Source organism: Steroidobacter agaridevorans (assembly GCF_009932555.1).
Taxonomy (GTDB): domain Bacteria; phylum Pseudomonadota; class Gammaproteobacteria; order Steroidobacterales; family Steroidobacteraceae; genus Steroidobacter; species Steroidobacter agaridevorans.
In genome coordinates this window covers 1,221,897-1,279,567 of record NZ_BLJO01000001.1, presented here as the reverse complement: position 1 = coordinate 1,279,567, position 57,671 = coordinate 1,221,897, and the positions used below count along the sequence as shown (strand labels likewise).

42 protein-coding genes and 1 pseudogene (1 of these 43 only partly in view) are annotated in these 57,671 nt (G+C 62.8%); 17 read left to right on the top strand and 26 right to left on the bottom strand.

What is annotated here, in order from left to right:
• Positions 1-2,680, bottom strand: the 5' portion of a protein-coding gene (locus tag GYH35_RS05315) for a BTAD domain-containing putative transcriptional regulator (protein ID WP_235936728.1). The gene continues 1,247 nt to the left of window position 1, outside the view; only the first 2,680 of its 3,927 coding nucleotides appear in the window; the start codon lies at positions 2,678-2,680; its stop codon lies beyond the left edge, outside the window.
• An 83-nt stretch (positions 2,681-2,763) separates the two neighbouring features.
• Between GYH35_RS05315 and GYH35_RS05310 the strand changes: the two genes are divergently transcribed.
• Positions 2,764-4,182: a tetratricopeptide repeat protein gene (locus GYH35_RS05310; RefSeq protein ID WP_161827836.1), complete on the top strand. Its 1,419-nt coding sequence runs from the start codon at positions 2,764-2,766 to the stop codon at positions 4,180-4,182.
• A gap of 47 nt (positions 4,183-4,229) precedes the next feature.
• On the opposite strand, the gene zapE is transcribed toward GYH35_RS05310, so the two are convergent.
• The 7 genes from zapE to GYH35_RS05275 form a co-directional block, all read right to left on the bottom strand.
• Positions 4,230-5,342, bottom strand: coding sequence for a cell division protein ZapE (gene zapE / locus GYH35_RS05305; protein WP_161827835.1), 1,113 nt, complete (start codon positions 5,340-5,342; stop codon positions 4,230-4,232).
• A gap of 58 nt (positions 5,343-5,400) precedes the next feature.
• The gene (locus tag GYH35_RS05300) at positions 5,401-7,353 is read right to left on the bottom strand and encodes an acetoacetate--CoA ligase (protein WP_161827834.1); all 1,953 of its coding nucleotides are present in this window, start codon (positions 7,351-7,353) and stop codon (positions 5,401-5,403) included.
• 27 nt (positions 7,354-7,380) lie between these two features.
• Positions 7,381-8,994: an electron transfer flavoprotein-ubiquinone oxidoreductase gene (locus GYH35_RS05295; RefSeq protein ID WP_161814646.1), complete on the bottom strand. Its 1,614-nt coding sequence runs from the start codon at positions 8,992-8,994 to the stop codon at positions 7,381-7,383.
• A gap of 55 nt (positions 8,995-9,049) precedes the next feature.
• A complete protein-coding gene (locus GYH35_RS05290; protein ID WP_161814645.1) occupies positions 9,050-9,817 on the bottom strand; it encodes an SDR family NAD(P)-dependent oxidoreductase in 768 nt (255 codons plus the stop codon).
• A 20-nt stretch (positions 9,818-9,837) separates the two neighbouring features.
• Positions 9,838-10,599, bottom strand: coding sequence for an SDR family oxidoreductase (locus GYH35_RS05285; protein WP_161814644.1), 762 nt, complete (start codon positions 10,597-10,599; stop codon positions 9,838-9,840).
• 132 nt (positions 10,600-10,731) lie between these two features.
• Entirely contained in the window at positions 10,732-11,520 is a 789-nt protein-coding gene (locus tag GYH35_RS05280) for an enoyl-CoA hydratase-related protein (protein ID WP_161827833.1), read from the bottom strand.
• A gap of 93 nt (positions 11,521-11,613) precedes the next feature.
• A complete protein-coding gene (locus GYH35_RS05275; RefSeq protein ID WP_161814642.1) occupies positions 11,614-12,771 on the bottom strand; it encodes an isovaleryl-CoA dehydrogenase in 1,158 nt (385 codons plus the stop codon).
• A gap of 114 nt (positions 12,772-12,885) precedes the next feature.
• On the opposite strand from GYH35_RS05275, the gene GYH35_RS05270 reads away from it, so the two are divergent.
• Together GYH35_RS05270 and GYH35_RS05265 are read left to right on the top strand one after the other, a co-directional pair.
• Positions 12,886-13,695 (top strand): FadR/GntR family transcriptional regulator, encoded by an 810-nt coding sequence (locus tag GYH35_RS05270; RefSeq protein ID WP_161814641.1) that lies wholly within the window; start codon positions 12,886-12,888, stop codon positions 13,693-13,695.
• Positions 13,696-13,826: 131 nt separating this feature from the next.
• Positions 13,827-14,330 (top strand): hypothetical protein, encoded by a 504-nt coding sequence (locus tag GYH35_RS05265; RefSeq protein WP_202624089.1) that lies wholly within the window; start codon positions 13,827-13,829, stop codon positions 14,328-14,330.
• Between the two features lie 243 nt (positions 14,331-14,573).
• Here GYH35_RS05265 and GYH35_RS05260 read toward each other — a convergent pair whose 3' ends face one another.
• The 4 genes from GYH35_RS05260 to GYH35_RS05245 form a co-directional block, all read right to left on the bottom strand.
• Positions 14,574-15,464, bottom strand: a complete 891-nt coding sequence (locus GYH35_RS05260; RefSeq protein WP_161827832.1) for a PAS domain-containing protein — start codon at positions 15,462-15,464, stop codon at positions 14,574-14,576.
• Between the two features lie 122 nt (positions 15,465-15,586).
• On the bottom strand, positions 15,587-16,765 hold the full coding sequence (locus GYH35_RS05255; RefSeq protein ID WP_161827831.1) for an acetyl-CoA C-acyltransferase: 1,179 nt from the start codon (positions 16,763-16,765) through the stop codon (positions 15,587-15,589).
• A 170-nt stretch (positions 16,766-16,935) separates the two neighbouring features.
• Complete coding sequence (locus GYH35_RS05250) at positions 16,936-18,006, bottom strand: Glu/Leu/Phe/Val dehydrogenase (protein WP_161827830.1); 1,071 nt, start codon at positions 18,004-18,006, stop codon at positions 16,936-16,938.
• Positions 18,007-18,248: 242 nt separating this feature from the next.
• Entirely contained in the window at positions 18,249-19,046 is a 798-nt protein-coding gene (locus tag GYH35_RS05245; protein ID WP_161827829.1) for a lysophospholipid acyltransferase family protein, read from the bottom strand.
• A gap of 255 nt (positions 19,047-19,301) precedes the next feature.
• Between GYH35_RS05245 and xerD the strand changes: the two genes are divergently transcribed.
• Positions 19,302-20,204, top strand: a complete 903-nt coding sequence (gene xerD, locus GYH35_RS05240; protein WP_161814634.1) for a site-specific tyrosine recombinase XerD — start codon at positions 19,302-19,304, stop codon at positions 20,202-20,204.
• 278 nt (positions 20,205-20,482) lie between these two features.
• Positions 20,483-21,229 (top strand): DsbC family protein, encoded by a 747-nt coding sequence (locus GYH35_RS05235; protein WP_161814633.1) that lies wholly within the window; start codon positions 20,483-20,485, stop codon positions 21,227-21,229.
• 57 nt (positions 21,230-21,286) lie between these two features.
• Here GYH35_RS05235 and fdxA read toward each other — a convergent pair whose 3' ends face one another.
• Together fdxA and GYH35_RS05225 are read right to left on the bottom strand one after the other, a co-directional pair.
• The gene (gene fdxA / locus GYH35_RS05230) at positions 21,287-21,610 is read right to left on the bottom strand and encodes a ferredoxin FdxA (RefSeq protein ID WP_129645011.1); all 324 of its coding nucleotides are present in this window, start codon (positions 21,608-21,610) and stop codon (positions 21,287-21,289) included.
• A 104-nt stretch (positions 21,611-21,714) separates the two neighbouring features.
• Complete coding sequence (locus GYH35_RS05225; RefSeq protein ID WP_161827828.1) at positions 21,715-22,284, bottom strand: NUDIX hydrolase; 570 nt, start codon at positions 22,282-22,284, stop codon at positions 21,715-21,717.
• 108 nt (positions 22,285-22,392) lie between these two features.
• On the opposite strand from GYH35_RS05225, the gene GYH35_RS05220 reads away from it, so the two are divergent.
• Genes GYH35_RS05220 through GYH35_RS05210 form a run of 3 tightly spaced genes read left to right on the top strand, consistent with a single transcriptional unit; the run spans position 22,393 to position 28,255 of the window.
• Positions 22,393-24,546 (top strand): indolepyruvate ferredoxin oxidoreductase subunit alpha, encoded by a 2,154-nt coding sequence (locus tag GYH35_RS05220; protein WP_161827827.1) that lies wholly within the window; start codon positions 22,393-22,395, stop codon positions 24,544-24,546.
• Positions 24,536-26,047: an indolepyruvate oxidoreductase subunit beta family protein gene (locus tag GYH35_RS05215; RefSeq protein WP_161827826.1), complete on the top strand. Its 1,512-nt coding sequence runs from the start codon at positions 24,536-24,538 to the stop codon at positions 26,045-26,047. Before GYH35_RS05220 ends, GYH35_RS05215 begins: the two co-directional genes overlap by 11 nt.
• Positions 26,048-26,092: 45 nt before the next feature.
• On the top strand, positions 26,093-28,255 hold the full coding sequence (locus GYH35_RS05210; RefSeq protein WP_161827825.1) for a malate synthase G: 2,163 nt from the start codon (positions 26,093-26,095) through the stop codon (positions 28,253-28,255).
• Between the two features lie 4 nt (positions 28,256-28,259).
• Here the strand turns inward: GYH35_RS05210 and glcF are convergent, their stop codons facing one another.
• From glcF to GYH35_RS05195, 3 genes are read right to left on the bottom strand one after another with little or no spacing between them, the layout of a single operon-like run.
• On the bottom strand, positions 28,260-29,477 hold the full coding sequence (glcF, locus tag GYH35_RS05205; RefSeq protein WP_161827824.1) for a glycolate oxidase subunit GlcF: 1,218 nt from the start codon (positions 29,475-29,477) through the stop codon (positions 28,260-28,262).
• Positions 29,478-29,487: 10 nt separating this feature from the next.
• On the bottom strand, positions 29,488-30,564 hold the full coding sequence (glcE, locus tag GYH35_RS05200; RefSeq protein WP_161827823.1) for a glycolate oxidase subunit GlcE: 1,077 nt from the start codon (positions 30,562-30,564) through the stop codon (positions 29,488-29,490).
• Complete coding sequence (locus GYH35_RS05195) at positions 30,564-32,048, bottom strand: FAD-linked oxidase C-terminal domain-containing protein (protein WP_161827988.1); 1,485 nt, start codon at positions 32,046-32,048, stop codon at positions 30,564-30,566. Before GYH35_RS05195 ends, glcE begins: the two co-directional genes overlap by 1 nt.
• 88 nt (positions 32,049-32,136) lie before the next feature.
• On the opposite strand from GYH35_RS05195, the gene GYH35_RS05190 reads away from it, so the two are divergent.
• The 3 genes from GYH35_RS05190 (at position 32,137) to GYH35_RS05180 (ending at position 39,241) form a co-directional block, all read left to right on the top strand.
• Complete coding sequence (locus GYH35_RS05190) at positions 32,137-32,574, top strand: Dabb family protein (RefSeq protein WP_161827822.1); 438 nt, start codon at positions 32,137-32,139, stop codon at positions 32,572-32,574.
• A 113-nt stretch (positions 32,575-32,687) separates the two neighbouring features.
• Positions 32,688-35,969, top strand: a complete 3,282-nt coding sequence (locus GYH35_RS05185) for an amidohydrolase family protein (protein WP_161827821.1) — start codon at positions 32,688-32,690, stop codon at positions 35,967-35,969.
• 8 nt (positions 35,970-35,977) lie between these two features.
• Positions 35,978-39,241 carry an amidohydrolase family protein gene (locus GYH35_RS05180; RefSeq protein ID WP_161827820.1) on the top strand — a complete coding sequence of 1,088 codons (3,264 nt, stop codon included), beginning with the start codon at positions 35,978-35,980 and terminating at the stop codon, positions 39,239-39,241.
• 9 nt (positions 39,242-39,250) lie between these two features.
• On the opposite strand, the gene GYH35_RS05175 is transcribed toward GYH35_RS05180, so the two are convergent.
• Positions 39,251-39,589, bottom strand: coding sequence for a LysR family transcriptional regulator (locus GYH35_RS05175; protein WP_161827819.1), 339 nt, complete (start codon positions 39,587-39,589; stop codon positions 39,251-39,253).
• Between the two features lie 184 nt (positions 39,590-39,773).
• Between GYH35_RS05175 and GYH35_RS05170 the strand changes: the two genes are divergently transcribed.
• The 3 genes from GYH35_RS05170 to GYH35_RS05160 all read left to right on the top strand — a co-directional run bounded on the left by GYH35_RS05170 (position 39,774) and on the right by GYH35_RS05160 (position 43,826).
• Positions 39,774-40,433, top strand: a complete 660-nt coding sequence (locus GYH35_RS05170) for a methylamine utilization protein (RefSeq protein ID WP_161814622.1) — start codon at positions 39,774-39,776, stop codon at positions 40,431-40,433.
• Complete coding sequence (locus GYH35_RS05165) at positions 40,433-41,650, top strand: hypothetical protein (protein ID WP_161827818.1); 1,218 nt, start codon at positions 40,433-40,435, stop codon at positions 41,648-41,650. Before GYH35_RS05170 ends, GYH35_RS05165 begins: the two co-directional genes overlap by 1 nt.
• Before the next feature lie 91 nt (positions 41,651-41,741).
• Positions 41,742-43,826 (top strand): ATP-binding protein, encoded by a 2,085-nt coding sequence (locus GYH35_RS05160; RefSeq protein ID WP_161827817.1) that lies wholly within the window; start codon positions 41,742-41,744, stop codon positions 43,824-43,826.
• Between the two features lie 6 nt (positions 43,827-43,832).
• On the opposite strand, the gene GYH35_RS05155 is transcribed toward GYH35_RS05160, so the two are convergent.
• Positions 43,833-45,299 carry an FAD-dependent monooxygenase gene (locus GYH35_RS05155; protein WP_161827816.1) on the bottom strand — a complete coding sequence of 489 codons (1,467 nt, stop codon included), beginning with the start codon at positions 45,297-45,299 and terminating at the stop codon, positions 43,833-43,835.
• Positions 45,300-45,468: 169 nt separating this feature from the next.
• Here GYH35_RS05155 and GYH35_RS05150 point away from each other — a divergent pair, with 169 nt between their 5' ends.
• On the top strand, positions 45,469-46,806 hold the full coding sequence (locus GYH35_RS05150) for an MFS transporter (protein ID WP_161827815.1): 1,338 nt from the start codon (positions 45,469-45,471) through the stop codon (positions 46,804-46,806).
• Here GYH35_RS05150 and GYH35_RS05145 read toward each other — a convergent pair.
• The 7 genes and pseudogenes from GYH35_RS05145 to GYH35_RS35360 form a co-directional block, all read right to left on the bottom strand.
• Positions 46,726-47,367: an exopolysaccharide biosynthesis protein gene (locus GYH35_RS05145; protein WP_161814617.1), complete on the bottom strand. Its 642-nt coding sequence runs from the start codon at positions 47,365-47,367 to the stop codon at positions 46,726-46,728. The two genes, GYH35_RS05150 and GYH35_RS05145, sit on opposite strands and share 81 nt — an antisense overlap.
• Positions 47,368-47,424: 57 nt before the next feature.
• A complete protein-coding gene (locus GYH35_RS05140) occupies positions 47,425-50,574 on the bottom strand; it encodes an efflux RND transporter permease subunit (RefSeq protein WP_161827814.1) in 3,150 nt (1,049 codons plus the stop codon).
• 10 nt (positions 50,575-50,584) lie between these two features.
• Positions 50,585-51,517, bottom strand: coding sequence for an efflux RND transporter periplasmic adaptor subunit (locus GYH35_RS05135; protein WP_161827813.1), 933 nt, complete (start codon positions 51,515-51,517; stop codon positions 50,585-50,587).
• 9 nt (positions 51,518-51,526) lie between these two features.
• Positions 51,527-52,810 carry a TolC family protein gene (locus tag GYH35_RS05130; protein ID WP_161827812.1) on the bottom strand — a complete coding sequence of 428 codons (1,284 nt, stop codon included), beginning with the start codon at positions 52,808-52,810 and terminating at the stop codon, positions 51,527-51,529.
• A 70-nt stretch (positions 52,811-52,880) separates the two neighbouring features.
• Positions 52,881-53,252, bottom strand: coding sequence for a hypothetical protein (locus GYH35_RS05125; protein ID WP_161814613.1), 372 nt, complete (start codon positions 53,250-53,252; stop codon positions 52,881-52,883).
• 104 nt (positions 53,253-53,356) lie between these two features.
• Positions 53,357-53,632, bottom strand: a complete 276-nt coding sequence (locus GYH35_RS34790) for an energy transducer TonB (protein WP_235936697.1) — start codon at positions 53,630-53,632, stop codon at positions 53,357-53,359.
• 1,599 nt (positions 53,633-55,231) lie between these two features.
• Positions 55,232-55,660 (bottom strand): annotated as a pseudogene (locus GYH35_RS35360) (protein kinase domain-containing protein); the annotation flags it as partial.
• A 74-nt stretch (positions 55,661-55,734) separates the two neighbouring features.
• Between GYH35_RS35360 and GYH35_RS05115 the strand changes: the two are divergent.
• Both GYH35_RS05115 and GYH35_RS05110 read left to right on the top strand, forming a co-directional pair.
• Positions 55,735-56,826, top strand: coding sequence for an ABC transporter ATP-binding protein (locus tag GYH35_RS05115; RefSeq protein WP_161814611.1), 1,092 nt, complete (start codon positions 55,735-55,737; stop codon positions 56,824-56,826).
• Positions 56,827-56,829: 3 nt separating this feature from the next.
• The coding region (locus tag GYH35_RS05110; RefSeq protein WP_161827810.1) for an ABC transporter ATP-binding protein at positions 56,830-57,671 on the top strand (842 nt) is incomplete at its 3' end.

Genomic DNA, 57,671 nt, shown 5'->3' with positions numbered 1-57,671 from the left:
GCTCACGCGCGACGGCGCTCGCCTTGTTCGCCAGGTTGAGCGCGCTTTCGTAACGAAGCGCCGTGCGTTCGGATTCGGCAGCTTTGATGTAAGCCTCGGCGGCGCCATCGTCGTCGGCAGCAGCAAGATGTTCGGCGTGCAACGACAGATCGCGCGTCGCATACCAATCCGCCGCAACACGATGCAATGCGCGTCGATGCGACTTCAACGTCGACTCATAGATTGCGTCACGAAACAGTGCGTGCGCGAACTCCAGCTCGACGCCGTCGCTGCGAACCAGTGTGGTGGCGACGAGCTTTTCCGGCTCGTAGCTGTCGTCTTCGAGCATGCGACGGACGGTCGCCAGTTCGGTGCGCTGACCCAGCACCGCCGCGGCTTCCAGGGCCCGATGGTCTTGCGCCGACAAACTGTCGGCACGCGAGAGCACCAACGAGCGCACCGATCCGGGCAATGTATGTTGCCCGGCGCTCGCCGCCCGCAGCAGCTGATCCAGAAACAATGGATAACCTTCCGCGCGCACGATGCATTCCTGAATCGTTTCGCTCGACAGCTCGGGGTAGTGCGCCGCCAGTTCCTGCGCTTCGTCTTCGGCGAGCGGTGCGAGATCCACGGTCGTCACCGGGCAGCCGCGTGCTCGAGCGCGCCAGCTTGCGCTGATCGGATCGCCTTCGGGACGCGTCGTCATGATGAACAGGATCTGACAATTCGCGACCACGGCCGCAATCTCGCCGAGCCGCGCCAGCTCGTCGGTGTCCGCCCAATGCACGTCTTCAACGATCAGCAGTTGCGGCGAGCGCTGCGCGGCCGCTTCGATGATTTGCGCGAGCGCAAGCGTCCGGCCGCGCTGACGAGTGGCAATTTCCATCGCCTTTTCCAGCGCCGCCAGTTCCGGCTCCAGTGGCGCATCGATCAGGTCGCTGAGAAAAATGATCTGATCGATGCCGCCGCCCCTCAGCGCCGCCATTCGTTGCACGGCGGATTTGCGTTCGGCTGCGGGCGCGTCCGGACGGATGCCGAGCAGACTCAGCGCAAGTGTCGTGATCGGACGCCGACCGGGAGACTGACCGAAGTCGAATATCTGTGCCGAGTGAACGCCGACGCCGCGCTCGATGGCAGCATCGTGTACTGCATCGACCAGTCGCGTCTTGCCAATACCCGCTTCACCCCGCACCACGATGGCGCGGCCGTGTCGACTCGACATGCAACGATCCAGCGACGCGAGAATCATTGCCAGTTCAGGACGGCGCCCGACGAACGGCTGAGCCGTTGTGCCGACATCGACGCCGATGGCATTCAGCGACCAGGCACTGACAGGTTCGGAATGCGCCTGTAACGCCGCGCCGACGCGCTGAGTGCTGACGCGCTCACCCAGCGATTGGCGGATATCTTCCGAAATCAATACTTCGCCGTCCTGCGCCTGGGCTGCAAGCGTGTGCGCTTCGTGGGTCGGTCGTCCGCTCAAGGGAAACACTTCACCGCCGCAGAGGATCTGCCCCTGAGCGATGCCGATGCGTAGCGCCAGTGTACTGGCGACGGGCCACGGTTTCGCATTCACCATGTCTCGTAACATCAGTGCGGCGCGGGCGGCGCGTTCGGCTTCGTTGCCATAGGAATGGGGAATGCCGAAGACGGCCATGACATTCGAGCCGACGCGACGGTCCGTGAGTCCGCCGAATTCCTGAGCCGCGCTCTGTACGCGACGTTGAAACTCGTTCGAGAGCAAGTGCGCCTCTTCGGGATCGAGTCGCGCCTCGGTTTCCAACAAGCCTTCGAGGCGTGCAACAAAGATCGTCGCGTCGCGCAGGCTCGCTCGCAACTCCTGGCGTGCAGCGGGCGCCGGTGTCGCATCGATTGGATCGTGGCTGAAAGATTCACCCTCGACCGGCTCGGCGACGGCCGCACGACGTTTGCGCATCAACTCCCGATACAAATGCTCGGTGGCCGCTTCGGGTGACACATCCAGTTCACGTCGCAAGACATCGCGGCACACGCGGTACTGTCGAAGCGCCTCGGCGTAGGAGTTGCGCTTCGCCTGCAGCTCCATGATCCGACGGTGTGCTGCTTCGTTGAGCGGCTCCAAAGACACGAGCTTGACGCATGCAGTCAACGCTCCGTCGTTATCTTCTGCAGCCATGCACAGATCGGTGAGGCGCTGCAGGGCTTCGCTCATTTGTTTGCGTAAGGCGCCGCGCTCGGTGCTCAGCCATTCATCGAAGGCGGTCGAGCGCGCGTCGAAGCCATCTAACAAATCGCCGCGGTACTGACTGATCGCGTCCTGCAACGAAGTGCGCGTGCCGGCGAGGAGGGAGGTGCGAAAGGCGCCGATGTCACTTTGTAACAACCCGGCATCGACGCCCACCGATTCGGTGTCGGCGAGCAATGCCGCCTGCGCGCCGGTCGGCAAAGCTTTTCTTAGCGCGGCAAGGGCCTGGCGCAGGCTGGTGCGGGCCAGTTCCTCGTCGGCATCTTCCCAAAGCAGATTGGCGAGCCGGTCGCGGCTGTGAGATTCGCCCGGCCGCAAGGCCAGGTAGGCAAGCAGGGCGCGGCCTTTGCGGGAGGCAATGCGGACCTCGCCGCCGCTCGCGTCGCGGACATGAAACGAGCCCAAGACTTGTAACGTCAGTTCACTCACGGGCAGACCCGGTCCGATGTTGTTGTTATCCAGCGCCAGGGTCGCCATTTTCACGCATTTTTCACGGCTGTCGAGACTTTCAGCTCACGCAGAGGGCCTACAAATATGTTCCACAACCCAGGAGGAACGACATGTCGCTTCGAGATTCGCGCGGTTGCCCGGTTTCCACCCGCAGCACCGCACAGCTGGCGCAGTTCGAGCAGGCGCTGGAACTGTCGGTGAGCTACCGGCTCGACCCGTTGGCCACGATTCAGGCCGCGCTGGACAGCGATCCGGGCTTCGCCATGGGGCATTGTCTGCGCGCCGGGCTGATGATCATGGCAACCGACCGCATGGTGGCGCCACTGCTGACAGAGAGCATCGAAGCCATCGAATCGTTGGGTCGGCGGGCTAACGAACGTGAGCGGGCGCATGCTGCCGCGGCGCGTGCCTGGTTGCATGGCGATTTCGCCGGCTCGGTGCGTCGTTACGGCGAGATCCTGTTGGAATATCCACGGGATCTGCTGGCGCTGCAGGTGGCGCACGTCGGCGATTTCTTCAACGGTGCCAGCACCATGCTGCGCGATCGCGTGGCCCAGGTGTTGCCCGAATGGGACACCAGCGCGCCCGGCTACAACTATGTCCTCGGAATGTATGCGTTCGGCTTGGAGGAGACAGGGTTGTATTCGCGCGCCGAAGACATCGGCCGTCGCGCCCTTGAAATCAATCCGATCGACGCTTGGGGTGTGCATGCCGTGACGCATGTGATGGAGATGCAGGGGCGCATCCGCGAGGGCATCGATTTCCTCACATCGCGTGAGCGGGATTGGGCGGACAACAACGGGCTGGCGTTTCACAACTGGTGGCACCTTGGGTTATTTCATCTCGACGCGGGCAATGTCGCTCAGGTGCTCGATCTGTACGACCGCCGTATCCGGCCGGCGCCTTCACAGGTGCCGCTGGAAATGCTCGACGCGTCGGCGATGCTGTGGCGTTTGCAGTTGCGCGGCGTCGATGTAGGCGATCGCTGGCGCACGCTGGCCAGTTGCTGGGAGCCGTTCGTCGATCACGCTTATTACGCCTTCAACGATGCGCATGCGGTCATGGCGTTCGTCGGCGCGCAGCGAATGGACCTGGCGCAGCGGACGATTGCGGCGATGGAGCAGAAGTGCGCGGGTTCGGATACCAACGCCATGATGACGCGCGATGTGGGTCTGCCGTTGGCTAAGGCGCTCGTTGCATTCGCCGAGGGCAACTATTCCGAAGTGGTGCGTCAGTTGCAGCCGATTCGAACCATTGCGAACCGCTTCGGTGGCAGCAATGCGCAGCGCGATTTGATTCATCTCACGTTGGTGGAATCGGCGCTGCGTTCGGATCAGGTCCGCCTCGCCCGAGCGCTGATTGCCGAGCGGACTCAATTGAAGCCGTCGAGCCCGTCCAACTGGCAGCTCACTGCGCGTGTCATGGAGATGGGCGGTGACATGGGCGCCGCTGCCCGCGCGATGGAAAGTGCCGAGACGCGCCGCAAGGCGCAGTTCATGCCGCAGCGGACGATGGCTCTGTCGGGCTGATTTTTTGGTCCGCGACGCCACCTGCAAGTTGCCGGTGGCGTTTGCGCTCACGCCTGATGCGGCCGCGCCAGATATTCCTGCGACTGCATCTCGATCAGCCGGCTCTGCGTACGCTCGAACTCAAATTTGAGCTTGGCGCCGTGATAGAGGTCGGTCACGGGCTTCTCGGCCGAAACGATCATCTTGACGGCGCGGTCGTAGAACTCGTCGACCATCGTGATGAAACGGCGCGTCTGATTCTCGGATTCGACGCCGAGCGAGGGAATGTCGCTGACGAACACCGTGTGATAGCAGCGGGCAATCTCGATGTAGTCCGCCTGGCCGCGAGGACCGTCGCACAGCTCCTTAAACGTGAACCAGATGACATCGCCGGCGTGGCGCTTCGCGTGCAAGCGGCGATGATTCAACGTGAGCGTCGCATCGACGGCGCCAGGCTCGCCGGCCATCGCTTCGAACAGAGTGACGAGCGCGGGGGTAGTCTTCGCGTCGTGCGAATCGAACCAGGTCGTCGCCTTTTCCAGCAGGCGCAGGCGATAGTCCGTTTTGCTGTCGACGTGAATGACTTGCGTGTTCTCTTTCAATAGTTTGATCGCCGGGAGAAAGCGCGCGCGCTGCAGACCTTCTTTGTAAAGATCGTCGGGCGGCACGTTCGACGTGGCCACCAGCGTCACGCCGCGATCGAACAAGCCGCGGAAGAGGGTGCCCAGCAGCATCGCGTCCGCGATATCGGACACGAAGAACTCGTCGAAGCAGATGATGCGCGTCTTCCTGGCGATCTTTTCGGCGATCAGCTCCAGCGGGTCGGCGCGCTCCTGATGTTTCTTCAGCTCGTCGTGCACCGATTGCATGAAGCGATGGAAATGGCTGCGCTGGCGGTCCTTGAACGGCAGGGATTGATAGAACAGATCCATCAGCCAGGTCTTGCCCCGGCCCACGCCGCCCCAGATGTACAGGCCTTTCTGCAGCTGGTGTTCCTTGCGCGACGACAGCAAGCCCTTGAGCAGGCCCCCTTTGGGCTGCGGCGCCAGCAATCGCTGCCGCAAATCGTCCAGGTGCGCGACGACGCGCTCCTGCACGGGATCGCGTCGATACCCGAGGCGGGCGCATTCGATTTCGTAGAGGGCGGCGACGGTGGTCGCGGGCGTAGGGTGGTCGGGCACTGCTCGAGCTTTTTGGATCGTCCTGTCGCGCCAATAGTACCGGAGCGGCGCTTTCGGTTCAGTCCTTCAGTTCCGGCCGGTGCTTGAAGAAGTCCAGCGCTTCAGGATTGGCCAGGGCAGCGAGGTTTTTGGGCGTGCGGCCGTGGACTACGTCGCGGATCGCCAGCTCCACCAGCTTGCCGTTGAGCGTTCTGGGCAGGTCCGGCGCCTGGATGATCTTGGACGGCACGTGGCGCGGCGAGGTGTTGTCGCGAATGGTCCGGCAGATCTTGTCGCGCAGCGGCTCGTCGAGGGTCAGGCCGTCGCGGAGGCGGACGAACAGCAGGATGCGCACATCGCCCCGATATTCCTGAGCGATGGCGACCGACTCGACCACCTCCTCGATCTTCTCCAGCTGACGATACAGCTCGGCCGTGCCGATGCGCACGCCGCTGGGGTTCAGCACGGCATCGGAGCGGCCGTGCACGATCAGGCTGCCTCGGGAGGTGACGGTGGCAAGGTCGCCATGCCACCAGACATTCGGATAGCGCGAAAAGTAAGTGGCCACGAAACGGTCGGTCTGCGTGTCGCCCCAGAAACCGACGGGCACGGACGGGAAGGGCCGGGTGCACACCAATTCGCCTTGCTGACCGACGAGCGGCTTGCCAGCCTCGTCGAAGATTTCGACTTTCATGCCCAAGCCGAGCGCCTGAATCTCGCCTTCATAGACGGGCAGCACCGGGCAGGCAGCGCCGAAGCACGCCATGAGGTCGGTGCCGCCGGAAATGGAGGAGAGCTGCACGTCGGGATGCACGTCCCGGTAAACGTATCGATAACTGGTCGGGCTCAGCGGCGCGCCGGTCGATATCACCGTCCGCAGCGCGCTCAGATCGAACTCCTCGCGCGGTCGCAGGCCCTGCTGCTCGCAGGTCGTCAGAAATCTCGGGCCGGTGCCGAAGATAGTGACGCGTTCTTCGGAGGCCACGCGCCACAGGATTTTCGGATCCGGCTGCAACGGCGCGCCGTCGAACAGCACGATCGTGGCGCCGGTGGCCAGGCCGCTGGCCAGCGCATTCCACATCACCCAGCCGCAGGTCGTGAAATAGAAATATCGATCCTCGGGGCCCATGTCCGAATGCAGAATGTTTTCTTTCATCTGCTGGAGCAGGGCGCCGCCGGCGCTGTGCACGATGCACTTCGGCGCGCCGGTCGTGCCGGAGGAATACAGAATGAATGCCGGCTGCTCGAACGGCAGCTGCGTGAATGTCAGCGGAGCGCCAGCCTTGCCGAACAGCTTGAACAGCGCGCCATGCGGCACTTGTTCGGCCTTCGCATCGGCATTCAGGTAAGGCACGAGCACGACCCGCTCGATGCTGGAGATCTGTTTGCATACGGCGGCGACGGTCGGCAGGCAGTCAATGCGTTTGCCGGCGTATTGATACCCGTCGGTGGCAAACAGAACGCGTGGTTTGATCTGCCCGAAGCGATCGACGACCGCGCTCGCGCCGAAGTCCGGCGAGCATGACGACCAGATCGCGCCCAGGCTGGTGGCGGCCAGCATGGCGATGACGGTTTCGGGAATGTTGGGTAAGTAGCCGGCGACGCGGTCGCCGATCTTCACGCCGGCCGCTTTCAAACCGGCCGCGACGCGGGCGACCTCGTTGCGTAACTCACGTCGCGTCAGCTCGCGACGCTCGCCGCTTTCGTTGCGGAAGATGATGGCAATCGAATCGTCGCCGACGGGGATCAGATTCTCGGCGTAGTTCAGCAGCGCGCCGACGAACCATTGAGTGCCCGGCATGCGGGTGCCGTCGACGATCTGGTGCGCGTTCTGCGAGCAGCGGATCTCGCAAAAATCCCATACCGCGTTCCAGAAGTGCTCGGGAAACTCCACCGACCAATGGTGCAGCGATGCGTAGTCGTGCACGGGCGCTTTGTAACGCTCCTGCACGTAATGGGAGAAGCGGGTGAGCGCGGCTTTGCGAACGCGCTCGGGGGAGGGAGTCCAGATCGGCTTCGCGGCGGGTTCCATATTCAGGCACCCGCCGCGAAGCTCGAGCTACATATTTTGGTAGTTCGGACCGGAGCCGCCTTCCGGCGTGGTCCAGTTGATGATCTCGTACGGGTCCTTGATGTCGCACGCCTTGCAATGCACGCAGTTCGCCGCGTTGATCTGCAGACGGCGGCCGCCCTGGCCGTCATCGACCATTTCATACACGCCGGCCGGGCAGAAGTTCTGGCAAGGGTTTCCATATTCCTTGGTACAGCGAGTGACGCAGATCGACGTGTCCAGCACCTTCAGGTGCGCCGGTTGCGCTTCGTCGTGGACGTTGCCGGCGAAGAACACCGACGCCAGACGGTCGCGCGGCGGCAGTGTGCGATCGCCCCAACCGCGATCCGGCGAAGCATAGTCGCTCAGCTTCTCCAGTGACGACCAGTCCGCGGTATTGCGCAGCGTCCAGGGCACCTTGCCCTTTAGCAGCGATTCGATACCGGCATTGACCATCGCAAAGTACAGCCCGCGCTTGAACGCCGGCTTGAAGTTGCGCACCGAGTGCAATTCACGGTGCCCAGCGGAGTTCCGCCAGCGGGCATCGAAACCGGCGGCCTTGCCTTGCTCGGCCAGGTGTTCCGCGGCCAGCGTGCCTGAACGGATCGCCTGGTGAATGCCCTTGATCTTGAAGACATTGAGCGTGCCGCCCGCATCGCCGATCAGCATGGCGCCCGGCATGTCGAGGCGCGGCAGCGATTGATAGCCGCCCGCCGCAATCGTGCGGGCGCCGGCAGCCAGGATTTCGCCGCCTTCGAGCAGCGGCTTGATGCGCGGATGATTCTTGAACTGCTGGAACGCCTCGAACGGCTTCAGGCGCGGATCCTTGTAGTTCAGGCCCACGACGTAGCCGACGTACACGCGATCGTTGTCGAGGTGATACAGGAAGCTGCCGCCATACGTTGCCGTGTCGAGCGGCCAGCCGAACGCATGCTCGATGCGGCCCGGCTTCACGCGGCCCGGCGGCAATTGCCACAGTTCCTTGAAGCCCAGGCCGAACGTCGGCGGATCGATGCCATCGCGCAAGTTGTATTTGGCGATCAGCTGCTTGGACATCGAGCCACGCGAGCCCTCGGCGAGCACGGTCGTGCCGGCGTGAATTTCCACACCGGGTGTGTAGTTCGGGCCAGGCTCGCCGTTCTTCTCGATGCCCATGTCGCCGATGCGCACGCCCTTGACGGCGCTGTTCTCGTCGAACACCGCTTCGGCGGCCGCGAAGCCCGGGAAGATATCGACGCCGAGCGCCTCGGCCTGCGCCGCCATCCAGGGCGTCAGCTGGCCGAGCGAGACGATGAAATTGCCATGATTGTTCATGGGCGAGAGGTTCACCGCCCAGTTCGGCAGCTTGAACGAGCCGGTGCGCGTCATCAGCCGCACATCGTCTTCGGCCGCGGGCACTTTCATGCCGGTGTACTCAGTGCGCCAGTTCGGCAGCAGCGCTTCGAGCGGGCCGGATTCCAGCACCGCGCCCGATAACGAATGCGCGCCCACGGCCGAGGCCTTTTCCAGCACGCAGATGTTCAGATCGGGCTTGAGTTGTTTGAGCCGGATCGCGCACGCCAACCCCGCAGGGCCGGCGCCGACGATCACGACGTCATATTCCATTACTTCACGTTCGGTCATGGCTGAGTCTCGTGGGCTGTGTCCGCTCGCGTCTTGTCGTTCTGATGCGCGAGTCTTATTTCGGCGCCATGCGGATCGCACCGTCCAAACGGATGACTTCGCCGTTCAGCATCGAGTTCTCGCAGATGTGCGCGACCAGCGCTGCGTACTCTTCAGGGCGGCCCAGGCGCGGCGGGAACGGCACTTGCTTGCCGAGCGAGTCCTGCGCTTCCTGCGGCAGCGACGCCATCATCGGCGTCTTGAAGATGCCCGGAGCGATGGTCATGACGCGAATGCCGGCGGTGGAAAGATCGCGCGCCATCGGCAGCGTCATGCCGGCGACGGCGGCCTTGGACGCGGAGTAGGCGACCTGGCCGATCTGGCCGTCGAACGCGGCCACCGACGCGGTCATCACGATCACGCCGCGCTCACCTTCTTCGTTCTGCGCGTTGGTGCCCATCTGCGCGGCGGCGGCTTTCGCGACCAGCAGCGTGCCGACCAGATTGATCTCGACCACCTTGCGGAAGAAGTCGCCGGGCATGGCGCCTTCCTTGTTGACGATACGACGGGGCCAGGCGACGCCGGCGCAGTTCACCGCCAGATTCAAGCCTCCCATGTCGCTCTTGGCCTTGGCGACCGCGGCGTCGACGGCCGCCTCATTGGTGACATCCACTGTTGAAAAGAACGCGCTGCTGCCGAGCGCTTGCGCCGCAGCCTGGCCCGCTGCTTCGTTCACATCGAGCAATGTGACTTTGCCGCCGGCGCCGATCAGCCGCTGCGCGACTGCGTGACCCAGGCCCGAGGCGCCGCCCGTGATGACGGCTCGCACTTCATTCAACTTCATGGTTGCCCCTTCTCAGCTCTTCAGATTCGCTGGCCGCCATCGACTTCGATGACGCGGCCGGAAAAATAATCGTTCTCCGCGATGAAGATCGCGGCGTGGGCCATTTCGGCCGGTTCCGCCATGCGCCGCAGCGGCACTGCATTGACGGCGCGCTCGATCATCTCGGGTTTCATCGTGTCGAGAATTTCGGTGCGCGTAAAGCCCGGAGCGATCGCGCCGGTGCGGATGCCGTAGCGCGCGAGCTCCTTTGCCCACACTACGGTCATGGAAACTACGCCGGCCTTGGTGGCGGAGTAGTTCGACTGGCCCATGTTGCCGGCGCGGGAAATGCTCGAGGTGCTGATGATGACGCCGCCATTGCCCAGCGTGGCCATGCGCGCAGCGGCTTCGCGCGCGCCTAGAAATACGCCTGTTAGATTTACATCGACGACGGCGCGCCATTGATCCATGGACATCTTGCCGACCACCTTGCCGTCCTGCACTTTGACCAGCAGCGCATCCTTGGTGATGCCGGCATTGTTGATCATCACTTCGAGGCGGCCGAAGTCGCTGACGATCCGATCGAGCGTGCTTTCGACTTCCTGCTCGCGCGTGACGTTACAAACATAGGTTTCGGCGCGGACGCCTGCGGATTCGCACAGCGCTTTGGTCTGGGCGAGGTCCTCGGCATTGAGGTCGATCAACGCGAGGTTCGCGCGCTTCTGAGCGAACGCCAACGCCATTGCGCGGCCGATGCCGCGACCGCTGCCGGTGATGGCGACTAGCTTTCCGTCCAGCTGCATGGCTTCCCCAGACCTGTTCAAAGGGCTCGGATGTTACCCCGAATTTTGCGTTGCACAAAGAGGTAAACACCGATAAATCTACGGCCGGCGCGTTGTTCCGCCAGCCAGTTTCACTAAGACAACGGTGGCCAATTACTCCTGTGGCACCCAGCCCGCCTTGCGGCGCTCCAGAAACGCCGACAGGCCTTCCTTGCCCTCGGGACTGACGCGCAAACGCGCCAGCAGGCGCGCCGTTTCATCGCCAAGCACGTCGCGATCGTGGAAGTGCGCGACACGCTTCACCAGCTGTTTTGCCGCACGCACGGCCTGCGGCCCCCCACGCAGCAAATGATCGATCTGTTCGTTGACGAGTTGATCGAGCTGTTCGGGCGCCGCTGTGAGATGCAGCAATCCCAGCTCTTTGGCTTCGTCGGCCGTGAAGGGTGCTGCAGTGAGAAACAAACGTCGCGCCTGACGGCTGCCGATCGCCTCGACGACGTAAGGAGAGATCGCCGCGGGCACGATGCCGAGTCGCACTTCAGTCAATGCGAATTTCGCGGTGGCGGCGCCGATTGCGATGTCTGCGCAGGCCACCAGGCCGACGCCGCCACCGAACGTATTGCCATTGACGCGCGCGATGATGGGCAGCTCGAATTCATCGAGCTTGCGCAGCAGCTTCGCCAGCACCTGCGCGTCGGCGACGTTCTGCTCTTCGGAAAAATTCAACATCGAGCGCATGTGACCGATGTCGGCGCCGGCACAGAAACTCGCACCCGCGCCGGTGAGCACGACGACGCGCGTTTTCGGCTCGCCGCCGAGCCGGGTCAACGCCTCAACCATTTCGCCCATGGTCGCGCCGTCGAGCGCGTTGTGCTTTTCCGGGCGGTTGAGAGTCAGCGTCGCAACGCCTCGGGAATCGATGTTGGTGGTGACGGTTGACATTGCATGAGCTCTCGCGCGGAAAATGGCGCGGAATAAATACGTTAGGGCAGAGGTCGCATGCAATGCATGACTACATGCGACAGTTGCCTGGTCTCAAGCGGTCGCTTCGAAAATCTCGCGGCCGATCAGCATGCGGCGGATTTCGCTGGTGCCCGCGCCGATTTCATACAGCTTCGCGTCGCGCAGCAGGCGGCCGGTGGGGTAATCGTTGATATAGCCGTTGCCGCCGAGCGTCTGAATCGCTTCCAGCGCCATCCACGTCGCTTTCTCGGAGGCCTGCAGGATGCAGCCGGCCGCGTCGAAGCGCGTGACTTTGCCGCGATCGCAGGCGGCGGCGACGGAATAAACGTAAGCGCGACAGGCGTTCATGGTCGTGTACATGTCGGCGATCTTTCCTTGCATGAGCTGGAACGTGCCGATGGCTCGTCCGAACTGACGACGCTCGTGCGTGTAGGGGATGACAACATCCATGCAAGCCCGCATGATGCCGAGCGCTCCGCCCGCCAGCACCACACGCTCATAGTCCAGACCGCTCATCAACACCTGCACGCCTTTACCTTCCTGATGCAGCACGTTTTCGGCGGGCACTTCGCAATCCTGGAACACCAGCTCGCAGGTGTCGGAGCCGCGCATGCCGAGCTTGTCGAGCTTCTGTGCGGTCGAGAAACCTTTCATGCCGCGTTCGATGATGAACGCCGTGATGCCGCGCGCGCCGAGCTCGGGATCGAGCGTCGCGTAGACGACGAGCGTCTCGGCGGTCGGGCCGTTGGTGATCCACATCTTGTTGCCGTTCAGGACGTACTTGTCGCCTTTCTTCACGGCGCGCGTGCCCATGCCGACCACGTCGGAGCCGGCGCCGGGCTCGCTCATCGCCAACGCGCCGAGATGCTCGCCGGTGATGAGGCGGGGCAGGTAGCGTTCCTTCTGTGCGGGCGTGCCCCAACGGCGCAGCTGGTTGACGCACAGATTCGAGTGCGCGCCGTACGACAGGCCCACCGACGCCGAAGCGCGGCTGATCTCTTCCATTGCGAGGACGTGGGCCAGGTAGCCCAGGCCGCTGCCGCCGTACTCGTCCTCGACGGTGATGCCGAGCAGGCCGAGCTCGCCCAGCTCCGGCCACAGCTCGCGCGGGAATTTGTTGGTGCGGTCGATATCGGCGGCGAGCGGAGCGATGCGTTCGCTCGCAAACTTCGCTACCGTGGCGCGCAATGCGTCCAGATCTTCACCCAAACCGAAATCGAAATCTTCCACGGCGGCCCCCGGTCATGTGCTGGTCCGGCGGATGGCGCCGGCTTACGATTTGCCCTATTGTCCGACAGTCCGTCTTTTAGTCAATAACCGCGTTCGCGTCTTCCCACTATGGTCATGAAAAAAAAGACGATATCCGCAGCCCGCCCACGCCGCGCAGGAGCCGCCGCACTGGTCGCGTCTGAAACCGCCGACAACGCGTCCATGTTCGATCCGGTCGAGCGCGCGCCTGCATACATCAAGGTTTCCTCGGCTATCGAACATAAAATTTTGTCGCGCGCGCTGCGAGAGGGCGATGTCCTGCCGGCCGAGCTGGAACTCGCGCAACAGTTTCGCGTGCACCGGTCGACGGTGCGCGAAGCGCTACGTCAATTGGAAAACGCCGGCCTGGTGGCGCGCCCGCCCGGGGCGAAGCGCATGATCGTCAGCCGGCCCGAAGCGGCGAAGGTGGCTTCGGGCATGCGCCACGCGCTGGTGTTGCACGAGGTGTCGTTCGTCGACGTTTGGGAAGCGATGATGGTGATCGAGCCGGAAGTCGCGGCGCTGGCCGCGATGCGCCGGAACCAGGCGGACCTGGTCGCACTCACACAGACCAGCGAGGCGTTCCGCGATTCTCCGGAAGGCGATCCAACTTCGGTGAATATCGTCGCGCTGTTTTTCGAGCAGCTCGGCGCAGCGTCGCGCAATCAGGTGCTCGTGCTGGCGAAACAGTCCTTGGCTCAGTGTCTGGCGCCGTCGCTGGCCCGAATGATCGACACCGTCCCCCAAGCTCGCGCCCGTATCACAGATGCGCAGAGGCGCATCATCAACGCGGTGAGAGATAAGAATGCGGACGAGGCGAGGAAGTGGATGTCGAAACATGTGCGCGACTTCAAGCGCGGTTATGAAGTCGCGGGGATCTCGCCGGATACGCCGATTTCCGTATAAGGGATAGCGCGTAAATCGAACGTTCTAGCACCACCACGCTAGAACGCTGGATGCATGGGGATTCCAATCCGGAGTCCTTACAGTCGCCCTTGCTTGAGTCGAAGCAATCAGCTCATCAGGAGGGACTGAACATGAAAGCTATGAAGCGTTGCTTGATGCTTGCGGGTGTCATCGCGATCGGCACGGGAGTCGCGCTGGCGGCGAGCCCTCATTTCCTGCGCGCCTCGGACGCCATCAACTTCGACAACGGGGATCTGACGTGCAGCTGGAAGGAGGCCGGGCTGGGCAACAATCAGAATATCACTTACGTGTGCAGCGCCAGTGCCACGGCCACGTATGTTTGCATCAACGGCGGCAGCGCGAATCCGTCGGCTGCCAACAAGACGACCGTCGCGGCAGATGTCAGCGCCGAGGGTACATTCAACTCCGGCAAAAATGGCTCGATCACCGCGAGCTTGATCGTGCATCCGCCGGGTTCTGGTTCCTTCTCGTGCCCGCCGGGGCAAACCATGGGGCTGGCGCAGGTCAGCTACACCAATGTGCTGCTCACGGACACCACCAACGGAATCGCCTCCCCGCCGCTTGCGGATCAGACGACTGGGTGTCTGCTGCCTGATGTGCGTGGCGCGTGCTGATGCGAATACAAGAAAAAACGCCGGGCCCGATGGACCGGGGCCCGGCGGCAATGCGCACGTTGTCGGGTCAACCCGGTCAGTGCTGGAGGCAGGGGGCGTGCATTCCGTCGTTTAGTCAAACTTTCCCGATTGTCTGGCCCAAGCGGCTGCGTAGACTTTGCTCAACTTTCGATAAGCAGCACGCCGCGGATCAGGCGGGCAAAGAACAATGCCCAGGCGCATCGAAGGTCGCTTTTGGATGCGCTACTCGGATCCGCACACATGCAAGCATCGGCTTCTCTCGTTGGCAGCAATCAATGGCAAGTCGCCTGTCCGGGTGCCCCCGCCGATGTCTGCGCCTCGACCTGCGCTTTTTGCAGCGGGGATTCGGCCTTCCATTTTTGCGGACAGACGGCTTCCGCCACCCAGCTCATTCGCGAAGTCACGCCGGCGCCGGATATCGTTCTGATGGATGACGGACTGGTCTGGCGGCGCGGTCTGGCCCGTGGCCTGAGGATCGTCGGGGTTATCTGGAAAGGCGTCGAACATGTGTTTGCCGACCAGATCCGTCTCGCGAGTCAGCGTGGCCTGCGCATACGGTTCGGAGACCGCCTCGATGATGAGATCGGGAGAGAGCACCAGATGCGCGGTGTGCTGCGCCTCATATAACAAACGGAACCGCTCTTCGCCGGCGCGCAACGCGTCTTCCATGCGTTTGCGTTCGGTGATATCCGTCGCCGCGCCGAACCACTCGACGATTTCGCCACGCTCATCGAGCATGGGTACGGCTCGCGAGTGTGTCCAGCCGAGGCTGCCGTCCGCCAGCTGCACGCGATGTTCCAAATCGAACATGCTCTTGGTGCGTATGGCTTCGGCGATCGCCGCCAGCACGCGCCGCTGCTCATCGACGGGAATATACGATTGCAGCCAGTTGGTTCTTGGCGACGCCGTATCGGACAGGAAGCCCTGGCCGTCGAGCTCGCGCATCTCGCTCCAGTCGGCGCTCATTCGATACATCGACGTAGTGCTCGCCAGCAGGAATGCGTGGAGCCGCTCCTGGCTCTCGCGCAGCTTGCGCTCGACTAGTCTCGTCGCATCGAGGCTGTGGTAGCGATGACCACCTGCAAGCCCTACACGACCGGGCTTTGCGTGCATAGTTGCCTCCACTTATCAACGTGGAAGGCGCGCGCCGCCGCCTTGGTTCCTTGCGGATGGCGCTTAAAAAAAATCGGGGCAACGAACCCGTCAGGATTCGTTGCCCCGAACACACACTCGACTTAGATGATTTCGACTGCGAGCGCCGTCGCTTCGCCGCCGCCGATGCACAGCGACGCGACACCGCGCTTCAGATTGCGATTACGCAGCGCGTGGACCAGCGTCGTGAGGATGCGAGCGCCGGTGGCGCCGATCGGATGGCCGAGCGCGCAAGCGCCGCCGTTGACGTTGACCTTGGCGTGATCCAGGCCGACATCTTTGATCGCTGCCATGGTCACGACGGCGAACGCTTCGTTGATTTCATACAAATCGACGTCGCCGGCGGACCAGCCGGTCTTCGCGAGCACGGACTGAATCGCACCGACCGGCGCGGTCGTGAACCATTCCGGAGCCTGCGCGTGGCTGGTGTAACCGACGATGCGCGCCAGCGGCTTGAGATTGTGCTGGCGTACCGCGCTGGCGCTCGCGATGAGCAGGGCAGCGGCGCCGTCGGAGATCGAAGAAGAGCTCGCGGCCGTGACGGTGCCGTCCTTCGCGAACGCCGGCTTCAAACTCGGGATCTTGCTGATGTCACAAGTGAACGGCGTTTCGTCCTTCGCGACCACGCGCTCGCCTTTGCGATCTTTCACGGTGACCGGAGCAACTTCGTTGCTGAACGCCGCGCCTTCCACAGCGGCCAGCGCGCGACGCACCGACTCGGCGGCGAACTCATCCTGCTGCTGACGAGTGAAGCCGTACTTGGCGGCCGTCGCCTCGGCGAACGAGCCCATCATCTTGCCGTCGAACGGGCTCTGCAGACCGTCGAAGAACATGTGATCGAGAATTTCCGAATGACCCATGCGCAGACCGCCGCGGGCCTTCGGAATCAGATAAGGCGCATTGGTCATCGACTCGATACCGCCAGCGAGCACGACGTTGGCCGAGCCCGCGCGAATCTGATCGGCGGCCATCATCACGGCCTTCAAGCCGGAGCCGCACATCTTGTTGATCGTCGTTGCCGGCACTTTCTGCGGCACGCCGCCGGCGAGCGCGGCCTGACGGCCGGGCGCCTGGCCGATGCCGGCCATGAGCACGCAACCGAGAATGGTCTCGTCGATCTGCTCGGCCGACAAACCGGAGTCCTTGATCGCGGCCTGCACGGCTGCCGCGCCGAGCTGCGGGGACGTCAACGGACTGAGGGCACCCTGGAAAGCGCCGATCGGGGTGCGACGGGCGGCAACGATGTAAACCTGTTCGCTCATGGGAATGCTCGACTGCTGTCAGTAAAGGGCGGCGATTCGGTACGAAAAAGATCCGCTCAGGAGCGCATCGCCAGTTATGGCGGCTCCTAAACTTACTTGCAAGTACCCAGCGTACGCCGAGTTTGTATGCAGTGCAATAAGGCGCGCGCAGGCTGCAAAAATGTCGAACGTTATCGGCCGCCGTAAGGCAATTTTATGCGACTGAGGGCGGTAATCCGCTCTTCGGCGAGCCGCCGCGCCGCTTGCCAGGTGGGGATGTTGTTACGGGCGGCGAGGGTGAGTATTCGACTGATGATATCGTGGATGCGCGCGACGCTTCGCAGGGCGCGGTCCTCGTTATATCCCTCCAGCTCGATCGCGCTGTTCATCAGCCCGCCAGCGTTGATGGCGTAGTCGGGCGCGTAAAGAATGCCGCGACGATCCAGCTCGGTGCCCAGCTCTTCGGATTCGAGCTGATTGTTGGCGCCGCCCGCGACGATGCGACAACGCAGTCGAGGCACGGTGTCCTCATTGATCACGGCACTCAGCGCGCACGGCGAGAAAACATCCGCCTCGACATCGTAGATATGTGACATCGGCACCGCCTCGGCGCCGAACTCGGCAACGGCGTGCTCGATGCGTTCTTCATTGATATCGGTGATGAACACCTTCGCGCCGGCGGCGCGCAGCGATTTCGCCAGGTGATAGCCGACTTGCCCTGCACCTTGCACCGCGAAGCTCGTGCGTCGCAGGTCCGCATGCCCGAGCTTGAATTCCATGCAGGCGCGAATGCCATGCAAGGTGCCCAACGCGGTGAAGCGCGACGGGTCGCCGCTGCCACCGACCAACTGCGGCACACCGACGACATGGCGCGTTTCCTGTCGGATCAGCTCCATGTCCTCGGCGTTGGTGCCGACATCTTCGGTCGTGATGTAGCGGCCGCCGAGCGATTGAATGAAACGGCCGAGCGCGCGAAACAGCGCTTCGCTCTTGTCGGTTTCGGGATTGCCGATGAGCACGCCTTTGGCGCCGCCGAGATTGAGGCCGGCGAGCGCGGCTTTGTGAGTCATGTCGGCGGAGTGCTTGAGCACATCGCGCACCGCGTCCGCTTCGTTTGCGTACGGCCACATGCGCAGGCCGCCGAGCGCCGGGCCCAGCGCAGTGTTGTGTACCGCGATCACGCAGCGCAGGCCGCTCTCACGATGATGAAAGAACACCACTTGCTCGTGACCGAGCCGGCCGACCGCTTCGAACAGGTTCATCGCCGTCCCTCGAAAAACCGCAGGCGATGATTATATAGACACATTGGGTACAGGGACGTACCCCGCCGCCATCGGCGGCGGGCGGGCGGCAAAAGTCACGCCTTTTGCCGACTCGCACGAGGGTCGTGGCAGGGCTCGGCGGTGCCTTTCGGCGAAGCATGCTTCGCTCCGCCGAGCGGGTGTACACCCAGGGCTTACGCGGAGCAGGACTGCGCAGCGTAATGCCCGATCCCTCGTTTTAATCAGCTGCGTTTGGAGTGAAGCGCGGCAATGCCGTCGTTCGACGACAGGTCCGGTTCGCCCAATTCTGCAAGGATGCGTGCGTGCGCCAGATCGCGGGTGTGGACGACGGCGTCCGAATGCTTCATCTCCCGCATCGGGCCGATCGAGGGCAGGACGTGAATGTCGATGCGCCCGGGACGCGGCAGGAACCGGCCGGAGGGCAGGACGTAACGCGTGCCCTTCAGCACGAGCGGCACGACGGGCAGATCGACACGCGCCGCGATGGTGAATGCGCCGCTGTGAAATTTACCGAGCCCCGGCTCCGCCAGGAACGTGCCTTCGGGGAAGAACGCGAGCGCCTGGCCGGCGTCGGCGGCTTTCAACAGGCGTCTCGCATCCATGCCGCCGGCGTGGCGGTTGAAGCGGTCCACGAATTCCGAGCCGATGCGCCTCAACAGCAGACCGGCGAGCGGCACGCGGCTGAACTCTTTCTTGATGACGAACGAGAAGCGTGCGGGCAGGGCGGCTTTGAGCACGATGCCATCGAGGTAACTGGCGTGATTGGCGACCACCACGCACGGCCCGCTCGGCAACAGATGCTCGTCGAGCACGCGCAGTCGCAAACCGGCGACCGCAAAAAATGCGCGGCCGGCGAAGTGAGCAATATGCCGACGTGTCTTGATCCCGAAAGGCAGTAAAACTGCGACGAAGGCGCTCAAGCCAAACAGCAGGAACACCGTCAGCACATACAATCCGTAAATGATTTCGAACACCGTCCGGACGATCGTCCAGGGCGCGCGCAGCCAGCCGTCAGTCATAACTCGACACAGAAGTCACGGGGAATTTTATGTTGTGCTGGCATGAGTTTCGTTTAGCGGTCGTTTTCTGTGAACTAAGTCTCTTTTATGTAAACCCCGCCGGGGTTCTGTGATTGTAATCACGCCCAGCGCCAGACCCGGTCTCCATACTGGCCGCCATCGATTTACCGGTCTGTCGTGAGCGATCACGGCGTATACCTAAAGGCGATGAGCAGCGTAACCAAAGCATCAGTTTACTCGAGGTCAGGCGACGATATGCCGGAGACGACGCCGTCGTTGGCGGCCATCGACCGCTTTCTCGACGCAGTGTGGATGGAGCGCGGTCTGTCGCCCAACACGCTGTCCGCTTACCGCGCCGACCTGACCGCACTCGACCGTTGGCTGCAGACGCGAGGCACCTCCAGTGTCGACGCCAAGCGAGCCGACCTGTTGGCGTTCATCGCCTATCGAGTCGAAGCCGGTGCGCGTCCGCGCTCCACGGCCCGCCAGCTTTCCAGCTTTCGTCGATTCTACCGTTACCTGATTCGCGACGGCGCCATCAAGGAAGATCCGACCGCGCAGATTGCGATGCCGAAGATCGGCCGCTCGCTGCCGAAGTCGCTGACCGAGGAAGAGGTCGAAGCGCTGCTGAAGGCGCCGGTGATCGAGGATCCGCTGGGCCATCGCGACCGCTGCATGCTCGAGGTGCTGTACGCCACGGGCCTGCGCGTATCGGAGCTCGTGAACCTGAAATCCAGTCAGGTGAACATGAACCAGGGCGTGCTGCGCATCGTCGGCAAGGGCGATCGCGAACGGCTGATTCCGCTGGGCGAAGAAGCCGTGTCCTGGCTGCAGAAGTTCATGAACGGCCCGCGTCTGGAAATCCTGTTGGAGCGCCAGACGGACTACCTGTTCCCCACGCGCCGTGGCGATCGCATGACGCGCCAGGCGTTCTGGCACATCATCAAGCGCTATGCGCAGAAGGCCGGTGTGCAGAAGGCGTTGTCGCCTCATACACTGCGTCATGCATTTGCCACACACCTGCTGAACCATGGCGCCGACCTGCGCGTCGTGCAGATGCTGTTGGGGCATAGCGACCTGTCGACCACACAGATCTATACCCACGTGGCCCGGGAACGCATGAAGGAGCTGCATGCCCTTCATCACCCGCGCGGCTGAAGACGAAGAAGCCCTCAATCGCCGTACGGCTCGGAACACGTCGGCGGTGATTGCAGGCATATCCTGTTTGAGCCGTGCGGCTCGAACCGAGCCGGCGTCTGATTGCAGGGATGTCCTGTTTGAGCCGTACGGCGATTGAGGGCCTCCGGTCTTTGCCCCAACGTACTCTCGCCCGCAACGGGGCTCCTGGTAGACTCCGTTCGCCTCCTCAAGCCGAAGTGCCATTGAACTTGCGCCGCCGCGCAGGCTCGAATCGGGCGAGGGTCACGAGAGTTCTCATGAAAAAACTGTTGTTGTGTCTGTTCGCCAACTTGTCTTTGGCGACCCTGGCGGCTACTTCCGCGTCGGCGGCCGAGCCGGCGGCGCCCGCCAAGGCGGCCGATGCTGCGATTCGCGCGGCGATCGCCAAGAAGTTCCCCGAGATGAAGATCGACGAGGTGCGCGCCTCGCCCATGAAGGACATCTACGAGGTCCAGATGGGGGGCGAGATCGCCTACATCAGCGGCGACGGCAAATTCCTCATCGCCGGCGATATGTACGAGATCGATTCCCGCACCAATCTCACCGAGAACGGCCGGCAGAAGGGCCGCATGCAGGCGCTCGCCAAGCTCGATGAGAAGGACATGATCGTGTTCAAGCCGGCCAAGGTGAGGCACACCATTACGGTGTTCACCGACGTCGAGTGCGGTTACTGCCGCAAGCTCCACAGCGAAATCGCCCAGCTGAACGATCGCGGCGTGCAGGTGCGCTATCTGGCGTATCCGCGTGCCGGTCCGGGCACCGAAGACTGGGCCAAGATGGAAGCGGTGTGGTGCTCGATCGACCGCAAGAAAGCCATCACCGACGCCAAGGCGGGCAAAGCCGTCAAGGCTCCGCAGTGCTCTGCGCCGGTCGCCAAGCAGTTCCAGCTGGGTGAGAAGCTCGGGGTGCGCGGCACGCCGGCCATCTTCACCGACACCGGCGAGTACATCGGCGGCTATCTGGCGCCCGACCAGATGATCGGTCGGCTGGAAGGCGTGGAATAAGACGGGATTCAAGCTCACCCGCCGGGCGGCGGGTGAGCGATCGATTCGGCGCTGCTCTCAGCGCTCCAGCAACTTCAACTTGTCCGGCTTGCCGTCCCATTCCTTGGCGTCGGCGGGCATGGCCTTTTTCTCGGTGATCACCGGCCACGACTTGGTCAGCTCGGCATTGAGCTGCTTGAAGTGCTGCTGCCCCTCCGGCAGTTCCTCTTCCGAGAAAATCGCTTCGGCCGGGCACTCCGGCTCGCACAGCGTGCAGTCGATGCATTCGTCCGGATCGATGACCAGGAAGTTCGGACCTTCGTGGAAACAGTCGACCGGGCACACCTCCACGCAGTCGGTGTACTTGCACTTGATGCAGTTTTCAGTGACGACGAAAGTCATCGGCTACAACTCCGCAAATCGCTTCGGGCGGCACCCGCTTTGAGGCTGCGCATTGTGCCAAAGGGGGCGCGGGGATGCGAGGCGGGTTGGCTATCGCGCCAGTGCTATTGGGAATCACCGTCGGTCATGACCGGTTTGCCGTCCCGCCAGTCGATATCGCGGAAATGCAGCTGTTCCCGGCCTTTGGCCCGGTCGTCCAGGTAGCGCCGCAGGGCGAATTCCACGCTTAGAAAGGCCAGCTCGGGCCACGGAATCTCCGCTTCGGCGTACAGCTGCGATTCCAGGCTCTCGGGCCCAATCCCAAACGAAGGCTGCGTTAGCGTGGCGCGAAACATGATGTGCACCTGGTGGGCGCGCAGCACGTTGACGACGGCCAGCAACGAGCCAATCCGCACGTGCGCCAGCGCTTCCTCCATCGCCTCGCGGGCCGCCGCCTGCTGCACCGATTCGCCGTTTTCCATGAAGCCAGCCGGTATGGTCCAGAAACCGTGGCGCGGCTCGATGGCCCGTTTGCACAACAGGATCTTGCCTTCGTGCTCGATCACGCAGCCCGCGATGATGCGCGGGTTTTCGTAGTGGATGGTGCCGCAATTGGCGCACAAGAAGCGGGGCAGATGGTCGCCCGGAGGGACGCTGAGGCTGACCGGGCTGGCACAGTTGGAGCAGAACTTCATGAGGCGGGCATCGTCGCCTTTCGTTGCGCCGGGTGCAACAGCGCGCGTTGTCCGTAGCTAACGCTTCGGGGCTACACTGAATCCTCATCCTGCGGCTCGAGAGGCGCAATGGCTGAGCGATCGTTCGCGCACGAGGTCGGCAAGCTCCGCATGGGGCTGGGCCAGGAGTTTCGCGGCGAAGGCATTCTCGCGGTCACCAAGGCGCTGCTCCAGTCCGGCGTCGGGTATGTCGGCGGCTACCAGGGCGCGCCGATCTCACATTTGATGGACGTGCTGTCCGATGCCCAGGGCCTGTTGCAAGAGCTGGGCGTGCATTTCGAAGCCAGCGCGTCCGAAGCGGCCGCCGCCGCGATGCTTGCCGCTTCCGTGAACTATCCGATCCGCGGCGCCGTTACCTGGAAATCCACCGTCGGCACCAATGTCGCTTCGGACGCCTTGGCAAACGTCGCATCCGGCGGCGTCACGGGCGGCGCGCTCGTCATCGTCGGCGAGGATTACGGCGAAGGCTCCTCGATCATGCAGGAGCGCTCGCACGCATTCGCGATGAAGTCGCAGATGTGGCTGCTCGACCCACGGCCGAATCTCGAAAGCATCGTGGCGATGGTCGAGCACGGCTTCGCGCTGTCGGAGGCGTCGAACACGCCGGTCATGCTCGAGCTGCGCGTTCGCGCATGTCACGTCTACGGCTCGTTCGTCGCCAAGGACAATCGTCCGCCGAAATTTACATTGCAGGATGCGCTCGACTCGCCGACCCGGGATGTCAATCGGATCGTGCTGCCGCCGGCCAACTTTCTGCACGAGCAGGAAAAGATTCAGAAGCGCTGGCCGGCGGCGATCGAGTACGTCCGTCGCAACAAGCTCAATGAGTTCCTCGGCGGCAGCGCGGGCGAGGTCGGCATCATCGTGCAAGGCGGCCTGTACAACACGCTGATCCGCGCACTCGAGCTGTTGGGCCTGGCGGATTCGACAGGGGCGACCGATCTGCCTCTGTATGTCTTGAACGTCACGTATCCGTTGATCGATGAGGAGATCATCGAGTTCTGTCTCGGCAAGCGCGCGGTGTTGATGGTGGAGGAGGGGCAGCCCGAATATATCGAGCAAGCGCTCAACACGATTCTGCGCAACGCCGATGTGCCGACTCGCGTCATCGGCAAAGAGGTGCTGCCTCGGGCTGGCGAATACACCGGTCAGGTGCTTCAAACCGGCATTCGAGCCTTCATGCGCAAGTACGCGGCGGAGCAGTTCGCTGCGGCCACGCCGCTGATTCCGTCGCAAGCCGGCGAGTTGCCGAAAGAAGTCCAGACGCTCGCGGCGCTGCTGCCCGTTCGTCCGGCGGGGTTTTGCACCGGGTGCCCGGAGCGGCCGATTTTCACCGCAATGAAACTGGTGCAGCGGGAGTTGGGCCCGCTGCATATCAGCTGCGATATTGGCTGTCACTTGTTCTCCATCCTGCCGCCGTTCAACTTGGGCAACACGACCATGGGTTATGGTCTGGGCGCGGCGGGTGCGTCAGCCTTCAATGCGCCTCGTAACAAACGAGCGCTCGCAGTCATGGGCGACGGCGGCTTCTGGCACAACGGCCTCACCTCCGGCGTCGGCAATGCTGTCTTCAATCAAAGCGACCAGGTGCTCGTCGTCGTCGACAACGGCTATTCGGCGGCAACGGGCGGACAAGACATTCTTTCCTCGCGCGCCCTCAATCGTTCCAAGAGCACGAAACATCCGATTGCCGATGCCGTCAAAGGCGTGGGCGTGAAATGGCTGCGGGGCATCGACCGAACGTATGACGTAGGCCGGATGCGAGATGTCCTGCGCGAGGCGATGACCACGCCGGAGAAGGGACCGAAGGTCATCCTCGCTGCGTCCGAATGCATGCTGAATCGTCAGCGTCGCGAGAAGCCGGCCTTCAACAAGGCGGTGGGTGAAGGGAAGCGCGTGGTACGCGAGCGCTTCGGCGTCGACGCGGATACGTGCACCGGCGATCATTCCTGCATTCGCCTGTCGGGTTGTCCGTCGCTCACGATCAGACCGAATCCGGATCCGCTGCGCCAGGATCCGATCGCACACGTCGACAACTCCTGTGTCGGCTGCGGTGTGTGCGGCGAGGTGGCGCATGCGGCGGTGTTGTGCCCATCGTTCTATCGCGCGCAGGTGGTGTTCAATCCCAGCAAGTGGGATCGTTTTGTCAGCGGTGTGCGCAAGCGCGTGATTCGATTTCTGCAGCGTCGCGCCGATCGTCGCAGGATGCGTTATGCATTCTGAGCGCCCCATCTCTATCGCCATCGCCGCGCTTGGCGGCCAGGGCGGCGGCGTGCTCGCCGAATGGCTGGTTGCGGTCGCGGAGTTGCATGGTTGGATGGCGCAATCCACGTCGGTGCCCGGCGTCGCGCAACGTACCGGCACGACGGTGTACTACGTCGAAATGAGCCCCAAGCCTGCGCCCGGCCGGCGGTCGCCGGTGTTTGCATTGATGCCAGTGCCGGGCGATGTCGATCTGGTGGTCGCCGCCGAGTTGATGGAGGCGGGCAGAACGGTCGTTCGCGGCTTGGTGACGCCGGAGCGAACGACTGTCGTGGCGTCGAATCATCGTGTCTACGGCATCACGGAGAAGTCGGCGATGGGCGATGGCATTGCCGATGCCAATGCTGTCTTGTCTGCTCTCAACGCGCGTGCGCGTCGTTTGATTTGTTTCGACATGGAAGCGGCCGCGGATCGGCACAAGAGCGTCATCAGTTCAGTTTTGTTCGGCGCCATCGCGGCGGCGGCTGTGTTGCCGTTTTCGCGAGGCACGTATGAGCAGGCGATCAGCGACTACGGCGTGGCGGTGAAGGCGAATCTCGCGGGTTTCCAGGCGGGCTTCGATCAGGCGATGCAGAGCTCGCCCGTGGCGGGCTGGGCGCCGCCGTCGAGCGGCCCGACGACGGAGCTTGGCCGAGCCTTGGACGAGCGCATCAAACGCGAGTTTCCCGCGCATCTGCACGGCATCCTGCAGGAAGGCGTCAAACGAATGCTCGACTACCAGGACGACGCGTACGCGGACCTGTATCTGGAGCGCATGACGCAGATTCGATCGTGCGATGAAAGTGTCGCGCGGCTGAGCCGGGATTTTTCGTTGACGAATGCGGTGGCGAGATACCTGGCGTTGTGGATGTCCTACGAGGACACCATCCGGGTCGCGGATCTCAAGACCCGAAGCAGACGTTTCGAACGGTTTCGCGCAGAAGTGAGGGCGGGAGCGGATCAGGTCGTGTACGTGACTGAGTTCATGCATCCCCGGTTCGAAGAGGTCTGCGAAACACTGCCAGCGGGGCTCGGGTCGTGGTTTTCGAACAGCGCTTTCGCACGTCGCCTTTCAGCACCATTGTTCCGACGCGGAAGACACATTCACACGGCGAAGCTGGGTGGATTCGTGATGCTGTCCCTATTGGCTGGCATGCGTCGGTGGAGAAGAAGCACGCTGCGGTATCGCGTCGAGCAGGCGCGAATTGCTGACTGGCTCGAGAGGATTCGGAACCTGGCCGCCGCGCCCGGCGGCTATCGCGCGGCGATCGAGATTGCGGAGTGCCAGCGGCTCGTCAAAGGTTACTCGGATACGCACGCTCGCGGATTGAAGAACTATCAAACAGTCGTCGAGGCGGCGGAGCGGATGCGTGGGCGATCGGATCTCGCGGATGCGATCAGGCAGTTGAGGAATGCAGCGTTGGCGGATGAAGCCGGTTTGAAGCTTGCGTCCGTGCTGTCTGAGGTCGCACCGGACGGGTGAGGCGGTTATAGTCACTGCCAGTCGGCAGCTGCGAGTGACACGACGATGAACGCAAGAGTCAAAGTGGGGAGCCTGGAAATCGCCGGCGTGCTGCACGGTTTCATCCAGCGGGCGCTGACGGGGACCGGTGTGCAGGAACAGGCGTTCTGGAACAGCCTGGAGCGCATCGTCAAGGAATTCTCACCTCGCAATGAGCAACTGCTCGAGAAGCGCGACGCTCTGCAAGCGAAGATCGATGGCTGGTGGCAACAACAGCGCGGCAAGCCCATCGATGTAGCGAAGCAGCGCCAGTTTCTCGAATCCATCGGTTACCTCGTTCCCGAGCCCGCTGCCTTCCAGGTCGACACCGAGCACGTCGACAAAGAGATTGCGCACATCGCCGGTCCGCAGCTGGTCGTGCCACTGAGCAATGCGCGATATGCGTTGAATGCCGCGAATGCCCGTTGGGGCAGTCTCTACGACGCGCTCTATGGCACCGATGCGTTAGCGGCGCCGTTGCCGGCAGGCTCGCCTTACGACGTCGCTCGGGGCGCGCAGGTCATTGCGTATGCGCGCAAGTTCCTGGATGAAGTTGCCGCGCTCACTCATGGCAGCCATGAGGACGCGACCAAGTATTCCATCGAAAGCGACAAGCTGGTCGTGACGCTCAAGGACGGCTCGCGCGCAACGCTGGCCGTTCCTGCAACGCTCGAAGGCTGGCGTGGCGCCGCTGCTGAGCCACAAGGCATTCTGCTACGACATCACGGTCTGCACGTCGAAATCTGTATCGATCGTAAACACCCGATCGGTGCGACCGACGCGGCAGGCGTCTCGGATGTGGTGCTGGAGTCCGCGATCACCACGATTCAGGACTGCGAAGACTCCGTCGCTGCCGTCGATGCGGAAGAAAAAGTGGCGGTCTACAGCAACTGGCTGGGCCTGATGGCGGGCGATCTGCAAGCGACGTTCGCGAAAGGTAAGGGCACGGTGACCCGCAAGCTCAACGCGGATCGCGTGTACACCGCGCCCGGTCACAAAGAGCTCACATTGCCCGGCCGCAGCTTGATGCTCGTGCGTAACGTCGGCCATCACATGCGCACCGACGCCGTGCTCCATGAAGGCAAGGAGATTTTCGAGACGGTGCTCGATGCGCTCGTCACGGTCGCAATCGCTCTGCATGACCTGCGTGGCGGCGGCCGAAACAGCCGCACCGGCTCGATGTACGTCGTGAAGCCGAAGATGCACGGGCCGGAGGAGGCGGCGCTCGCCAACGATCTGTTCGGCTGGGTCGAAGCAGCGCTCGGCCTGCCGCAGCACACCGTGAAGATCGGCGTGATGGATGAAGAGCGTCGTACCAGCTTGAATCTGAGCGCGTGCATCGAGAAAGTGAAACATCGCATCGTGTTCATCAACACGGGCTTCCTCGACCGCACCGGCGACGAAATTCACACCGCCATGCAGGGCGGGCCGGTGATGCGCAAGGACGCCATCAAGACACAGCCTTGGCTGGTCGCCTACGAGAAGCGCAACGTCGAGGTGGGCTTGAACACCGGCCTGCGCGGCCGCGCGCAGATTGGCAAAGGCATGTGGGCGATGCCGGACAAGATGGCCGGCATGTTGGCCGCGAAGGCGGGCCATCCTCGCGCTGGTGCGAATACTGCGTGGGTGCCATCGCCGACGGCGGCGACGCTGCACGCACTCCATTATCACCAAGTCGATGTGCGCGCAGTTCAGAACGAATTGCAGCGGCAGCTTCAGTCAGGCAAAGCGACGGGCCTCGACGATCTGCTCCGCGCGCCGCTCGCTGAGTCGGGCTTCACGGCCGAAGATATCCAAAGCGAGCTCGACAACAACATTCAGGGCATTCTCGGCTACGTCGTGCGCTGGATCGATCAAGGCGTCGGCTGCTCGAAGGTGCCGGACATTCACGATGTCGGTCTGATGGAAGATCGCGCCACGCTGCGGATCTCGAGCCAACATGTCGCGAACTGGCTGCTCCACGGCGTGTGCACGGAGCAGCGGGTCAAAGAAACATTGCAGCGGATGGCTGCGATCGTGGATGCGCAGAACGCCGGCGACCCGGGCTACCGACCGATGGCCAGCAATTTGAACGGCAGCATCGCGTTCCAGGCGGCGAGCGATTTGATCTTCCTCGGTCGCGAGCAGCCGAACGGCTACACCGAGTACATCCTGCACCAGCGCCGTCGCGAATTGAAAGCGGCGGGCTGAGCGATCAGCTCAGGCGGGCGTCGAGCCATTCAATCCAGTGGCGCACAGGCACCTGTGCGCCATTCGCCAGATGCGTAATGCAGCCGATGTTGGCCGACAGAATCACATCGGGCTGCGACGCATGCAGCGCTTCGAGCTTGCGATCGCGCAGTTGTTTGCTCAGCTCGGGCTGCAAAACCGAGTAGGTGCCCGCCGAGCCGCAGCACAGGTGACTCTCCGATAGCGGCAACACCTCGGCGCCGAAGGCGCTGAGCAGTTGCTCCACGACGCCGCGTATTTTCTGCCCGTGCTGCAAAGTGCAGGGCGGATGAAACACGACGCGTTCCGGTGCCCTCTCGCGCAGTTTGCTCGTCAACACCGCCGCATGCTGTGGCAGCAGCTCGGCCAGATCTTTCGTCAGAGCAACGATGCGCTGGGCCTTCTCTACGTATGCCCGATCATGGCGTAGCAAGTGAGCATACTCTTTGACCATCGCGCCACAGCCCGATGCGTTCATCACAATTGCTTCGACACCAGCCTCGACGTGCGGCCACCATGCATCGATGTTACGGCGGACTTCAGCCAGCGCCGCGTCGTGATCGTTCAAGTGATGCTTGATAGCGCCGCAGCAGCTCGCCGCGGGTGTGATCGCCTCGATTTCCAGTGCGTCGAGCACCCGCGCCGTCGCCGCATCGATGCCCGGTGACATGGAGGGCTGCACGCAGCCCAGCGGCAGCAACATCTTTCGAGCGTGCGAACGCTGTGGCCACGCACCGGGATCGCGTCGTTCCGGAACCTTCGAACGAATCGATTCGGGAAGGAATGAGCGCACCGCCTGCCCGGCACGCATCGCGGGGCCGAACAGCTTGCTGGTCAAACCATGCTTCAGCGCTGAGCGCGCCACTTGCTCACCGAACGGACGCTCGATTTTCTTCTCGACGATGTCGCGTCCGATATCCACCAGCCGGCCATACTGCACGCCCGAAGGACAGGTCGTCTCACAAGCGCGGCAGGTGAGGCATCGGTCCAGGTGAAGCTGCGTGCTTCGAGTGGGCTCGACACCTTCGAGCACCTGCTTCATGAGATAGATCCGGCCGCGCGGCCCGTCGAGCTCGTCGCCGAGCAACTGATAAGTGGGGCAGGTGGCCGTACAAAAGCCACAATGCACGCAGCGGCGCACGATCTCCTCGGCTTCCTTGCCTTCGGGCGTGTTTTTGATGAAATCGGCGAGCTGCGTTCTCATGGGCGACTGCTCAAAGATCCGGATAGAGCCGGCCGCGGTTGAAGATATTGGCCGGATCGAACTGCGCTTTCAGCCGCCGATGAATCGCGGCGACCGGCGCCGTCAGTGGTGTAAATGCACCCACGGACCGATCGCCGTTCCGAAACAAAGTCGCATGACCGCCAGCTTGTTTCGCGCACTCGCGCACCTGTTCGGCGGATTGGCGCGTGCGCAGCCAGCGAAGCGCGCCGTTCCATTCAATCAACTGCGGCTCGACGAGGGACAGAGTCGCTGCCGTTGAAGGCACCGCTATCCGCCACAGCGGCGCGTCGCCCTCGAAGAACGGATGTTTGTGCTCGCGAATGCTGGCCCAGAAAGCGTCAGCCTGATAGTTGTCGAGTTCCTCACCGCCAAGGTGATGATGTGCCGCGCGCACTGCCGCTGAGGCGCCCGCCAATCTCAAATAGAGTGCGCCGTCATGCCACATCGATGCGGACAGCGGCAACGGCCGTCCCGCCCACTCATTGAGCTTGTACACCGCCGCGGTTTCGGTCATCTCGAAGCACAGCGTGCGATGTGACATCGGCCGCGGCAGCACTTTGATCGATACTTCGGCGATCACACCAAGAATGCCCATGGAGCCGGCCAGCAGTCGCGACACATCGTAACCCGCGACGTTCTTCATCACGGTGCCGCCGAAGCTCAGCAACTGACCGCGACCGTCGACCAACTTGGCCCCGAGCACGAAGTCACGGACGCCGCCATACGTCGGCCCAAAAGAAACGCGGCGAGGACCGGCGAGGCCAGCAGCGATACAGCCACCGACGGTCGCGTTCGCGCCGAAGTGTGGCGGCTCGAAGGCGAGCAGTTGGCCGTTCTCGGCCAACAATTGCTCCAACTCGGCGAGTGGCGTGCCTGCTCGCGCAGTGATGACCAGCTCCGTCGGCTCGTAGTCGACGATGCCCGTGACGCTGCGCGGATCGAGCAAGGCGCCCGAAGATTCATTGCCGTAGAAATCTTTGGTGCCGCTGGCTCGAATGAGCAAGGGTGTGCGTGCCTCCGAAGCGGCGCGCACGGTCTCGCACAGCTGACTGAGTGCTTGATCCATCAGAAGCGCGGCAATTCTGGAAATCGAAGATTGCCCCCGTGGACGCGTATGCGCCCGTACTCGGCGCAGCGATGCAACGTGGGCACGACCTTGCCCGGATTCAGCAAACCGGCGGGATCGAACGCGCTCTTCACGCCAAGGAATGCATCGAGCGTCGGCCGATCGAACTGCGAGCACATTTGATCCAGCTTCTCGACGCCGACGCCATGCTCGCCGGTCACGGTGCCGCCCATTTGCACGCACAACTCCAGAATCTCCGCGCCGAAGGCTTCGGCACGAGCGACCGAATCCGGGTCGGCATCATCGAACAAGATCAATGGATGCAGGTTGCCGTCGCCGGCATGAAATACGTTCGGGCAGCGCAGCCCGTATTTCGGCTCCAACGCTTGAATCGCTTTCAACACTTCGCCGAGCCGACGCCGCGGGATGGTGCCATCCATGCAGTAATACGCAGGCGACGCCCGACCGGCCGCCGGAAAGGCATTCTTTCGTCCGGCCCAGAAGCGCAGCCGTTCGGCTTCGCTGTTCGAGACTTGAATTCGAGTGGCTCTTGCGGCCAGCAGCACTGCCGACATTCGTTCGATTTCTTCGGCGACTTCTTCGGGCGTGCCGTCCGATTCGCACAACAACACGGCGGCAGCATCGAGGTCGTAGCCGGCGTTGGCGAACGGCTCGACCAATCGGGTGGCTGCTTGATCCAGCATCTCCAAGCCGGCGGGAATGATGCCGTCGGCGATCAACGCGGCGACGGCATCGCCGGCCTCGCCGATATCCGCGAAGCTGGCCATGATGCAACGAGCGGTCTGCGCGACCGGCACGAGTCGCACCGTTACTTCAGTCACGACCGCGAGCATGCCTTCCGAGCCGATGACCAGCGCCAACAAGTCCAGACCGGGCGCATCGGGCGCCAGGCCCCCAAATTCCACCGCCTCGCCTTCGATCGTCAGGCCGCGCACGCGCAGGACGTTGTGAATCGTCAGGCCGTATTTCAAACAATGCACGCCGCCGGAGTTTTCCGCGACGTTGCCGCCGATCGTGCAGGCGATCTGACTCGACGGATCGGGCGCGTAGTAAAGACGATGACGCGCCGCTGCTTCGCTGATCGCGAGATTGCGGACGCCGGGCTGCACCGTCGCGGTTTGCGCGCGAGGATCGATCGAGAGAATTCGATTCAATTTGGCCAGCGAGAGCAACAATCCGTCAGGGTGCGGCAGAGCGCTGCCCGACAGGCCAGTGCCCGCGCCGCGCGGAATGACGGGCACCTTGTGCTCGTGACAGAGCTGGAGGATGCGCCGGATCTGGTCCTCCGTTTCCGGCAGAGCCACGACCATGGGCAGCTGGCGAAACAGCGTCAGCCCATCGCATTCATACGGCCGGGTCTCTTCCTCTCGAAACAGGACGGCGTCGCCGGGCAGGAACCCACGCAATGCGGCGACGAGGCTGCGCTGCTTGTCCGGCGAAGGGGCATGCGGGGGGCTGTCCATGCCGCGAATGATAAAGGACTGGCGAGCACACCGCCTGTGCCAGCTTATACTCGACAATTCGATTAACTCAGGCAAAAGGAAGCCGAGCATGACGACCCATAGCCGCCGAGAAGTCCTTACCGTCGCTGCAGCGCTGGCCGGCGCAGGCGTAGCCGCTCAAGCAGTGGCCGCCGCGTCCGCGGGGGGCGCTGGAGCCACGACGAAGGCGACGCTTCCGCCGGTGGTCCATCATGTGTTCTTCTGGCTCAAGAACCCCAAGTCCAAGGAAGATCTGCAGCGGCTGTTGACCGGGTTGCGCACGCTGGGCGGGATCGAGACCGTCAAGGCCATTCACATCGGCGTGCCGGCGGAGACCGAGCAGCGCGGCGTCGTCGATGCGAGCTACAGCGCCTCCGAGATCCTGTGCTTCGACGATGTGGCCGGCCAGAACGCGTACCAGGTGCATCCCATCCATAAAAAATTCGTCGCCGACTGCGAGCATCTTTGGGAAAAAGTCGTCGTCTACGACGTGAAGCCCGCGCCCTGACCGCTCTCGCCGCCGCAGTGGTGACCGGGTCTCACCGCTGTGGCGCGCGCTACGCAACCCAGGCCGTCGCCTGAATGGCTATAACAGGGCGACGACGATCGTGGGGAGCGTGAATGACAATCAGGCGGCGACTCGAACGGCTGTGCCTGGCCGGATGTGTTTTGTTGTCGAGCACGGTCGCGCTGGCCGGCGCTGAAGTCGACGCCGAGTTCACGGTCAGCGAAGGCACCTGGATGAGCGTCGACGTGAGCCCGGATGGCTCGACGCTCGCCTTCGACTTGCTCGGCGACATCTATACGCTGCCCGCCGCTGGCGGCGAAGCGCGGCGGGTCCATGGCGGGCCGGCCATGCAAGTCTTCCCGAGCTTCAGCGCCGACGGCAGCAAGCTGCTGTACCAGAGCGATGCGAGCGGCTTCGACAACGCCTGGATCTCGACCATCGACGGCTCGGACGCGCAACAGATCACACACGACGCCGCCAACATGCTGGGCGCGCCGACGTGGGGGCCGCAAGACCAATCCATCGCTGTCGTGCAGGCGTACTCGACGTTCCCGCTGATGAAGGCGTCCGAGATTCGTTTGTTCGATCTGCACGGTGGCAGCGGCGCGCTGCTGATCGAGATGCCGGCAAACGGGCGTGACGTGCAGGAGCCGAGCTTCACGCCCGATGGCCGCTTCGTCTACTACACCCAGCGGATCGTCGAGCCGAACATCTACATCAATCCGAATCATCTCAACTACGTGATCAAACGCCGTGAGCTCGAGTCCGGCGCGACCGAAGATCTGTTGGGTGGATGGGGTAGCGCGACTTCGCCGCAGGTCTCGCGCGATGGCAAGAAGGTTGCGTTCGTCCGCCGCGTCAAGGAAAAGACGGTGCTGTTCGTCTATGACGTGGCGGCGCGCACGCAAATGCCGGTGTTCGACGAGCTCGATCGCGATCTGCAAGCCGACTTCGTGCAGCAGAACGCCTATTACCCGCGCTTCGATTGGTTCCCAGACCATCGGCACATCGCGATTTGGGGCAAGGGCAAGCTCTACAAGATCGATACACAGACCAGCACGGCCACGGAGATTCCATTCCGTGTGCACGCCAAGCATCGCATCGAGCGCGCGCCACACTTCGAACAAAATCCTGCGCCGGACACGGTCGCGGTTCGATCGATACGACAGCTTGCGCCATCGGTCGATGGCAAGCGTCTGGTGTTCACGGCGCTCGGCAGGCTGTGGAGCCAGGCTGATTCCACTGCACCGGATTCCCGCGGGATACACGCGGCTGCGCTCGGGTCGCGCAGCCTTCCGATACGGTTGAGCCAGAGGGAGGCGTTCGAATTCGATCCAGCATTCTCGCGCGACGGCCGCTCGTTCGCTTACGTCGAATGGGATGACGAGCGCGGCAGCACGTTAAAAGTCGCAAACGCCGCGGGCCGGAAGGGACGCGCAGTGGCAACGAGCCGTGGCGTCATTCGCAATCCTGCGTTCTCGCCGGACGGCAAGCTCATCGTCTATCGCATCGCTGCAGCGGACAAGGTCATGGGCGGCTACGGCACGCAGCCTGGCGTCTATGTCGTGCCCGCTCGCGGTGGCGAGAGTCGTTTCGTTGTCGCCGGCGACGATTGGCCGATGTTCTCGCCCGACGGGCAGCGCATCTATTGCGTCGAAGTCGGGCGAGTGAATCGGGAGTGGGTGCACTCCTTAGTTAGCGTGACTCTCGATGGCCTGGACAAGCGAGAGCATGCGCACACGCTGAACGCCGATACGTTGGAGCTGCGTGTCAGTCCGGATCTGCGATGGATCGCGTTTCGCGAAGCGCAGCAGTACTACGTCATGCCATTCCATGAGATCGGCGCACCGCTCACTGTCAGCGCTGACAGCAGCGAAGTCCCGGTGCGAGCGTTGACCGATCTCGGTGGATATTCCCTAGCGTGGTCGAGCGATTCGTCGACGCTGCATTGGACGCTCGGCGCGTCGCTGTATCGAGCGAATGTCACCGATGCGGCATCGACACCTGCGGTCCAGCCCTATACCAAGATCGACCTGAAACTTCCGGCAGACAGTCCCGCAGGCAAGTTGGCCTTCACGAACGCACGCATCATCACGATGAAAGGCGACGAGGTGATCGAGCAGGGCACGATTGTCGTCGATGGCAATCGCATCGTGGCCGTAGGCCCGAGCGCATCAGTCACGGCTCCGGCCGACGCGAAAGTGATCGACGCCTCCGGAAAAACGATCATGCCGGGTTTGATCGACATGCACGGTCATATCGATTGCTGCTACGACTCCGGCGTCATGCCGCGGAAGCAAGGTCCTCGCTACGCCGCGCTGGCTTTCGGAGTGACGACGAACTTCGATCCTTACTCGAGCGAGCTGCCGAACTACGAGACCCGCGAGACGGATCTGGCCGGCATCACCGTCGGGCCGCGATGGATCGGTTCCGGCCATCCCATCTACGGCCGCGCCAGGAAATCCGATTTCACTTACGTGCCCCTGCGCGAGTACGACGATGCGCGCAAGGTTCTGCTTCGCAAGCAGGCGCTCGGCGGCACGATCATCAAGAGCTACAAGCAGCCAGGCCGCCAACAACGGCAGATGCTCGTCAAGGCGGGGCGCGAGACCGGCATCATGGTCGACGTGGAAGGCGAGGGGCACTTCCATAACAGCATTTCCATGGTGCTCGACGGCCACAGCAACATCGAGCACAACCTGCCCGTGGCGCATTACTACGACGACGTGATCCAGCTCATGAGTCATGCGACCAGCTCGAACACGCCGACGCTGTTGGTCTCGTTCGGCGAGCTGTTCGGCGAAAACTTCCTCTATCAAAAGGAGCGCGCCTGGGAGGATCCCAAGATCAAGGCGTTCGCGCAGGAGGCGACTTCGAGTTACAGCGCGCTGGAAGTGCAGGGCGGCGCACCGGTGCACTCACGCAACATGACGAGCATCCATGTGGCCGACGAGCTTTGGGACATCGGCTTCCGCTCGGCGTCACGTTCCATCAGGAAGCTCGACGATGCAGGCGTTCGCATCAACGTCGGCTCGCATGGCGAGATCGCAGGGCTGGCGATGCATTGGGAGATGCAGCTGCTCGCGCAGGGCGGGATGAGCAATCATCGCATTCTGCGGGCGGCAACTTTGAACGGTGCGACCACACTAGGTTTGGACAAGCACCTGGGCTCGCTGGAGGCCGGCAAGCTCGCCGACCTGATCGTGCTCGACCGCAATCCCCTCGAGGACATTCGCAACAGCAACTCGGTGCGCTACACGCTGCTCAACGGCCGCCTCTACGACTCGGTGACCATGAACGAGATCGGCAACCATCCCCGACCCCGCAGCCGGTTCTATTGGGAGAGGGAGGATTACAAAGGCATCGATTGGAACTCGTCGTGGTCGGGGCAGTGAGCGAATCCATGAAGACCATGCATCTCAGTTGCACGGTGCTGTTGTCTCTCCTCGCCGTGCCCGCGCTTGCCGACACCACTTGGAATGTCGAAGACACCGGCCAACCGTCGTATGACGCCGAGTTTCAGGTCAGCGAAGGCACCTGGATGAGCGTGGCCGTCAGCCCGGACGGCAAGACGCTCGCATTCGACTTGCTCGGCGACATCTATGCGATGCCGGCGACCGGTGGCGAAGCCAGGCTGCTGCACGGTGGAGCGGCCATGCAGCGCAATCCGAGGTTCAGTCCCGATGGCCGTCAACTGCTCTACATCAGCGATGGCGGCGGCAGCGACAACTTCTGGGTCTCGAGCGCCGATGGCTCCAATGCCAGGCAAGTGACGAATGAAACGATCCGCCTGCTGAGCACGCCCGCCTGGAACGGCGACGGCACGCTCGTTGCCGGCGCGCTGCAGTTCGCGACCGAGGAGAAACATCACGCTGCCGAGCTCCGCATCTACGACTTGCGTGGCGGCAATGGCCGATTGCTCGTGCCCGCGCCCGACAACGACGAGCCGGTCAACGAGCCGCAGTTCTCGCGCGATGGCCGCTATCTCTATTACACCGAGAAGGTGACGGCATCGAGCCCGTCGCGCGTGTATGTCGACGCGAATCACAGCAACCTCGCGGTGATGCGTCGAGACCTTGCCAACGGTGAAACCAAGCAACTGATTCGCGGCTTCGGCGGCGCCATCGCTCCACAGCTCTCGCCAGACGATCGGCGCATCGCGTTTGTCCGCCGAGTGCGAGACAAGACAGTGCTGTTTGTTTATGACATTGCCACTGGCAAGGAGCTGCCCGTCTTCGAAGGTCTGGATCGGGACGAGCAGGCCGACTACAGCTGGATCGACGGCTATTACCCGCAGTACGGCTGGTTCCCGGACAATCGCCACGTTGCGATCTGGGGCAAGGGCAAGCTTTGGAACGTCGACATGGATACGGGCGCGGCGAAAGAGATTCCTTTCAGCGTCCGGTCGCGCCACAAGATCACGGTACCGCCGCGCTTCACGCACGACCTCGCGCCGAAGTCGATCACGGTTCGCGCCATTCGTCAGCTCGCGTATTCGCCCGACGATCGCGTCGTCGTGTTCAACGCGCTCGGCCGCTTGTGGCGCAAGCAAGACGATGCCAAGCCCGCGCGTTTGACTCGCGCGAGTACGTTTGAATTCGAGCCGGCGTTCTCGCGCGATGGTCGCAAGATCGCTTATGTCGACTGGAACGACGAGAGTGGCAGTCGCCTGATGATCGTCGGCCCGCAAGGCGGCGCGCCGAAGACCATTTACAGCACCGCGGGTGTATTGCGTGTGCCTTCGTTCTCGCCCGACGGCAGCCGCATCGTCTTCAAGATCGATGAAGGCGACCGTTGCCTCGGCGGTCGCGAGGCTCGCATCGGTTTGTATTGGATCGACGCGAACGGCGGCGAAGCTCACTACATCGGGCCGCCGGGCGACGCGCCGATGTTTTCGCCCGATGGGCAACGCATCTATTACTCGACGAAGAGTTATATCAATCACGCTGTGGTTGCCGCGCTGGAAAGCGTCAATCTCGATGGATTCGATAAGCGTGTTCACGCAAAGACTTTAGATGCCGACACGTCAGAGCCGCGCGTAAGTCCAGACCTCAAGTGGATCGCGTTCCGTCACCGCCAGCAGTACTACGTGACTCGCTATCACCAGACCGGCGTGCCTGTGACGCTGACGACGGCCAGCGATAGCGCCAATCCCGTGGCGAGGCTGAGTGATATCGGCGGTTATGCGGTGGTGTGGTCGGCGGATTCGAAACGCCTGCACTGGGCCGTCGGAGATCAATTGGTCACTGCGGCCGTCGAGGCGGTGAAGCCGCAATTGCAGCGAGTCGCTGCGGGCTTGGAAGCTCCTGTCGATGTTCCCGCGGGCGACGTGGCGTTCACCAACGGACGCATCATCACGATGGCCGGCGATCGGGTCATCGAGCGCGGGACCGTCGTCGTACGCGGCAATCGCATCGTCGCCGTTGGAGCGGCGGAAGAAATCACAGTGCCGCCGGGTGCAAAGGTGATCGATGCGACCGGCAAGACCGTGATGCCGGGCCTGTTCGACATGCATGGCCACATCAACAACTGCTACTACACATCCTCCGGTCTGATGCCACAACGGCAGTCGGCTCGTTACGCCGATCTCGCCTTTGGCGTGACGACGAATTACGACCCGTACAGTCTCGAGTTGCCTTCTTACACGCAGACCGAGATGACGTTGACCGGCGATATGGTCGGCCCGCGTTCCATCGAGTCGGGGTTGATTGCGTTCGGTCGCATCGCCAAGGTGGACAGCGGCTACGTGCCGATTTTCAGCTATCAGGACGCGCGAGATTTCATGGCGCGCAAGCGGGCGCTTGGCGGCACGATTGTGAAGAGCTATCGCCAGCCCATGCGCAGCCAGCGGCAGATGCTCATCAAGGCCGGTCGCGAGACCGGCGTCATGGTGGACGTGGAAGGCGAGAGTAATTTCTACGTCGATCTCACCGCCGTGATCGATGGCAACACCAATCAGCAGCACAACCTGCCGGTCGCGAATTACTACGACGATGTGGTGCAGCTGTTCAAGCACGGCCAGACGCCGCACACGCCGACGCTGATCATGCTCAACGGCGAGCTGCTGGGCGAGAACTTCATCTATCAAAACCAGCGCGTGTGGGAGGACCCGAAGGTGCGCACGTTCGTGCAGGTGGTCACCAGCGGCTACAGCCCATTGAGCACGCCTCACTACGCGCCGCCGTATGTGCGCGGCATGACTTCCATCAATGTCGCCGACGAGTTGTGGGACGTGGGTTATCGCTCGGTGTCACGCTCGGTGAAGAAGCTCGATGACGCGGGCGTCATCGTCAATGCCGGCTCGCATGGCCATGTCATTGGCCTCGCGTTGCATTGGGAAATGTGGCTGCTCGCACAGGGCGGCATGAGCAATCTAAACGTGCTGCGCTCGGCGACTTTGAATGGCGCCCGCACGCACGGATTGGAACAGCAGCTGGGCTCGCTGGAGCCGGGCAAGCTCGCCGACATCATCGTGCTCGACCGGAACCCGCTCGAGGATATCCAGCACAGCAACAGCGTCCGCTACACCATGGTCAACGGGCGTCTGTACGACGCGAATACCATGAATGAGATCGGCAACTACGACCAGCCGCGAGGCAAGTTCTTCTGGGAAGCCAACCGTCCGGCGAACGATATCGATTGGGAGAAGTCGTGGGCCGAGCAGTAGCCGGCCAGCTCAGGACCGAGACTGACTGCCGCGCTTGATCAAATCGACCGTCGCACGGGCGATGAGATCGAGCGCACTGGCAATGTCGCGGTGATACCGGACGCCGTCTTCGGTCAGCACGCTGCCGGCCGGGGTTCGTTGAATCAATTTGGTCCCGGTCCAGACTTCGATGGCGCGCAAATGACGGCTGACCACGGCGTGGTCCCGACATAAGTACTGCGCTGCCTTACGTACGCCGCCCAGACGGGCAATGGCATCGAAGGCTCGCAACGTCTCGAAGGGCGGAAGGGCTCGCCGCGACAGCAATTGGGCGTCGTCGTCGGGAGCATGGCTGGATACGGTTTGCACGGATCACCTCACCCCGTAGGGCACTGGCTGAAGCCTCCATGAAATTGTTCCCGGAGCGTTGCCCACAGCTGCGTATCCGTCCGCTGCATGGTGCCGATTCGTCACCTCCGGCGCAAGGCTGCCGACGTTGATTTTGTGCAGTCGGGCATGCCATAGGCTCACGTCCGAGGGCACAATCCGGCGCGTGAGATTGCCGCCGCATCACATTGGAATACTGCTGCTGGGCCTGGCGCTGCGCACCCCGGCAGCGTCGGCTGCCGAGCTCACCGTCCGTGTGAGCGATGTCCAGGGGCGTCCGGCACACAATGTGGTTGTCGTCGCAACACCGAAGGCAGCGGTGAGTGCGCCGGCGCGGTCGGCGCCGCTGGCCGAGATGGACCAGGTCGACCGACAATTCTCGCCCTACGTGCTCGCCATCCGCACCGGCACGCCGGTGCTGTTTGCCAACAACGATTCGGTGGCGCACCAGGTGTATTCGTTCTCGCCGCCCAAACGTTTCGAGCTGGCGTTGTATCACGGCAAGCCCCGCGAGCCGGTGGTCTTCGACCGGCCGGGCATCGTGACGATCGGTTGCAACATCCACGACAACATGGTGGGTTATCTCTACGTCACGGATGCGCCCTGGTTCGGCGCCACGGGCGACGATGGCGTCTGGAGAGTGCATGATCTGCCTCCCGGCGAGTATGAATTGCAAGTCTGGACGCCGCTGCTGCCGCCGCACGAGTGGCTGCAGACTCAGAACATCTCTATAAGTGACGAATCGACCCGCGCGTCTTTCAAACTGAAACGCGCACTACGGCCCGAGCCTGCGCCGATCAAAGACAAGCGGGTGCGAGATTACTGATGCGCCTGTCGTGTCTCGCACTGACGGTCTCGATGTGGACGTTCGGTCAGTCCGCGCTGGCGCACGAAATCACAGCACAGATCGATCTGCGCGCGGTCGTGGTCGATTCGCCGCTGGATTCGTTTACTGAAGGCGGCACCGGTCAGCTGCGTTTCGGTGGCGACGACGACGGCTTGCGGCTGGGCGCAGTGACGATCGATGCGGCCGGCGAGATCGTCGACACGGTTCGCTACGGCGTTACCGCGAGAGCGACCGGTGACGGCGATCGCAATCCCATCGATCTCACCGAAGCCTATCTGGAGTGGCGCCCTTATCCCTCCAGTCCGCTGCGTTGGAAGACCCGGGTAGGGGCGTTCTACGCGCCAATTTCGCTGGAGAATCGCGCTGTCGGTTGGGACAGCCTGTACAGCATCAGTGCGTCGGCCATCAACACGTGGATGGGCGAAGAGTTGCGAACGATCGGTCTGGAAACATCGTTGACCGCACTCGGCGCGACGGCGGGGCGCAACTTCGATGTGAGCATCGTGGCGTCGGCCTATGGCTGGAACGATCCGGCCGGCATTCTGTTGTTCCAGCGCGGTTGGGGTATTCACGACCGGCAGACCGCGCTGTTCGGCGAGCTGCCGCGTCCGTTGGTGCAGGATCCGTCCATTCCAAACATCGAGTTCTTCGACGAGGTCGACGGTCGCTATGGATATTACGCGGGCGTCGAGACGAAGATTTCCAGCCGGCACGTGCTCCGGGCTCTGCATTACGACAACCGCGGCGACACAGCGGAAGTCGAGGCTCGCGAGCCGACCTGGCTGACTCGATTCGATTCTTTCGGCGCCCGAATCGAGTTGCCGCTCGAGATCACGGCGATCGCCCAATATATGCAAGGCGACACCGCGGTCGGTGCAAGTGCCGATGGGCGCGGCTTCATCATCGTCGACTTGGAGTCGTGGTTCGTGTTGTTGAGCCGGCAGCACGGGCGGCATCGCTACACGGCCCGCTACGACCGCATGAACACCGAAACGGTTCGTGGCGCCAGATTCTTCGATAGCCATCAGGATGCGGACGCCTGGACCGCGGCCTATCTGTTCAGCTTCAATGACCATTGGCAACTGGCGGCCGAAGCCATCCGATTGAGCGGCTCGTTGCGCCAGCGGGCCGAAATCGGCCTGTCCCCCAACGCGACCGAGCGCCTGCTGCAGCTCGCAGCCCGCTACAGCTTCTGAAAAGGCTCGGCGGGAAGGAACTTGCCGGCGGGCCCGCCGTTGTGTCGTGTGTACTTGCGTGATGGGGATGTAAATGGCATATGGGGCGGCAATGAGAGAAGTGCCTCCCAGAACAGCACCGTACGAGTTTCTGCTCGCACTCGACGAAGCGATCCGCTCCCTGACGGATGTCGCTGAGATCACCCTGGTCGCAGCCCGTCTGGTCAGCCACTCCATGAAGGTGAGCCGGTGTGCTTACGCCGAGGTCTCGCTCGATCAGAACATGTTCGACATCGCTTCCGATTACAGCGACGGCGTGCCCTCGCTGGTCGGTCACTATCGCCTGGAAGAATTTGGCGCCGAGTTTTTGCGGCTGGTGCAGGCCGGGCAGCCCTTCATCGTCGAGGATGCAGAGACCGATCCGCGCACGCAAAGCGAGCTCGACAGCTATCGCCGGGCGCAGATCCGTGCGGGGATGGCCATCCCGCTGCTCAGTGCCGGCAAGCTGTGCTCGGTCATGGCCGTTCACCACAATCGACCGCGGCACTGGCGGCAGGAAGAAATCGAGCTGCTGCAGTTGGTCGCGGGCCGTTGTTGGGAGGCGGTCCAACGAGCGCGAGTCTCGCGGGAACTGCGTGAAGCGAACGAGCGGCTGAAACTGGAGGTCCGCGACCTGAGCCGCACCGAACGACAATTCGCTCAGCTGGTCGCAGGCGTCACGGACTGTGCGATTTACATGATCGATCGCAAGGGTTATGTCTCCTCGTGGAATCCGGGCGCCGAGCGCATCAAGGGCTACACCGCTGACGAAATCATCGGCCGCCATTTCTCGCAGTTCTATACGATCGAAGATCGGGCCAACGGCTTGCCGGATCGCTCGCTCAGCCTGGTCGCGACCAAGGGCAAATTCGAAGGCGAAGGCTGGCGCATGCGCAAGGACGGCTCGCGCTTCTGGGCCAGCGTGCTGATCGACCCGATCCACGGCCCCGATGGTCACGTCATCGGTTACGCCAAGATCACGCGCGACATGACCGAGCGGCGTCTGATGCAGGAGCAGCTCAATCAAGCGCAGAAAATGGAAGCGATCGGCCAGCTCACCGGCGGCGTCGCGCACGACTTCAACAATCTGCTCACGGTGATCCTGGGAAATCTGGACATCGTGCAGCGGCGTTCGCCCGCGGATGACGAAAGGCTGCAGCGTGCGATCGAGCATGCGACCCGCGGCGCCGAGCGAGCCGCTGCGCTGACTCATCAGCTGCTCGCGTTCGCGCGCCGCCAGCCGCTCAATCCGAAACCCACTGGCGTCAATCAGCTCGTGACGACGCTGCTCGAGTTGATCCGTCGCACCTTGCCTGAAGCGATCACGGTGCAATCGCGGCTCAGCGCGGGTGTCGGTCAGGTCAGCGTGGATCCCAATCAAATGGAAAGTGCGCTGTTGAATCTCGCCGTGAACGCGCGCGACGCCATGTCCGGCAAAGGAACATTGACCATCTCGACCGAGCTGGTGCATGTCAGCGAAGACGAGGCGCTGCGCTTGGGAGATTTGCTGCCTGGCCCGCATGCGGTGATCAGCGTGGCCGACACGGGTATCGGCATGTCCGCAGAAGTGATTGCGCGCGCGTTCGATCCGTTCTTCACCACCAAGCCGATCGGGCAGGGCACCGGACTGGGCTTGAGCCAGGTGTTCGGTTTTGTGAAGCAATCGGGCGGCACGCTGAAGCTGCAGAGCGAAGTTGGCGAAGGCACGACGGTGAAGATCTATCTGCCTCGCGTCGATGTTTCGGCGGTGATGCGGTTGGAGCAGGATGGAGATGAAGTGCCACGCGGCAAATCCAATGAGACCGTGCTCGTCGTCGAAGACGAGGACGACGTGCGTGCTTACAGCATCGAATGTTTGCAGGACCTGGGATTTTCGGTGCTGCATTCCACCGATGGGCCGTCGGCACTGCGGCTGATCGCCGCGCATCCGGAGATTCGGTTGCTGTTCACGGATGTGGGCCTGCCTCATATGAGTGGCCGCGAGCTGGCTCAGGAAGTGCGCCGGATGCGACCCGAGCTGCCGGTGCTGTTCACGACCGGCTACGCGCAGGATGCGATGTTTCAACAGGGCAAGCTGGAGCGCAACGCCGAGTTGCTCACCAAACCCTTCAATCGCACGCAGCTCGCGGTGCGCGTGCGACATCTGCTCGATGCCTGAGCCTCATCACGCTGGTGCGCCGAACCAGCGGATCAATGCATCATCGAGTCCAGAGCGATTCGGATTGGCCACCCAGGCCACATGGCCGTCCGGCCGAATCAGCACGGCGGTGGGTGCAGGGATTGTTCCGACCACGGGCAACTCCCAGGCGCCGCCGTAGCTGGCGTCGAACATTTGAACTCGATCGGCCCACGGAGCGATGTCGAATCCGCCGGGCTCGCCGAGGTTGAGCAGCACTGGCCGCGCCTCGTGCAACAGGGTGAAGAGCCGGCGCGGTCCGTCCGCAGTTGCCAGATCGAGATCGGGCATGCGGCGTCCGAGCAGCGGATGCCTCTCAGTCCCGGCCGACCCGAAGTCGTAATGAATGTCCAGGCCCGCCATCTCCGCAGCCAGGCGTCGGCGCGGCTCGTGCATGCGGAGCAGCTCAGAAACGCAGTCCGTCAATGCCTTGGCGCGATCGTCTGTACGGCGAAGCGCGATTTGCGCCATCGTGTTTCGGAGCGCACGGGCCGCGACCGGATGGCGCTCGGCGTGATAAGTATCGAGCAGAGTCGCTGGCGATGTTTGTTTGATCACTTGGGCCAGCTTCCATCCCAGATTCACCGCGTCCTGCACGCCGATATTCAATCCTTGTCCGCCTACCGGAGGATGTACGTGCGCGGCGTCGCCAGCGAGTAGCACGCGTCGGTCGCGATAGGCCGCGGCCTGGCGAGTCATATCGGTGAAGCGTGAGATCCATGTTGGAGTGTGAATTCCGTAATCGGTCCCATACACGGCGATGAGCGCCTGGCGGAGATCGTCCAGCGTCGGATCGGGGGCGGAGTTCAGCTGTGACTCGGTGAGAACGATACGGACTCGGCCATCCTCCAGCTTGCCGATCCCATGCAGACCCGCGGCGTCATGGCGCATGCCCCATTCCGGCTCGTCGGACATGTCGGCCTCGGCAATCAACCAGCTCGTCGTCGGATCCCAGCCAGGGAAGTCGATGGCCGCTGCTTTACGGACTGCACTGCGTCCGCCATCGCAGCCGACGAGATAGTGGCTGCGCAGTGTTTCGCCATCGGACAGTTCCACATCGATGCCGCTGTCGTCTTGTGAAAACCCGACGACTTCGCGTCCGTGGTAGATCGGCACTTTCAACTCGTCGATCCACCCGGCCATGATACGTTCGATATGTTTCTGCCACAGTCCCAGCACATAGTTATGACGGCTGGGCACGTCGCTGATATCCAAAGGCACGTGGAAGTGCACGGCGTTGTGCTTCTGTCCCTGAGAGACAAACCGCTCGGCGATGCCCCGCTGATCGAGTATCTCGAGGGTTCGTGCATGCAGACCGCCGGCGCGCGAACCGATGATTTCCGGGCTGAGTCGCCGCTCGACGATGACGACGTCGACGTCCGCCAGCGCCAGTTCGCCCGCCAGCATCATGCCGGTCGGGCCCGCTCCAACGATTACCGCTGCATGCCTGCTCATCGCCACCTCCGTTTGCCGGGCTTGATATGGCGGGCGATGCTGGGACCAACCCCGGGGCTTACGGCAAGCCCCCCGGTGCCGTATACTCTGGAAGTGGCCAGGGAGCAGGTCGCAATTCCTATCTCACGATCGGCCCGCTATCGAGATCGTCTCCTGGGTAACTCAAGTGATGACTCAGCCGGCTGACAGCAGCATCGGCAGCGCGGCGCTGCGCAAGGTCGCTTGGCGGCTGATTCCGTTTTTGGGGCTGCTGTATTTTTTTGCGTTCCTCGATCGAGTGAACGTCGGCTTCGCGGCGCTCACCATGAACGCCGATCTGGGCATTTCGGCGGCGGCCTTTGGCATTGGCTCGGGCATCTTCTTCATCGGTTACATCCTGTGCGAGGTGCCGAGCAACGTGATGCTCGAGCGCTTCGGCGCACGCATATGGATCGCCCGCATCATGATCAGCTGGGGGGTGCTGTCGGCGGCGATGGCATTCGTGCAGGGGCCGAAAAGTTTCTACGCCGTGCGCTTCCTGCTGGGCATTGCCGAAGCTGGTTTCTTTCCCGGCATCATTTTCTATCTGACCTGCTGGTTCCCGTCGCAGCATCGCGCCCGAATCATTGCGTTGTTCATGATTGCGCTGCCGCTGTCGAGCGTCATTGGCGCGCCGATCTCGACCTCGCTGCTCGGCATCGAGGCCTTGGGACTCAAAGGCTGGCAGTGGATGTTTCTATTGGAAGCGATCCCGACGATGGTTTTGGGAGTCGCTGTGCTCGCAGTACTCCCGGATCGTCCGGCAGATGCCAAGTGGCTCGCCGACGATGAGAAACGATGGCTGCAGGCCGAGTTGGCGCGCGAGCATTCGGGCTCTGCTCACGATCACGCCAGCAGCTTGCGCGAGGCGCTGATGCTGCCGCGGGTATGGCGCAATGGGCTGGTGTACTTCTGCATTCTCGTCGGCTTGTATGGATTCAGTTTCTGGTTGCCGCAGATCATCGCGTCATTGGGTGGCATGACCAACGTGCAGGTCGGGCTCGTCACGATGATTCCGTACTCGCTGGCATGCGTCGCTCTGGCGTTGTGGGGCAGGCATTCGGATGCGACCGAAGAGCGCTCGTGGCATGTCGCGTTGCCGATGCTGCTGGGAGCGGCGGCGCTCATCGTCAGCGGCTGGACGAGCGAGCCTTTCATTGCGTTTGCAGCGCTGTGCCTGGCTGCTGTCGGTATCTATTCGGGACTGCCATCGTTCTGGGCGTTGGCGAGTCGAGGCTTACAAGGCGCCGCGGCCGCGGGCGCCATCGCGCTGATCAACTCGCTCGGAAACTTCGGTGGCTTCCTCGGGCCCGCGGCGATTGGCTTCGCCAAGACTTACACGAACAGCTACGCCGCGAGCCTGCTGTTCATCGCCGTGTTTCTTGCAGTCGGCGCGGTGCTGTTGATTTCAGACGCCGGCAAAGTGCTCGAGCGCCAACAGAATCGCCTTGAGCACGGCGAGCAGGGCGCCCCAGACAATCAACACTGACCCGGCGCCGATCAACACACCGAACAAGGCGGCCAGTCCATCGTGCTCGATCAGAGCGAGCGCGATGATGCACATCGCCGCGGCCGGGAAGATGTTGCCCAGAGGAATGGGCAAGAAGAGGATCACCGAAAGAATCAACATCAGCAGGGCGAGCAGGCGCTCCGAGAAAGCGGTGACGAGCCAGCTGAGTCGCGGCTTCAGCACGCGTTCGATTCGCTTCAGCACGGGCGTCGTTCGACGCACCACCGAGGCGAGATCGGAGCGGGCGATCGACCTGACGGAAATCGCCTTCGGTAGCCAGGGTGTTCGACGACCGTATAACAATTGAAATGACAGGATGATCAGCGGCAGTCCGAGGATGGCGGACGTGCCCGGCGGCGTGGGCACCAGGTTCGGCAGCGCGAATACGAAGATCAATGCGCCAAACGCACGATCGCCCGCCATGGCGAGCAGGTCTCCGGTGGAGACCCGCTCGCGGCTTTCATCCTCGGCGATTTGCGACAGTAGTTCGGACAGCGCTGAATGGCGATCTGCCGTGCGCTCCGGAGCTGCGGATTCCATGGGGACGTGCGAAGTGCGAGGGACCTTGGAGCCCGTAGTCTACTGGATGGCGCCGGATCATGAGTGCGACTCCTGCACCGTTTGCGCCGGCGCGACCCGGATCGCATCGGGCCGATAGGCCATGCGGTACAGACCGGGCAGCACCAGCAAGGTGAGCAGCGTGGACGAGAGAATGCCGCCGATGACGACGGTAGCCAGCGGTCGCTGGACTTCCGCACCCGTGCTCGTGTTCAACGCCATCGGTAGAAATCCAAGCGCTGCTACCAGTGCGACCATCATGATCGGGCGCAGACGCATCATCGCGCCTTCTCGTATCGCGTCCTCTAAACTGGCGCCGTTCGCCAGTCGGTCGCGGAATGCGGAAACCATCATCACGCCGGTAAGCACAGCGACACCCGACAATGTGATGAAGCCGACGCCTGCGGTGATCGATAGTGGTATGTCGCGAATCCAGAGTGCGATGACTCCGCCGGTGAGGGCCAGCGGCACACCGCTGAATACCAGTGCGGCGTCCTTCGCGGAGCCGAACGTCATCAACAGCAGCGCGAAAATCATCACGAGCGTCACGGGCACGAGCACCGCGAGTCGCTGCGATGCCGATTGCAGTTGCTCGAACGTGCCGCCGTAATCGAGCCAGTAACCGGCCGGCAACTGGATCTGCTGGGCGATCTTGCCTCTGGCTTCGGTCACGAAGCCACCGAGATCGCGGCCGCGCACATTGGCGGAAACGACCAGGCGACGCTTGCCGTTCTCGCGACTGATCTGATTCGGTCCGGGCGCGAGCTCGAGCGAAGCGACTTCGCCGAGTGGCACGTAGCCGCCTTCGGGCAGCGCTATCGGAAGTCGGGACAGATTGGCGATATCCGCACGCAGATGTTCGGGCAATCGAACGACGACATTGAAACGTTGATCGCCGTCGAAGATCTGACCGGCTGCTTCGCCGCCAGTCGCAGCTGAAAGCACGTCCTGGACGTCCGCGACGTTCAGGCCGTAACGATACAACGCGGCACGCTTGGGTTCGATGGATAGAACGGGGAGGCCGGCGACCTGCTCGACCTTCACGCCGTCGGCCCCATCGATGCCGTTCAAGACGCGCGCGATGGCGTTGCCCGATCGCAGCAACTGATCGAGATCGTCGCCATAGATCTTGATGCCCAGGTCCGAGCGCACTCCCGAGATCAATTCGTTGAAGCGCAGTTGGATGGGCTGACTGATTTCGAAGGCGTTGCCGGGAATGGCTTCGAGCCTTTCCTCGATCTCCTTCACCAGCTCGGCCTTGGTCTTGTCCGGATCTGGCCAGTCGCGGCGCTCCTTCAGCATGACGTAACCGTCGGAGATGTTCGGCGGCATCGGATCAGTCGCCACTTCCGCGGTGCCGACGCGAGAAAAGTAGGTCTTGACCTCGGGCACTTCTTGCAGCGCTCGTTCGAGCTGGAACTGCATTTCCAGCGATTGGGTGAGACTGGTGCCAGGAATGCGCAATGCTTGAACCGCGAGATCTCCTTCGTCCAGATTGGGAATGAATTCGGAGCCCATCCGCGAGCCAATCCATGCACAGATGCCGACAAAGATCACCGCGCTTGCGAGAATGACGGTGCGGAACTTCAACGCGCCATCGAGAATGGGCGCATAGGCGCGCCGCGCACCGCGAACAATCGCGTTCTCGTTTTCTTCGATCTTGCCGGTCAAGAACAACGCGACGGCGGCTGGAACGAAGGTGAGCGACAGGAGTAGCGCGGCGAGCAACGCAATGATCACCGTGAGCGCCATGGGCTGGAACATCTTTCCTTCGACGCCGGTGAGGGCGAGGATGGGCAGGTTGACGAGAATGACCACGAGCACACTGACGAGGCTCGGCGTGAATACTTCACGAGTGGCGGTGAATACGGTGTGCAAGCGTTCATCCAGGTTCAACAACCGTCCGACCTGATGCTGACGCTGCGACAAACGCAGCAAACAGTTCTCCACGACGATCACGGCGCCATCGACGATCAATCCGAAATCGAGGGCGCCGAGCGACATCAGGTTGGCGCTGACTTTCGACTGGACCATGCCGGTCATCAGCATCAGCATGGAGAGGGGAATGACCGCGGCCGTCAGCAAGGCCGCGCGAACGTTGCCCAGCATCAGCAGCAGGACTGCGACGACCAGAATCGCGCCTTCGAGCAGATTCTTCTGCACGGTGCCGATGGTCTTCTCGACCAGGACCGTGCGGTCGTAGACCGGATCGGCAGTGACGCCTTCGGGCAATGTTTTATCGATCTCGGCAAGTCTTTCGGAGACGGCCTTCGACACCGTGCGGCTGTTCTCCGCGATCAACATCACGGCTGTGCCCAACACGGTTTCCTCGCCATCGCGTGTTGCCGCTCCGGTGCGCAGTTGCTTGCCGTACGCCACTTCGGCAACGTCTCTGACCGTGACTGGCACGCCGGCGCGGCGGGCCACGACGATCTGTTCGATGGAAGCAATGTCGGCTACCTGGCCCGGCGAGCGAATCAGATACTGCTCACCGTTGCGCTCGATGTAGCCGGCGCCGACGTTGGCATTGTTCTTTTCCAGCGCGGCGACGATGTCGTCGAACGTCAGGCCGAAGGCGAGCAGGCGAGCGGGATCGGGAGTGACGTGATATTCCCTTTCAAAGCCGCCAATCGTATTGACCTCGGTCACGCCCGGCACTTGCCGCAACTGCGGGCGAATCACCCAATCCTGCAATGTACGAAGGGCGGTGGTGTCGTAAGGAGCGCCATCGGGCTGACGGGCATTCGCGTCGGCGCGCACGGTGTACAGAAATATTTCGCCCAGCCCCGTCGCGATTGGCCCCATCTCCGGCTCGATGTCTTCCGGCAGCTGGCTCTTGGCTTGCTGCAACCGTTCGTTGATGAGGTTGCGTGCGAAGTAAATGTCGGTGCCGTCCTCCAACACGACGGTGACCTGCGACAACCCGTATCGAGACAGCGAACGCGTGTACTCGAGGTGGGGCAGGCCTGCTATTGCGACCTCGACCAGATAGGTAATGCGCTGCTCGACTTCGAGCGGCGAGTAGCCTGGCGCCTGAGTGTTGATCTGAACCTGGACGTTGGTGATGTCGGGCACCGCGTCGATGGGCAGGCGCTGATAGTTCCAGACGCCGGCCGCGGCTGCGACCAGCGCCAGGAACAGCACCACCCGGCGGCGGGCAATGGCAAAGCGCAGGATTGCGTCGATCATGATTCCGCTCCTAGTCCTCGTGCCCGGCAGAGCCCTTGCCCAGCTCCGCTTTGAGGATGAAGCTGTTCGCGGCGGCGTAGCGTTCGCCTGCCTGGAGCCCCTCCGTTACTTCGCTCAGTTGACCGTCGGCACGGCCGATGCGGACGGGGCGCGGCTTGAATCCTTCCTCGGCATGGACGAACACCACGTTGTTGTTCTCCAATGTTTGTAGCGCTTCGTTGCGCACCACCAGCGGTACCTGGCTTTCGCCCAGAGTGACTTGGGCGGTGACATACAAGCCGGGCGCCCAACGACGATCGGCGTTGTCGAGCAGGACGCGTGCCGTCAATGTTTGATTGGCGCTGCTGCCGAACGGCGCGACGTAGACGATCTTGCCGTCTGCACTCATGCCCGTGTCGTTGCTTGCCACGCGCACCGTTTGTCCGACGCGGACCTTTGCCATGTCGCGTGGAAACAGAGAGAGCTCCACCCACACGCTCGACAGGTCTGCGATGGTGAACAGCACCTTCTCGCCGGTCTGTTCGCCCGGATTTGCTTGACGTGCCGTGACGACGCCATTGAGAGGAGCGACGACGGCGTAGGTCTGCAAGCTTTCGTTGCTCTCGACCGTAGCCAATGCTTCACCGGCGCGAACTGCATCGCCGATCTTCGCGGTGACGGTGCGAATCACGCCGGGAAAGCGTGCAGCCACGTCTCTGACGCGCTCGGCATTCGGCGCGATGACGCCATAGACGGGTAATGTTTCGCGGATGGTCGCCGGACCGACTTCCGCCACTACGATTCCGGCCGCTTGAATTTGCTCGGGCGTCAGTTCGACGTGCGCCGGCTCGCCTTCGTCGTGATGTGCTTCGGTCTGCACCGACGGCGCCTCTGTGGCCGAGCCTCCGCAGCCGCTGATGGCCAACAACGCGGCGATCAGCACCAATAGGGAATTCTGATTCATGATGGCAACTCAAGGTGAAGACGGGCGGGTGAGGGCTGCGCTGGTGAGACGTTCGATCTCGGCCAGGACGCGGTGAAAGTCGGCCGCGGCGTCGATGGCCGCGGCTTGCACCGCGAGCAGCTCTTCCTGCACGGTGATCAATTCCAGGAAAGAAAAACGTCCGCGGTCGTAGCCGTTGCGCGTTTGATCGAGTGCGAGCTGCGCTTGGGGTATGGCCTCGTTACGCAGCGTGTCTACGCGAGCGCGGTCTGCATTCATCTCCTGATACAGAGCGAGCAGGCTAGCGCGAGCTCTGACGCGAGCTGCATTCCGTAACGCGTCCGTTTGATTGAGGCGGATCTGTGCTTCGCGAATGGCGCCTTGATTCCTATCGTAGATCGACAACGGCATCGAGAAGCCAGCGACAAGGGCTGCGTCATCGGTCTGCTCGAAACGTCGCACGCCGACGCTGAATGTGAGATTCGGCCGGACCTGCACGCGTGCCAGTCGTAGCTCGGCCTCGCGAAGACGCGCTTCGGAGGCGAAGCGGACGAAGTCAGGTGACTTTTCCAGGCGATCCATCAGCGCCTGGAAAGATTCCACTGTGCGCAGATCGAATAGCTCCGCTCTTGCCGTAGTGAATGCCGGCTCGGGGCTGCCCCAGGAGGCGGAGAGTGCGTAGCGCGCGGCGCGTAACTCGCTTTCTGCTTGGCGCTGTTCAATGAGCGCCCGGGTCAGTGCGATGCGAGCGCGGCTGCGTTCTGCTTCCGGAGATCGTCCCGCTTCGACGCGCGCGCCGATTGCTTCGAGCGTGCTTTGCGCGAGTGCTGTTGCCTGTATGGCGAATCGAACGCGTTCCTGGGCGGCAACGACGTCGACAAATCGACTCGTGACGTTCGAAAGAACGTCCAGCTCGCGGGTGCGCTGCTCGATATCGACGAAATCGAGATCCGCTTCGGCGGCGGCGCGACGCAAATTTCGCTTGCCGCCCAGCTCGACGACCTGACTCAGGCTCAACGTCGTCTCGAGCGAATCGATTCCCTGCGCCGCGCCGCCGCCGGCAAAGTTCTCGAGCTCCACACCCAATTCAGGATTGCGTCGCACACTCGCTTGCACGATTCGCGCTTGCGCCGCGCTGAGTTCATACGCGCTCGCCAGCAGATCAGGACTGCTGCGCAAGGCGGCATCGACGGCTCGCGCCAGCGTCAGCTCGCCTTCTGGATTGACCGGCTCAGCTTGCGACTCGGCGTTCGCTGAGCAAATAGCAAACAATAGGACGCACGCAGCACAGGCGCGTGCAAGTGCCAATAACATCGAAAACCTCCTGCAGCACGCGTGCGTTCACACGCGTGGGGTCACACGGAAAGACCTTTGAAACGGAGGTTTAGAGAGGCGGGCCGCGCAGCGGCGGACGAAGGTCGAAGGCAGAGGCGAGATTCGGAACGAGCAACTGAGCCGGGCGGCTCGGGCCCTGCGCTATCGGCAGGAGCAACGCGAGCAGAATGCTCGCAAACACGATGATCGGCAGTTCATCGACGCCGATCTTCTTGACCCACGGCGAAACGGAGAGGTCGACATCCACGTCGTTGTGGCCGCCGGTTTCGTGATCGCCGGGCGCGTCCTCGACGTGCATGGCCACGGACTGTTGTTGCTGGCCATCCAGGCACAAGTGCAAATGCGCTTCGCCCACCCGCACCAATAGCAACGCTATGGCGAGCAGCCATAGGAGCCGGGCGATGGGGGAGTGGCGGAACATGGCAGTAGTATGCCTCAGGTGCTGGCGTTTCTCACGAGATGGATGGCGGGTTTGTGACGCTCATCTTGCGTGAACGCGACGGCTCACGACGTTGGCCCGTCTGGCTATTGCTCGAGGGTGCGCACGGCGGCGCCGTCTCGGGTGTACTCGAATTCCAGTAACCAGACGCGATCGGTGTCGGTGTCGGAGGGAACAAACTGCCATTCCCTCGCGGCCTGGTCGGAAATGCGAGCGAAATATTTGCTCGGGCCGGCATTTTCCATGAGCACGCCCATGACGTTACCAGCCGGGTCGACGAGCACGCGGACTGTCACGTAGATGCGCCCTTGAATCTTGCTCCGGATGTTTTCCGGAACGGTTGGCAGGACGTCCTTGATCACGGAAGAAGTTGCCGCAGGAGGGGCGGGTTCCTCTGGCGGAGGAGACACGGGGACCAGGAGTGTGGGCTCGGCTTCCGCAACCTTCTCAGGCGCCGGCGGCGTCACCGGGGCGGGGATGGCTGCTGGTTGCAAAGGAGCAGGCGAATCGTTTGTAGATCGCAACCCGATCCACACGGCTGTTGCTAGTAAGAGTGCACCGGCCGCGATCCCTAATATGTGCCGCTTCGGCGCATTCTCAGCGGGCGTCGCTTCTTGCGAACTGCTTGGTGCTGGTCGAGATGGAGCGACTACTCGAGCCTTGCTCGGTACAGGCGGCGCTGGGGGCGCAACTCGCGGGCCAATGTTTGCAACCTGAGGCGGAGTGATCTCTCGCGGGGCGCTCGGTACGGGTTGAACTGGCGGCGCAACTCGCGGAGCAATGTTTGCAGCCTGAGGCGGAGTGATCTCTCGCGGGGCGCTCGGTACGGGTTGAACTGGCGGCGCAACTCGCGGAGCAATGTTTGCGGCCTGAGGCGGAGTGAGCTCCCGCGGAGCACTCAGTTCCGGCTGAGCTGGTGCAGCTACTCGCGAACCGATGTTTGCAGGCTGAGCCGAAGCGGCGTCTCGCGGCACACTTGGTACAGATTGAGACGTGGCAGCTGCATACGAAGCAGTGTTTGCAGGCGGAGGCGAAGTGACTTCTCGCGCGGCGCTCGACGCAAGATGAGATGAGACGGCTACTCGCGACGCGACGTTTGCGGGCAGAACGGGAGCGGTCTCTCGCGGAGCGCTCGACGCAAGATGAGATGAGACGGCTACTCGCGACGCGACGTTTGCGGGCAAAACGGGAGCGGTCTCTCGCGAGACGCTCGGCGCGGGTTGAGATGGGGGCGTTGCCGGCTGAGGCGGAGTGACCCCTCGCTGAGCGCTCGGCACGGGCTGAGATGGCGTAGCCGCTTGCGACGTGGCGTTTCCAGACGCGGGGCGAGCGACGTCTTGCGGTACCGGTTTAGGGGAAGCGATTGCCGGCGAAGCACTCGATGCTGGCTGCGTTTGAACTGCCGGCGAGGCACTCGGCATCGCGTGAAATGAGACCGTCACTCGCGAAGCAGTCTGTATCGGCTGAAGAGGAGGGACCTCGTCCGGGACGATCGGTATCGACTCAGTCAGGGAAGCTACTCGCGAGGCACTCTGTGAAGGTTGAGCTGAAGCCGCTCGGGGGGCCGCGTTCGGAGGAGGAACGGGCGCCGTCACCTGCGACACCTTCTGTACCTGCGGCTCGGGTTTCGAGGCCGGCGCTGCTGCCGGCGCAAGTTTGTATTCAGCTCTGAGCTCGATGATCGAAGGCCGCTCGTCCGGCGACGGGCTCAAACAGCGCCGCACCGTCTCCACCAGCGTCCCCGGCAATCCCGCCGGCAACGAGCCCTCATCGAATTGTTGATCGCTCGAGAGACGAGTCCGCGCAGTGAGCGCCTCGACCAGAGTCGCGCCCACACCCCAAATATCGCCGGCGGTGGACGTTCCATGATCCGAACCGGCCGGCCGAATCGTATCGCTGGCCAGTTTCAACTGATCGCCGACCGCCAGAAAGTTCGAAGGCTTCAACTGGCTGTGGACCAGCTGGCGTCGGTGCAGGAAGGTGAGGGCGTCCAGGACGGGAGGCAGCAACTCCTGCACTTCCTCGGCGCTCAAGGGCCGGCGGCGCAGGATCTCGGCGAGCGTCTGATCGCCATATTCCATCACGACAAATAAATAGTCCTGTCCCTCGACCTGCCACCGTCCGACCTCGAACAGCTGGACCAGGTGCGGATGGGACAGATTGACCGCCGCCTGCCACCGCACCAGCAGGGGCTGAGCTTGTGGAGCATCCGCCCGAACGAACTTGATCGCGGCTTCGGCCAGGTTCTTGGCCTTGTGTTCGGTCAGGAACACGGCCCCCTGGTCCGACCAGCCCAGGCAGCGGCGCAGAACAAAGCGCCCCTGGACCACCTGGTTTAGCCAGTGGGTCCAGGCGTCGGCGATCGGTGTTTGAGTCGGTTCCGCGCTCATTTGTGTTGTATTCGACGCCCGCGTCGAATGGATTCCAGTCTGCCCCCGGGGGCGCAACGTTATAGTATCCGCCCATGGCAGGACCACCCTTGCAGCTGGTCGACGTGAGCTATCGCGCTGGATCGGCGACCTGGCTGTATCCGATGAGCCTGTCGCTAAAAACCGGCATGTCCGTGCTGCTAGGCGCGACGTCCGCCGGCAAAACCACCCTGATGCGACTGATGGCCGGCCTGGAGCAACCCGCGAGCGGGCGCATCCTGGTCGACGGCAAGGATGTGACCGGCGTGCCGGTCCGAAGGCGCAATCTGGCGATGGTGTATCAGCAGTTCATCAACTATCCGTCGCTGAGCGTGTTCGAGAATATCGCCTCGCCGTTGCGGCTCGCCCGACGACCGGAGGAAACGGTCCGGCAACGAGTGGAAGCGATCGCCGAAACGCTGCGCCTCACGCCCTTGCTGGATCGGCGGCCCGCCGAGCTCTCCGGCGGTCAACAGCAGCGCGTGGCGCTGGCTCGGGCGCTTGCCAAGGACGCCGGGCTGGTGCTGCTCGATGAGCCGCTTGCCAACCTCGACTACAAGCTGCGCGAGGACTTGCGCAACGAGCTGCGAAATCTGTTTGCGAACGGCCGCGCCACCGTCGTCTATGCAACGACGGAACCGCAGGAAGCCTTGCAGCTGGGCGATGAAACGCTGGTGCTCGATGCCGGGCGGCTCGTTCAACAGGGCAAGACGTTGGAAATATTCCGGCGACCGGCCACGCTCGCCGCCGCGCGCGCCTTCAGCGATCCGCCGTTAAACGAGATTCGCGCACAGGTCGATTTGAACGCCGGCATGGCCATCGTCCGAGACGATCTGCGATTGCCACTCGCGGCGCAGGCGTTGTCGGCACTCAGCAATCGATCAGGCGATATCATTCTTGGCATCCGAGCCCACCAGCTCACGGTTCGTCCCGCAGAGGGCCGGGCATCGATCACGGGGCGCGTCGATCTCGCCGAGATCAGCGGCTCCGAAACGTATGTGCATGTTTCGCAGAACGACCTGTCCCTGGTCGCGCAACTCCCGGGAGTGCACGAGCTGACCATCGGCGAGCGCTGCACGTTGCACGTCGAGCCCACACATATCTATTGTTTCGACGCGAGCGGTCGGCTCATCTTCGCGCCTCATTGAACCATGGCACGAATCGAGCTCATCGACATTGCGCATGCCTATGGCCAGAGCTGGGCCCTCAAACAAATGACCTTGTCGTGGTCGGACGGCGGCGCATACGCGCTGCTCGGGCCATCGGGCTGCGGCAAGACGACACTGCTCAATATCATTTCCGGCTTGATTGCGCCAACCCAGGGCAAGATTCTGTTCGACGGCCAGGATGTCACAGCGCTCGAGCCGCAACAGAGAAACATTGCGCAAGTGTTCCAGTTTCCGGTCGTCTACGACACGATGAGCGTGTACGACAATCTCGCGTTCCCACTGCGCAATCGCGGCTGGAAGCAAGGCGAGGTGCGCAAGCGCGTTCATGAGATCGCCGAGATTCTCGAACTGCAAAGCGATCTGCCGAGACGGGCGCACGGACTGCCCGCGGATGTGAAACAGAAGATTTCCCTCGGGCGCGGGCTGGTGCGGCCCGACGTCGCCGCGGTTCTTTTCGACGAGCCGCTCACGGTTATCGATCCCCACGTGAAATGGCTTCTGCGACGCAAGCTCAAGCAGCTGCATCAGCAACTCAATCTATCCCTCATCTATGTCACGCACGATCAGACCGAGGCGCTGACCTTCGCCGATCGCGTGGTCGTCATGACGCAGGGGGAAGTCGTCCAGGTCGGAACGGCCGAAGCGTTGTTCGAATCGCCGGCGCACCGCTTCGTCGGGCATTTCATCGGCAGTCCGGGGATGAACTTCCTCGATTGTGACGGCGGCGCGCCGCCGCACATCGAAGGCGTGCCCATCGGCACGTCGAGCACCCAACAGCCCGAGCCGGGCGCGGCACTCGCCATCGGCATCCGACCGGAGTATCT

Coding starts and splice junctions, on each gene's coding strand:
- GYH35_RS05185 (WP_161827821.1), top strand. CDS start 32,688: ATGACAATCAGGCGGCGACTCGAACGGCTGTGCCTGGCCGGATGTGTT.
- GYH35_RS05265 (WP_202624089.1), top strand. CDS start 13,827: ATGAAAGCTATGAAGCGTTGCTTGATGCTTGCGGGTGTCATCGCGATC.
- GYH35_RS05145 (WP_161814617.1), bottom strand. CDS start 47,367: ATGGAATCCGCAGCTCCGGAGCGCACGGCAGATCGCCATTCAGCGCTG.
- GYH35_RS05225 (WP_161827828.1), bottom strand. CDS start 22,284: ATGAAGTTCTGCTCCAACTGTGCCAGCCCGGTCAGCCTCAGCGTCCCT.
- GYH35_RS05140 (WP_161827814.1), bottom strand. CDS start 50,574: ATGATCGACGCAATCCTGCGCTTTGCCATTGCCCGCCGCCGGGTGGTG.
- GYH35_RS05250 (WP_161827830.1), bottom strand. CDS start 18,006: ATGAACCTGTTCGAAGCGGTCGGCCGGCTCGGTCACGAGCAAGTGGTG.
- GYH35_RS05130 (WP_161827812.1), bottom strand. CDS start 52,810: ATGTTATTGGCACTTGCACGCGCCTGTGCTGCGTGCGTCCTATTGTTT.
- GYH35_RS05135 (WP_161827813.1), bottom strand. CDS start 51,517: ATGAATCAGAATTCCCTATTGGTGCTGATCGCCGCGTTGTTGGCCATC.
- GYH35_RS05310 (WP_161827836.1), top strand. CDS start 2,764: ATGTCGCTTCGAGATTCGCGCGGTTGCCCGGTTTCCACCCGCAGCACC.
- GYH35_RS05160 (WP_161827817.1), top strand. CDS start 41,742: ATGAGAGAAGTGCCTCCCAGAACAGCACCGTACGAGTTTCTGCTCGCA.
- GYH35_RS05115 (WP_161814611.1), top strand. CDS start 55,735: ATGGCAGGACCACCCTTGCAGCTGGTCGACGTGAGCTATCGCGCTGGA.
- glcF (WP_161827824.1), bottom strand. CDS start 29,477: ATGAGAACGCAGCTCGCCGATTTCATCAAAAACACGCCCGAAGGCAAG.
- GYH35_RS05260 (WP_161827832.1), bottom strand. CDS start 15,464: ATGCACGCAAAGCCCGGTCGTGTAGGGCTTGCAGGTGGTCATCGCTAC.
- GYH35_RS05215 (WP_161827826.1), top strand. CDS start 24,536: ATGCATTCTGAGCGCCCCATCTCTATCGCCATCGCCGCGCTTGGCGGC.
- GYH35_RS05150 (WP_161827815.1), top strand. CDS start 45,469: ATGACTCAGCCGGCTGACAGCAGCATCGGCAGCGCGGCGCTGCGCAAG.
- GYH35_RS05190 (WP_161827822.1), top strand. CDS start 32,137: ATGACGACCCATAGCCGCCGAGAAGTCCTTACCGTCGCTGCAGCGCTG.
- GYH35_RS05300 (WP_161827834.1), bottom strand. CDS start 7,353: ATGGAACCCGCCGCGAAGCCGATCTGGACTCCCTCCCCCGAGCGCGTT.
- GYH35_RS05155 (WP_161827816.1), bottom strand. CDS start 45,299: ATGAGCAGGCATGCAGCGGTAATCGTTGGAGCGGGCCCGACCGGCATG.
- GYH35_RS05195 (WP_161827988.1), bottom strand. CDS start 32,048: ATGGACAGCCCCCCGCATGCCCCTTCGCCGGACAAGCAGCGCAGCCTC.
- GYH35_RS05280 (WP_161827833.1), bottom strand. CDS start 11,520: ATGTCAACCGTCACCACCAACATCGATTCCCGAGGCGTTGCGACGCTG.
- GYH35_RS05180 (WP_161827820.1), top strand. CDS start 35,978: ATGAAGACCATGCATCTCAGTTGCACGGTGCTGTTGTCTCTCCTCGCC.
- GYH35_RS05285 (WP_161814644.1), bottom strand. CDS start 10,599: ATGCAGCTGGACGGAAAGCTAGTCGCCATCACCGGCAGCGGTCGCGGC.
- GYH35_RS05165 (WP_161827818.1), top strand. CDS start 40,433: ATGCGCCTGTCGTGTCTCGCACTGACGGTCTCGATGTGGACGTTCGGT.
- GYH35_RS05125 (WP_161814613.1), bottom strand. CDS start 53,252: ATGTTCCGCCACTCCCCCATCGCCCGGCTCCTATGGCTGCTCGCCATA.
- GYH35_RS05270 (WP_161814641.1), top strand. CDS start 12,886: ATGAAAAAAAAGACGATATCCGCAGCCCGCCCACGCCGCGCAGGAGCC.
- GYH35_RS05295 (WP_161814646.1), bottom strand. CDS start 8,994: ATGACCGAACGTGAAGTAATGGAATATGACGTCGTGATCGTCGGCGCC.
- GYH35_RS05210 (WP_161827825.1), top strand. CDS start 26,093: ATGAACGCAAGAGTCAAAGTGGGGAGCCTGGAAATCGCCGGCGTGCTG.
- GYH35_RS05235 (WP_161814633.1), top strand. CDS start 20,483: ATGAAAAAACTGTTGTTGTGTCTGTTCGCCAACTTGTCTTTGGCGACC.
- xerD (WP_161814634.1), top strand. CDS start 19,302: ATGCCGGAGACGACGCCGTCGTTGGCGGCCATCGACCGCTTTCTCGAC.
- GYH35_RS05290 (WP_161814645.1), bottom strand. CDS start 9,817: ATGAAGTTGAATGAAGTGCGAGCCGTCATCACGGGCGGCGCCTCGGGC.
- GYH35_RS05245 (WP_161827829.1), bottom strand. CDS start 19,046: ATGACTGACGGCTGGCTGCGCGCGCCCTGGACGATCGTCCGGACGGTG.
- GYH35_RS05255 (WP_161827831.1), bottom strand. CDS start 16,765: ATGAGCGAACAGGTTTACATCGTTGCCGCCCGTCGCACCCCGATCGGC.
- GYH35_RS05220 (WP_161827827.1), top strand. CDS start 22,393: ATGGCTGAGCGATCGTTCGCGCACGAGGTCGGCAAGCTCCGCATGGGG.
- glcE (WP_161827823.1), bottom strand. CDS start 30,564: ATGGATCAAGCACTCAGTCAGCTGTGCGAGACCGTGCGCGCCGCTTCG.
- fdxA (WP_129645011.1), bottom strand. CDS start 21,610: ATGACTTTCGTCGTCACTGAAAACTGCATCAAGTGCAAGTACACCGAC.